The 42,977-nt window shown below is 63.2% G+C and carries 40 protein-coding genes; 17 read left to right on the top strand and 23 right to left on the bottom strand.

The window, feature by feature from the left end; translation table 11 throughout:
* From HX805_RS27740 to HX805_RS27770, 7 genes are all read right to left on the bottom strand, one after another.
* A partial coding sequence (locus HX805_RS27740; protein ID WP_177117504.1) for a DUF6531 domain-containing protein occupies nt 1-2,886 on the bottom strand: 2,886 nt, incomplete at its 3' end.
* A gap of 174 nt (nt 2,887-3,060) precedes the next feature.
* Nucleotides 3,061-3,822 (bottom strand): SDR family oxidoreductase, encoded by a 762-nt coding sequence (locus tag HX805_RS27745; protein WP_003209865.1) that lies wholly within the window; start codon nt 3,820-3,822, stop codon nt 3,061-3,063.
* Nucleotides 3,815-4,615: an SDR family NAD(P)-dependent oxidoreductase gene (locus HX805_RS27750; protein ID WP_177117492.1), complete on the bottom strand. Its 801-nt coding sequence runs from the start codon at nt 4,613-4,615 to the stop codon at nt 3,815-3,817. Before HX805_RS27750 ends, HX805_RS27745 begins: the two co-directional genes overlap by 8 nt.
* Entirely contained in the window at nt 4,608-5,429 is an 822-nt protein-coding gene (locus HX805_RS27755; protein WP_177081979.1) for a molybdenum cofactor biosynthesis F family protein, read from the bottom strand. Before HX805_RS27755 ends, HX805_RS27750 begins: the two co-directional genes overlap by 8 nt.
* Nucleotides 5,430-5,515: 86 nt before the next feature.
* Entirely contained in the window at nt 5,516-6,175 is a 660-nt protein-coding gene (locus HX805_RS27760; RefSeq protein WP_177055239.1) for a LuxR C-terminal-related transcriptional regulator, read from the bottom strand.
* Between the two features lie 52 nt (nt 6,176-6,227).
* Nucleotides 6,228-6,593 carry a cupin domain-containing protein gene (locus HX805_RS27765; protein ID WP_003209872.1) on the bottom strand — a complete coding sequence of 122 codons (366 nt, stop codon included), beginning with the start codon at nt 6,591-6,593 and terminating at the stop codon, nt 6,228-6,230.
* A gap of 154 nt (nt 6,594-6,747) precedes the next feature.
* Nucleotides 6,748-8,046, bottom strand: coding sequence for an FAD-binding oxidoreductase (locus HX805_RS27770; protein WP_177022137.1), 1,299 nt, complete (start codon nt 8,044-8,046; stop codon nt 6,748-6,750).
* A 195-nt stretch (nt 8,047-8,241) separates the two neighbouring features.
* Between HX805_RS27770 and hpaR (HX805_RS27775) the strand changes: the two genes are divergently transcribed.
* The gene (gene hpaR / locus HX805_RS27775; RefSeq protein WP_003209875.1) at nt 8,242-8,664 is read left to right on the top strand and encodes a homoprotocatechuate degradation operon regulator HpaR; all 423 of its coding nucleotides are present in this window, start codon (nt 8,242-8,244) and stop codon (nt 8,662-8,664) included.
* 132 nt (nt 8,665-8,796) lie between these two features.
* On the opposite strand, the gene hpaI is transcribed toward hpaR (HX805_RS27775), so the two are convergent.
* The 8 genes from hpaI to HX805_RS27815 form a co-directional block, all read right to left on the bottom strand.
* Complete coding sequence (gene hpaI / locus HX805_RS27780; protein ID WP_177117493.1) at nt 8,797-9,597, bottom strand: 4-hydroxy-2-oxoheptanedioate aldolase; 801 nt, start codon at nt 9,595-9,597, stop codon at nt 8,797-8,799.
* Between the two features lie 18 nt (nt 9,598-9,615).
* Nucleotides 9,616-10,419, bottom strand: coding sequence for a 2-oxo-hept-4-ene-1,7-dioate hydratase (gene hpaH, locus HX805_RS27785; RefSeq protein WP_008437182.1), 804 nt, complete (start codon nt 10,417-10,419; stop codon nt 9,616-9,618).
* Between the two features lie 10 nt (nt 10,420-10,429).
* Complete coding sequence (locus HX805_RS27790; protein WP_177117494.1) at nt 10,430-11,734, bottom strand: MFS transporter; 1,305 nt, start codon at nt 11,732-11,734, stop codon at nt 10,430-10,432.
* Between the two features lie 51 nt (nt 11,735-11,785).
* Nucleotides 11,786-12,178, bottom strand: a complete 393-nt coding sequence (locus tag HX805_RS27795; protein ID WP_177037362.1) for a 5-carboxymethyl-2-hydroxymuconate Delta-isomerase — start codon at nt 12,176-12,178, stop codon at nt 11,786-11,788.
* A 142-nt stretch (nt 12,179-12,320) separates the two neighbouring features.
* On the bottom strand, nt 12,321-13,178 hold the full coding sequence (gene hpaD / locus HX805_RS27800; protein ID WP_177117495.1) for a 3,4-dihydroxyphenylacetate 2,3-dioxygenase: 858 nt from the start codon (nt 13,176-13,178) through the stop codon (nt 12,321-12,323).
* Nucleotides 13,179-13,326: 148 nt separating this feature from the next.
* A complete protein-coding gene (gene hpaE / locus HX805_RS27805; protein WP_177037363.1) occupies nt 13,327-14,787 on the bottom strand; it encodes a 5-carboxymethyl-2-hydroxymuconate semialdehyde dehydrogenase in 1,461 nt (486 codons plus the stop codon).
* Between the two features lie 5 nt (nt 14,788-14,792).
* Nucleotides 14,793-15,563 (bottom strand): fumarylacetoacetate hydrolase family protein, encoded by a 771-nt coding sequence (locus HX805_RS27810; protein ID WP_177051971.1) that lies wholly within the window; start codon nt 15,561-15,563, stop codon nt 14,793-14,795.
* Nucleotides 15,560-16,225 (bottom strand): fumarylacetoacetate hydrolase family protein, encoded by a 666-nt coding sequence (locus HX805_RS27815; protein WP_102368624.1) that lies wholly within the window; start codon nt 16,223-16,225, stop codon nt 15,560-15,562. The genes HX805_RS27810 and HX805_RS27815 overlap by 4 nt, the downstream gene beginning before the upstream one ends.
* Nucleotides 16,226-16,368: 143 nt before the next feature.
* Here HX805_RS27815 and hpaA point away from each other — a divergent pair, with 143 nt between their 5' ends.
* Nucleotides 16,369-17,271, top strand: coding sequence for a 4-hydroxyphenylacetate catabolism regulatory protein HpaA (gene hpaA, locus HX805_RS27820; protein ID WP_003209891.1), 903 nt, complete (start codon nt 16,369-16,371; stop codon nt 17,269-17,271).
* Between the two features lie 11 nt (nt 17,272-17,282).
* Here hpaA and HX805_RS27825 read toward each other — a convergent pair whose 3' ends face one another.
* Nucleotides 17,283-18,539, bottom strand: coding sequence for an OprD family porin (locus HX805_RS27825; protein WP_087694944.1), 1,257 nt, complete (start codon nt 18,537-18,539; stop codon nt 17,283-17,285).
* A 212-nt stretch (nt 18,540-18,751) separates the two neighbouring features.
* Between HX805_RS27825 and hpaR (HX805_RS27830) the strand changes: the two genes are divergently transcribed.
* On the top strand, nt 18,752-19,174 hold the full coding sequence (hpaR, locus tag HX805_RS27830; protein ID WP_008437189.1) for a homoprotocatechuate degradation operon regulator HpaR: 423 nt from the start codon (nt 18,752-18,754) through the stop codon (nt 19,172-19,174).
* An 88-nt stretch (nt 19,175-19,262) separates the two neighbouring features.
* Nucleotides 19,263-21,653, top strand: a complete 2,391-nt coding sequence (locus tag HX805_RS27835; protein WP_177117496.1) for a TonB-dependent receptor — start codon at nt 19,263-19,265, stop codon at nt 21,651-21,653.
* Here HX805_RS27835 and HX805_RS27840 read toward each other — a convergent pair.
* From HX805_RS27840 to HX805_RS27850, 3 genes are read right to left on the bottom strand one after another with little or no spacing between them, the layout of a single operon-like run.
* The gene (locus HX805_RS27840; RefSeq protein ID WP_177081972.1) at nt 21,623-22,576 is read right to left on the bottom strand and encodes a sulfonate ABC transporter substrate-binding protein; all 954 of its coding nucleotides are present in this window, start codon (nt 22,574-22,576) and stop codon (nt 21,623-21,625) included. The genes HX805_RS27835 and HX805_RS27840 overlap by 31 nt on opposite strands.
* Entirely contained in the window at nt 22,573-23,904 is a 1,332-nt protein-coding gene (locus tag HX805_RS27845) for an LLM class flavin-dependent oxidoreductase (RefSeq protein WP_102605829.1), read from the bottom strand. Before HX805_RS27845 ends, HX805_RS27840 begins: the two co-directional genes overlap by 4 nt.
* A gap of 2 nt (nt 23,905-23,906) precedes the next feature.
* Nucleotides 23,907-26,147 (bottom strand): TonB-dependent receptor, encoded by a 2,241-nt coding sequence (locus HX805_RS27850; RefSeq protein WP_177081971.1) that lies wholly within the window; start codon nt 26,145-26,147, stop codon nt 23,907-23,909.
* Nucleotides 26,148-26,352: 205 nt separating this feature from the next.
* On the opposite strand from HX805_RS27850, the gene HX805_RS27855 reads away from it, so the two are divergent.
* The 12 genes from HX805_RS27855 (at nt 26,353) to gspD (ending at nt 37,827) form a co-directional block, all read left to right on the top strand.
* On the top strand, nt 26,353-27,393 hold the full coding sequence (locus HX805_RS27855; RefSeq protein ID WP_003209906.1) for a LacI family DNA-binding transcriptional regulator: 1,041 nt from the start codon (nt 26,353-26,355) through the stop codon (nt 27,391-27,393).
* 626 nt (nt 27,394-28,019) lie between these two features.
* Nucleotides 28,020-29,714, top strand: coding sequence for a type II secretion system ATPase GspE (gspE, locus tag HX805_RS27860; RefSeq protein WP_003209908.1), 1,695 nt, complete (start codon nt 28,020-28,022; stop codon nt 29,712-29,714).
* Nucleotides 29,711-30,913, top strand: coding sequence for a type II secretion system inner membrane protein GspF (gene gspF, locus HX805_RS27865; RefSeq protein ID WP_102605832.1), 1,203 nt, complete (start codon nt 29,711-29,713; stop codon nt 30,911-30,913). Before gspE ends, gspF begins: the two co-directional genes overlap by 4 nt.
* 20 nt (nt 30,914-30,933) lie before the next feature.
* A complete protein-coding gene (gene gspG, locus HX805_RS27870; protein ID WP_003209911.1) occupies nt 30,934-31,359 on the top strand; it encodes a type II secretion system major pseudopilin GspG in 426 nt (141 codons plus the stop codon).
* On the top strand, nt 31,359-31,790 hold the full coding sequence (locus tag HX805_RS27875) for a type II secretion system protein (protein ID WP_177117497.1): 432 nt from the start codon (nt 31,359-31,361) through the stop codon (nt 31,788-31,790). Before gspG ends, HX805_RS27875 begins: the two co-directional genes overlap by 1 nt.
* Nucleotides 31,787-32,155 (top strand): type II secretion system protein, encoded by a 369-nt coding sequence (locus HX805_RS27880; RefSeq protein ID WP_177117498.1) that lies wholly within the window; start codon nt 31,787-31,789, stop codon nt 32,153-32,155. Before HX805_RS27875 ends, HX805_RS27880 begins: the two co-directional genes overlap by 4 nt.
* Nucleotides 32,152-32,769: a prepilin-type N-terminal cleavage/methylation domain-containing protein gene (locus HX805_RS27885; protein ID WP_177022130.1), complete on the top strand. Its 618-nt coding sequence runs from the start codon at nt 32,152-32,154 to the stop codon at nt 32,767-32,769. Before HX805_RS27880 ends, HX805_RS27885 begins: the two co-directional genes overlap by 4 nt.
* On the top strand, nt 32,766-33,488 hold the full coding sequence (locus tag HX805_RS27890; protein ID WP_087694939.1) for a type II secretion system protein GspK: 723 nt from the start codon (nt 32,766-32,768) through the stop codon (nt 33,486-33,488). The genes HX805_RS27885 and HX805_RS27890 overlap by 4 nt, the downstream gene beginning before the upstream one ends.
* Nucleotides 33,485-34,525, top strand: a complete 1,041-nt coding sequence (locus tag HX805_RS27895) for a PilN domain-containing protein (protein WP_177117499.1) — start codon at nt 33,485-33,487, stop codon at nt 34,523-34,525. The genes HX805_RS27890 and HX805_RS27895 overlap by 4 nt, the downstream gene beginning before the upstream one ends.
* Nucleotides 34,500-35,111: a type II secretion system protein GspM gene (gene gspM, locus HX805_RS27900; RefSeq protein WP_023659000.1), complete on the top strand. Its 612-nt coding sequence runs from the start codon at nt 34,500-34,502 to the stop codon at nt 35,109-35,111. Before HX805_RS27895 ends, gspM begins: the two co-directional genes overlap by 26 nt.
* Entirely contained in the window at nt 35,108-35,632 is a 525-nt protein-coding gene (locus tag HX805_RS27905; protein WP_177117500.1) for a general secretion pathway protein GspN, read from the top strand. Before gspM ends, HX805_RS27905 begins: the two co-directional genes overlap by 4 nt.
* Nucleotides 35,629-37,827, top strand: coding sequence for a type II secretion system secretin GspD (gene gspD / locus HX805_RS27910; RefSeq protein WP_177117501.1), 2,199 nt, complete (start codon nt 35,629-35,631; stop codon nt 37,825-37,827). The genes HX805_RS27905 and gspD overlap by 4 nt, the downstream gene beginning before the upstream one ends.
* Nucleotides 37,828-37,835: 8 nt before the next feature.
* Here the strand turns inward: gspD and HX805_RS27915 are convergent, their stop codons facing one another.
* The 4 genes from HX805_RS27915 to HX805_RS27930 all read right to left on the bottom strand — a co-directional run bounded on the left by HX805_RS27915 (nt 37,836) and on the right by HX805_RS27930 (nt 41,842).
* Complete coding sequence (locus HX805_RS27915; protein ID WP_003209925.1) at nt 37,836-38,498, bottom strand: RraA family protein; 663 nt, start codon at nt 38,496-38,498, stop codon at nt 37,836-37,838.
* 26 nt (nt 38,499-38,524) lie between these two features.
* Entirely contained in the window at nt 38,525-39,862 is a 1,338-nt protein-coding gene (locus HX805_RS27920) for an MFS transporter (RefSeq protein ID WP_256344175.1), read from the bottom strand.
* A gap of 103 nt (nt 39,863-39,965) precedes the next feature.
* Complete coding sequence (locus tag HX805_RS27925) at nt 39,966-41,189, bottom strand: pyridoxal phosphate-dependent aminotransferase (protein ID WP_177117502.1); 1,224 nt, start codon at nt 41,187-41,189, stop codon at nt 39,966-39,968.
* Nucleotides 41,186-41,842: an RraA family protein gene (locus tag HX805_RS27930; protein ID WP_008437212.1), complete on the bottom strand. Its 657-nt coding sequence runs from the start codon at nt 41,840-41,842 to the stop codon at nt 41,186-41,188. The genes HX805_RS27925 and HX805_RS27930 overlap by 4 nt, the downstream gene beginning before the upstream one ends.
* A 104-nt stretch (nt 41,843-41,946) precedes the next feature.
* Between HX805_RS27930 and HX805_RS27935 the strand changes: the two genes are divergently transcribed.
* Nucleotides 41,947-42,831: a LysR family transcriptional regulator gene (locus HX805_RS27935; protein WP_177117503.1), complete on the top strand. Its 885-nt coding sequence runs from the start codon at nt 41,947-41,949 to the stop codon at nt 42,829-42,831.
* Nucleotides 42,832-42,977 lie beyond the last annotated feature (146 nt).

Consider the following 42,977-nt stretch of genomic DNA (forward strand, 5'->3'; position numbering starts at 1 on the left):
CAGATGCCCGGCGAGGTCGTAGACATAGGCGGTGCGGCGGCCATCAAACCCGGTTTCCTGCTGGATCAGGCCGTTGGCGTGGTACTCAAGCCGGTAGGTTTCCCCAACCTCATTTTCGATCTCGGTGAGTAACAGCCGAACATTGTCATAACGGTATTTGAGCTGCGTGCCGTCCGGATTAATCCGACGGCTGATCAGGTGCAAACCATCGGCGTATTCGTAGCGGGTGACGCGGCCCAACTCGTCGCGCTCAGCAGTGATTTTTCCGTACGGGTTGTAGCTGAATTCGCGTGTGGCGCCGCCCGGCTGAATCACTTTCAGCAAACGACCCACGGCGTCCCACTGATACTGGGTCAGTGCGCCATGCTCATCCTCGCAAGCCACCTGCCGCCCCAGCTCGTCATAGCGATAACGCCGCACACCGCCATTCGCCAGTTTTTCCTCAATGAGCTGGCCGCGTTCGTTCCAGATCAGCCGCTGGCTGCTGTTATCCGGATACCAAACACCCGTGAGCTTTCCGTGTTGGGTGTAGGTGTATTCGGTGTAATTGCCATCCGGATCAGTCTTGCGAGTGATATCGCCTTGATCGTTACGCTGGTATTTCCACACCGCGTCACCACGGCGCACAACCCGTACGAAACCGTTGTCATGCTCGTAGGAGGTGGGTGCATCGTCACCGGGAAACAGCGCAATCAACCGACCGGCTTCGTCGTACTGATAGGCCGTCACCGCTCCCAGCGGATTCTGCTCGACCGTCAGCCGGCCTTTTTCGTCGTAGGATTTGAAGTGCTGCGCGCCGTCCGGATCGATCCGCTGCACCAGCCGTGCGCGCTGGTCGTGTACGTAGACTTCCTGGCTGCCATCGGCGTTGTGCACGGTGACCGTGCCGTTGTCATCCCACACATACCGCGTGTCCATCTGCGAAAAGCTGGCCCAGTGCCGGACGCACCTTGCAGCCTTGCCGGACCGTTCCCACTCCCAGAAGAAACTCGCCCCACCGGCCAGTTCCCGCTCCAGGATCACCTGCTGATCGTCGTACCGATAACGCTCGCTTTCGCCGACAGCGTTGGTCGCCTCAACCAACCGCCAGGCATCGTCGTACGTGTAGGAAACAACGTTCTGTTCGGTGACCCAGCCCGGCTCCCGCTGCACCTGATAGTCGACGGCAACGATATGGCCGTGCTCATACCGCAGCAGCAATCCCTGGCCAACATGGTTATCGATCCGCTGAATCCGCCCTGAATAATCGCGGGAAATGCGCAGCCGGTTGTCGTAAGCGTCACTGATCGCCGTCAGCACACCGTCACGGAAGTGGTAGAAAAGCGACGCCTGAGCCAGCACCCATTCATCCGGCAAAGCACCCAGATAAATCGCCGCTTCCGCCAGGCTATTGGTGATGGCCGGCCGTGCAGCAGAGGGCAGGGGAAAGGTGGTGCTGCGGTTTTCGTGATCGGTCCACACCACCGATCCGCCGCTCACCACCAAGCGCTGCGCCAGCGCATGACTCCAGCCAAACCCCAACCCGCAATCCACTTCCACGGCACTGCTGCGATACAACCGCGTCCAGACAAATGGCAGCACACCCTCCAACGAGCCATCCGTGAGGGTCAGCAGTTCCTCACCAGTAACCATCGATACCGGGCAGCCATTCGTACAGGTGCTCGCCGAACAAGCCGACGCATCCCCATTGGGGTTTTTCGCCGAAGCCGGGGCATCATCCACATGTTCTTGCTTCACCAGCGCCGTGCGCGCTGCTTTAGGCTTTCGGACCAGCGCTGCCGGATTCGAAACCTCGTTTACACCGGCCTTCAACGGCACCGCCGCAGCCTTCACCGGTACTGCCTGACTCTGAAGCGATAACGGCTTAAGCACCTCCGCGTGCCTATCCAACGGGGCCGTACCGCCCAACTTGGCAATCTGTTCCAACCACTCCCGTGCCCGCTCGGACCTGACCTTGCCCAGCACCTGCGCGCCCAGCCGTACCGCCACACCCATGCCACCGGTAGCCCACAGCAACAGCAGGTTGAGCAACACCTCGGTGGTGATTTCCCCGAGCAACTCAAACATGTAATGCGGCGGCAGCATGCGTATCCAACTGACCATCGCGGACAGGTAGATGAACAGCAGCGGCTCGTCGCTGAGAATCAACAATCCTTTGGCAATCGCCTCATGACTGAGCTTCAGGAGCGCTCCAAGCTCGGCTTGGGAGAGGTACTGCAGGAGCTTTTCGGTGTTGGGCTTGATGTCTGCCAACCACTGGTACAGCTGCGCAATACCGTCCCAGAGGCCGTAAAGCACGTTTTCAAAGCCCCGCGCATAAGCCAGTTGCAGCGAGGTGTAGCGCTCGCCATAACCCGCCTTGGCATAGCTCTCCCATATCGGCTTGAACGTGCTCGTCCACTGACCGCGCAAGTTGCCTTCCAGCGAGCTGATCTCGGACTGATAGGAGGCATACAGTGCCTTGATGTGATCCCTGGAAACGTTGGGATAAAAGCTGACTCGATACTGCCGGTCGACGGTGCACTCGGTGACTTCGAGCATGCCGCTGGGGCCGATGGTCTTATGGATGGGATCGCCGAGGGGACCACCGTCTTGCGCGACTTCCTGCAGCATCACCGGCGTATTGCCGATGGGCACGAACCGTGTGCTCTGGAACATGTGCACCAGGGTCAACGGTGAGTTGGCCTTGCAGGTCGCGACGGTGCTGGCGGGATACAGGGAACGGGTGATGGGCGCGACCAGCGAAACCTCGTCGCCGACCTTGAACACCTGCTCGACATCCAGTGCCGAAAAGCTCCAGAAGCTCTCGGCCCACGCGTCGTAGGTGTTCAGGCAATGTGTGAAGTCGTTGAGAACCCCATCGACGTCGCGCGTCTTCGGGTCCATCGCCGCCACGACCAGAAAGCCAATGGCGGGAATCAAGAGGCAGCCCCATCGGGCAGGGCATTAATCGAAAAAAACATCGGCGTTCCCTCGCGCTGTGTGATCAGGCGAGGGACTTTGCAGAGGTTCTCAGGGCAGGGGAGTAGAGGTTATCCGGCAGTTCGGTAGGACGTTTCGTTAAACCTCCGGCAAGGTCGAGCCGCCATCCACCACCAGCGTTTGCCCAGTGATATAGCCCGCCAGGTCCGATGCCAGGAACAGCATTGCCCCGGCAATATCCGACGGTGCGCCCAGCCGTCCCAGCGGTACCCGGCTGGCGATCTGTGCATTTACCTGGTCATCCCCCAGGTTGCCCATGGCCGGGGTTGCGATCATGCCGGGCTCCACACCGTTGACTCGCACATTCAAACCGGCCAGTTCCAGCGCCGCATTGCGAATGAACCCGTTGACCCCGGCCTTCGACGCCGCATAGTGACTCAACCCCGGAAACGCAACCCGCGGCCCCGTGACAGACGACGTAACCAGCACGCAGCCCCGACCCTGACGGCGGAACATCGGCAGCGCCGCCTGGGTCAGCCAGAACAACGCCGAGAGGTTGACCGCCAAGGTACGGCCGAGCATCGCCGGAGTGATCTCGGCAAAGGGCGTCAGCGGAAAATACCCGGCGTTATGCACTAGAATATCCAGCCGCCCCCAGTCGTGTTCCACCCCTGCAATCAGCTCGAAAACCGCAGCCGCATCCGCCAGATCCACCGTCACCGCTTCCACCTGGCAGCCGCGCCCGCACAGCTCCAGCGCGAGCGCCTCTGCCAGTTGCAGGTCGGCGATCATCACCCGCGCGCCCCGCAGGGCAAACGCTTCGACGATGGCCCGACCAATACCCTGGGCTCCACCCGTTACCAATACGTTGCGACCAGTGAAATCCAGGTCTTCATTCATGACGCTGCTCCATACGCGCATAGGCCAGCGTCGGCACATCGACGATGCTTGAGCCCCCGTCCGCCACCAGCGTCGCACCCGTAATGATCGACGCGTCACTGGAGGCCAGGAAGCGGCACACCCTGGCGATTTCTTCAGCGCTGGCCGGCCGGCGCAACGGCACGTCGGCGCACACCCGGTCATAGGCGTGCTGCAGCGTCTCGCCATGGAAATCCATCAACGGCTGCATTTCCTCATCCGCCATTGGCGTGCGCACCCAGCCGGGGCACACCGCGTTCACCCGCACCCCGCGCGGGCCGTAATCCCGGGCCAGCGAGCGATTGAGCCCGAGCAAGGCATGCTTGGCCGTGGTGTAGCCGCATACTTCAGGCCCTGCGGCCAGGGAGGCAATCGAGCCCATCAACACGATGTTGCCGGCGCTTTCCAGCAGCAGCGGCAAACACGCCCGCGCACTGTAGAAGGCGCTGTCGAGGTTGCTGCGCAGCGCCGCTTCCCAGGTCTGCGGGCTGGTGTCGGTGGCGCTGCCCACGCCATGGCCGCCCGCACAGGCCAGCAGCACGTCGATCCGCCCATAGTGCTGGCGAATCTGCGCAATAAAACCCTCCCAGGTCTGCGGGCAGGCTGCATCACCCACCAACACCAACCCCCCGGTTTCCCGCGCGACCTGCTCCAGCGGCTCGCGGCGACGGCCGATCAGTACCAACTGCGCACCCTCGGCGGCGTACAGCCGGGCGCACGCGGCACCGATGCCCGTGCCGGCCCCGGTGATCACAATCGTGCGCGGCTCAGTCATCAGGATGCTCCGTGCGATTGAGCACCTGGCAGTAGGAGCTGATGGGAAAGTTCGATAGCTCATCGAAGGAGGCGTCGGCATAGCCGAAGATCTTGCCGTCGCTGCGGTGTTGCTGCAGGTCGATCAGCACCAGGCCGAGGGTGGGGATGATTTTTTCGCGCCAGACGAACAGGTAGAGCTGGTCGGCGATCTTGTAGTAATCGCAGCGGTCGGTGTCGCACAGGCCTTGCTCGACACCCTTGAGGCATTGCCAGGCGTAGAACTGGTGGTTGAGGTAGATGTGCTCGTAGACCTCGCTCGGGCTGTAGCGATACTGGTTGCGCAGGCCGATCAGGTCGGTGGTTGGTGCGTGGGGGCATTGGCCTGGCTGCCACGGGCGGTCGAGGCTGCCGTGGAGAAAATCCACTTCCACCGAAGTCAGCGGCTTGCCGGCAAGGGCGCGGCTGTAGAGGCCTTCGCGGGTTTGTTCCTGGGTGGGCATGCGCCCGAGCACAGCGGTGAACGAAGCGCTGGCGGTGTCGAGCACCAGGCTGACCGACCAGGCCTGCGTGCCTTCGCGCTTGATGAAATCCACCAGGTACAGGCCGGGGCGCACCGAGGTCGCACGGTAGGTGGCGCTGCCGCTGGAGTGACCGTCGGCTGCAACCCAGGAGAGGCTGTCGCGCTCGAAACGGTGCTCGATCTGCCAGCCATTGGCGAAGTGCAGGGTGAAGGCCTTGCCGCTCAGGTCGGCCAGGTTCGGCAGGATAAATGCCTCTGGGGCGAAGCCGTCGGCCAGGGCGCCCACGGTGATCCAGTCAGAAGGGGTGGTCATTTGCGAAGCTCCGGTTGGGTGGGTGAACACCACGAATCATCGCGCCCGGGAGCAGGCGCGGGTATCAACCGGATGGTTGAGGCGAACTACAGGAAAAGACTTCCCACCAGTTCTGTGCGACTGCTGACGCCGGCCTTGCGAAACAGGTTGATCAGGTGGGTCTTGATGGTGGGCAGGCCGACATCCAGCTCCTGGGCCAGCTGTTTATTGCTGGCGCCCTGGCGCAACAGCAGGGCGATCTGGCGCTCCTTGGGTGTGAGACCGGCCAATGCATCTTCAGTGGGCTGCATGTTGGCCACCGCCAGTTGCAGCAAGGTTTGCAGGGCGTTCAGTTGGGCCAGTTGCTCGCCGGTGAAAGCGCCCTGGTCGGCGGTGCGCAACAGCGAAATCGCCGCCTGGGGCTGGCCGGCGCGCTGGGCGAAAATCTCCACCACATCGACCACGCCATAGCGCCGCAGAAAATCCCCATAGCGCCGGGTATCCCGCGCCGGCTGGCGGGCCATGGCAAGGCCCAGCGGCACCACCGCCAGGCCACTGGACAGGCAGTTGCGCGGTTGCAACGGGTCGAATTGGCGGTAGTTGTCGAGGTAGTCGCGGTGCATTTCGCCGCTCATGCCGTGCAACTGGAAATCCCGGGCTTGCAGCTGGCGGTCGACGCAATAGAACGCGGCCTGGCTGACCGGAATCAAGCGGGTGAAAGCCTGCAGGCACTGGCCGGCGACTTCGTGGGCGGGGAGAGCGTGCATGGGTGGGCACCTGCGCCAAAAGGCTGCCGACGGGTGCCGGCAGCCGGGGCTATCACACCACGGCGAAGTAGTGTTTGACGAAACTTTCGCTGACCACTTCCCACAGCACCGGGGTGCCCTTGGTCACGAACCAGCTGTCACCGGCCTTGTAGCGGGTGCTCTGGCCGGTGGACTCGTCGGTGAGCACCACTTCGCCGGTGACCACGGTGGCCTGTTCGGCAAACGGATAGACCATGCGGAACTTGCCCTGGGTGGTGCCGAAATAGGCGCTGCTGACCGGGTCGGTGGGGGCACCGAAGGTCATTTTGCCGAAGGCCCGGACTTCGCCTTCGAGGATGGTCGAGCCGAGGTCGGCGACGGTGCCCCAGGCGTCGAGTTCGGATAGCTGGATGTCTTTCTTGAGGGTAACGAGGGTCATGGCAGTTGCTCCTGATGAGAAAAAATTAGTGACCAACTGTAGGAGCGAGCTTGCTCGCGAAGGTCGTCAACGATGACGTTGGCGTCCTGGATTAACGCGGCGCCCTTGGGTTTTTCGCGAGCAAGCTCGCTCCTACAGGTGTCAGGCGTGGGATTTAGCGGCGGCCGTTCCAGTAACCGGAGAGCTGGTGCCAGGATTTGCCGGCGGTAAGCAGCAGCGGGCGGATCGCGTCCTTGCCGATGATGGTCGGGCGATGGATCGAGCTGACCAGGTCATACCGCGCCGAGCCTTCGCTCATGCCTTCGGCCAGCACCTTGCAGATGATGTGGCTTGGGGTCACGCCGAAGCCCGAATAGCCCTGCACATAGAACGCGTTGCTGCGCCCGGGCAGGGTGCCGATCTGCGGGAACAGGTTCGGGCTGCAGGCCATCGGGCCGCCCCAGGCCAGGTCGATCTTCACGTCCTTGAGGTACGGGAAAATCTTCAGCATCAGGTTGCGGTTCCAGGCTTTCAAATCGCCGGGAATGTGCTCCACCAAAGGCGTGGCGGCGCCGAACAGCAGGCGGTTTTCGTTGGTGACGCGGTAGTAGTCGATCACCGGGCGAATGTCGCTGTAGGCCCCGCGAATCGGGCTGATACGGTTGATCAGCTCTTCTGGCAACGGCTCGGTCATCATCTGGAACGCGTAGGTGTTGATGGTCGAGCGGTGCAGTTCCGGCTCCAGCTTGTTGAGGAAACTGTCGCAGGCCCACAGCAGCTTGCTGGCCTTGACCGAACCGCGGCCGGTGCGCACGGTGATGCGCTCGCCATAACTGACTTCCAGCGCCGGGCTGTTCTCGAAAATCCGCACGCCGTGGCCGGCCAGGGCCTTGGCTTCGCCCAGCAGCAGGTTCAACGAGTGCACATGCCCGCCGCCCATGTGCAGCAGGGCGCTGCTGTAGGCGTCGGAGCCGATGATCTGCCTGACGTCGGAGCCGCCAAGAAAGCGGATCTCGTGTTGGGTGTTGATGGATTTGAAGTCTTTCTCCCAGGCGCGCAGGGTCTTTTCCTGGCGGGCGTTGAAGCCCATGTAGCCATAGCCGTGGCAGAAGTCGGCATCGATGTCGTACTTGGCGATGCGGTTCTTGATGATGTCGGCGCCCAGGTCGCTGATCTCGAAGATCTGGCGCAGGCCGTCTTCACCCACGTCCTTCTTGATCTTTTCCAGGTCGTGGCCGATGCCGGCCATGATCTGCCCACCGTTACGCCCGGTTCCGCCGAAACCCAGGTAACGCGCTTCCAGCACGACGATGTTGGTGATGCCTTTTTCGGCGAGCTCCAGGGCGGTGTTGATCCCGGAAAAGCCGCCACCGATGATCACCACGTCGGCTTCCACGTCCTGCTCCAGGGTGGGGAAGCTGAGGTTGTATTTCTTGGTCGCCGTGTAATAGGTCGGCGTTTCGATATTGATCATTGCGCTGCCTGACAGTGAAGAGCTAATGAGTGTATTAAGGCCGTTGGCGCGCTGGATGTCTTGATTCTGTGTGCCGCCGGTTTTGATCCTGCGCGCCAGAGCCTTCGCCGGCTTCACAAGTTATAGCGTGAGGTGGGGAGGAGAGTGTTAGAGTTTCGTTAAAACATTAACTAAATCTATCGTGACCCTGAGCCTATGTTGAAACCCAGACAATCCCTGACCCTGACCTTGCTTCAGGCCCGTGAAGCGGCCATGAGTTTTTTCCGGCCCTCGCTGAATGAGCATGGGCTGACCGAACAGCAATGGCGGGTTATTCGAATTCTCAGCCAGCATGACGAATTGGAGATTTACCAGTTGGCCGAACTGGCGTGCATTCTCAAACCGAGCATGACCGGCGTGCTGGTGCGCATGGAGGCAGCGGGCATGGTGCACCGGCGCAAGGCCGAGCAGGATCAGCGGCGGGTGCTGGTGACGCTGGCGGAGAAGGGCAAGGCCAGTTTCGAGTCGATGAGCCAGTGCATGGAGGAGAATTACCAGCGGTTGCAGGAGCAGTTCGGGGAGGAGAAGTTGCAGGTGTTGCTGGGGTTGCTGGATGAGTTGAAGACTATCAAGCGCTGACACACCGCCGATCCAAATGTGGGAGCGGGCTTGCTCGCGAATGCGGTGGGTCAGCCAACAAACCTGGCACTGATACACCGCTTTCGCGAGCAAGCCCGCTCCCACATTTTGGATCTTTGTGGTTTCAGAGCGTCAGTACACTCCGCCGGTAATGGCCGGTGTTGCGGTGTCTTTGAATTTCGCCGCCAACCCCTGCAACCCGCGCATCAACACCGTCGTATCCACCCCTACCGCCACAAACGCCGCCCCAAGCTCGATATACCGCCGCGCCAGTTTCTCATCCGCACTCAAGATGCCCGCCGCCTTGCCGGCTTTTTGAATCCGCCCAATCGCGTCCTCAATCGCCGCCTGCACCTCGGGGTGCCCGGGATTCCCCCGGTGCCCCATGGCCGCGCTCAGGTCCGCCGGGCCGATAAACACCCCGTCCACTCCGTCAACCGCAGCAATCGCATCGAGGTTGTCCAGGCCTTCACGGTTCTCGATCTGCACCAGCAGGCACATCTGCGCATCGGCCTCATCCAGGTAACCGGGAATACTGTTCCAGCGCGACGCCCGCGCCAGCGCGCTGCCCACGCCCCGTATACCACCCGGTGGATAACGCATCGCCCGCACCAGCTGCCGTGCCTGGTCAGCCGTCTCCACCATCGGCACCAACAGCGTCTGCACGCCGATATCCAGCACCTGCTTGATCAACGCCGTATCGCCGATCACCGGGCGAATCACCGGTTGGCTGTCATAAGGCGCGACAGCCTGCAGTTGGCCGAGCATGCCGCGCAGGTCATTGGGCGCGTGCTCGCCGTCGATCAGCAGCCAGTCGAACCCGGCATTCGCCGCCAGTTCGGCGCAATAAGCGTCCGCCAAACCGAGCCACAGGCCGATCTGGGTCTCGCCACGTTGCAGGCGTTGCTTGAAGCGGTTGATGGGCATGTCCATGAAACAGTCCTCCAGTGTTCAGACAAAGCGGCAGGAGATGGAACCCAGCATGTCGTAGTCGACATGGAAGGTGTCACCCGGATTCGCCGCCACCGGGCGGGTGAAGGAGCCGCCGAGGATGATCTGGCCGGGTTGCAGGGTGACGTCGTACGGCGCCAGTTTGTTCGCCAGCCAGGCCACGCCCTTGGCCGGATGGTTAAGTACCGCAGCCGACACCCCGGACTCTTCGATCACCCCGTTGCGGTACAGCACCGCCGGCACCTTGCGCAGGTCGATCTCGGTGGGGCGCACGGCGCGGCCGCCCATCACCACGCCGGCATTGGCGGCGTTGTCGGAAATGGTGTCGAACACCTTGCGGGTGGCGTTGGTGTGCGGGTCGATCTGCTGGATGCGGGCGTCGATGATTTCCAGCGCCGGGATCACCCATTCCGTGGCATCGAGCACATCGAAAATCGTGCAGTTCGGGCCCTTCAGCGGCTTGCCGAGGATGAACGCCAGTTCCACTTCCACCCTCGGCACGATGAAGCGCTCGAAGGGGATGTCGGTGCCTTCGTCGAAGAACATGTCATCGAGCAGGGCGCCGTAATCCGGCTCGGTGATGTTCGACGACACCTGCATCGCCCGCGATGTCAGGCCGATCTTGTGCCCGACCAGCTTGCGCCCGTCCTTGATTTTCCGGGCCACCCAGGCGCGCTGGATGGCGTAGGCGTCTTCAATCGTGATGTTCGGGTGCTCCAGGGAAAACTGGCGCACCTGTTCACGGGAACGCTCGGCCTGGTCGAGGCGGGCGGCGGCTTGCTGAATAAGGGCTTGATCAAGCATGACAAAATCTCTACTGGGGATTGACGATGGCCGCATGGGTGCGCAGCACCAGCAGGCCGCCGAGGGCGATAAGCAGCGCCAGCACGTACAGGGCCAGGCTCGCGCTTTGGGTGGTGTCGCGCATCCAGCCGATCAGGTAGGGCGCGAGGAACGAAGCGATGCTGCCGAACGAGCTGATCAGCGCGATGCCGGCCGCCTGGGTGCTGTTGGACAGGAACGCCGGCGGCAATTGCCAGAACATCGGCAGCGCAGCGCTGGCGCCCATGCCGGCGAGGATCAGGCCGCCCAGCACCAGGGTCGGGTTGGTGGGCGAGAGCCCGGCCACCGCAATACCGATGGCCGACATCAGCAACGGCACGCACAGGTGCCAGCGGCGTTCGCGGTTGCGGTCGGACGAGCGCCCGCAGCCGATCATGAAGAAGCACCCGGCCAGATACGGTACGGCGCTCAGCAAGCCGACCTGGCTGTCGCGGCCGATGCCGGCGCCGTGGATCAGGGTGGGCATCCAGAACGCCAGGGTGTTCACCGCCAGCATCACCGCGAAGTACACCGCCACCAGCAGCCACACCTGCGGGTCACGCAGGATGCCGCCGAAGGAGGTGATGGATTTGCGCTGTTCTTCAGTGCTCAGTTGCTCGCGCAGTTGTTGCTTTTGCGCGGGCTCCAGCCACTTCACGGTTTCGAAGCTGTCGGGCAGGTATTTCAGGACGACCAGGCCGAGCAGCACCACCGGGGCGCCTTCGATCAGGAACATCCACTGCCAGCCCCGCAGCCCGCCGAAATCATGGAAGTTCTCCAGGATCGCACCGGACAACGGGCCGCCAATCACACCGGCCATGGGCACGGCAATCGCAAACAGTGCGGTGACTTGCGCCCGGCGGCGGGCCGGGTACCAGCGGTTGAGGAACACCAGGATCCCCGGGAAGAAGCCGGCTTCGGCCACCCCCAGCAGAAAGCGCAGCACGTAGAAGCCCGTGGAGCTTTCGATCCACAGCATGCTGGTGGAGAGCACGCCCCACACCACCATCAGGCAGGCGATCCAGCGCCGTGGGCCGACCCGGTCCAGGGCCATGTTGCTGGGTACGCCGAACAGCGCGTAGGCGATGAAAAACAGGCCGGCACCGAGGCCATACACCGTGTCGCTGAAGTGCAGGTCGGTGCTCATCTGCATCTTGGCGAAGCCGATGTTGATGCGGTCCAGGTGGGCAAACAGGTAGCAGATCAGCAGCAACGGCATCAGTCGCCAGGTGACGATGCTGTGGGTGCGCTGATGGTCGATCAGGGTGGTGCTGTCGGCGGTATTGGCTGTGCTCATGATGTTGTTCTTTTTTGTTTGAGTGGCCATGGGCGGAAAGGTGGGCTGTGCTCAGCCCGCCTGGTTCTTCAGGAATGCGTGCACGTTGTTCTGCTTGAAATTCAGCTCGGGGTGCAGCTCGATCATCTCGAACGACAACGCCAGCAGCCGCTGGGATTGCAGCTCGGCGAAGTGTTCGGTGATGACCTTGAACAGGGCTTCGGCCACCGTTTTTCGGGTTTCCAGGTCGCGCCCGTGGCCGACCTTGAGGGTCATGTGGACGAAGGCGTAGTCATGCTTGCCGTCGGCCATGCGCCAGGTGTCCAGGCGCACTCCGCGACTGCGGATGCCCCCCAGGGGAAACACGCCGCTGTCCCCCAGCACGGCGTGAACCTGCTCGAACAGGGCCGGCAGGTTGGCCTGCTGCTCGATGTTGTCGGTGTATTCGGCGATGAAGTGCGGCATGTGTATCTCCTCTTTGGGTGAGGTGCAGCGAATTCCTTGTAGGAGCTGGCTTGCCTGCGATGGCATCAACTCGGTGAGACAGATACACCGAGGTGCCTGCATCGCAGGCAAGCCAGCTCCTACAGGTGATCTTCACCAAGGCTCATAAAGGGAAAATGGCATTGATCTGGCCGGTGCCCGAGCTGCCGAATGGCTGGGTGATGATCTCGGCCGGCTGGTTGTAGTCCGGCCCGCCCAGCAGCCCCAGGAGCATCGCGGTGTCGTGCATCTTGCCTTCGCCGAAGCAGTGCTCGGCGTAGTCCGGCAGCATTGCGCAGAACTCCTTGAAGCGGCCTTGCTTCCACATCTCCACCACGTGCAGGTCCATCTGCTTGTCGAATTCACGGGTCCAGTTGTGGATATTGGCTTCGGCTTCGCGGTCGTCCGAGAAACGGTGGGAGAGGGAACCCGAGGCCAGCACCAGGACTTTGCGGTCGCTTTTCTCGATCGCCCGGCGCACGGCGGCGCCAAACGCGAAGCTGTCTTCCAGCCGGTGCCAGGCGCACCAGGCGGCGATGGAGATCACGTCGAACTTCTGCGCGTCCGGCACGCCCATGTGCATGTAGCGCATCGGCACCAGGGTGCCGTATTCCAGCTCCAGGCTCGGGATATTGTGGGCCATGGTGCGCACGCCGGCGAGGTTGGCCTCGGTGGCGATCAACTCGCCCAGCTCGGGGCAGCCCGGGTACTCGTACTCCATGTTCTTGATGAAGTGCGGCAGCTCGTTGCTGGTATAGGTGCCCTTGAAATGCTCGCCGCAGTTGACGTGATAGCCGCTGTTGACCAGCCAGTGCACGTCGAACACCACGGCGGTGTCGGCCCCCAGTTCACGGGCGCGCCGCCCGATTTCCTTGTGCCCGGCGATGGCTGCTTCGCGGCAACCGTGGTGCTTGCCAGGCAGTTCCGACAGGTACATCGAGGGAACGTGGCAGATCTTTGCTGCCAGAACCACTTCGCCCATGATCATTCTCCTGAGTATTTATTCTTTTGTAGGAGCGAGCTTGCTCGCGAAAAACGTCAACGATAACGCAGCACTTCTGTTAGCCCGCGGCGCCTGCGGGTTCTTCGCGAGCAAGCTCGCTCCTACAGGTAGCGTTGTTTTATCCGGGTTACACACCCCAGCGCGGGATGTGGTGACTGCCCATGGAAATGCACACGTTCTTGATCTCGGCAAACACTTCGAAGCTGTACTGGCCGCCTTCACGGCCGGTGCCGGAACCTTTTACCCCACCAAACGGCTGGCGCAAGTCCCGCACGTTCTGGCTGTTGATGAACACCATGCCGGCTTCGATGCCGTAGGCCAGACGATGCGCCTTGCCGATGTCCTGGGTCCAGATATAGGACGCCAGGCCGTACTCGGTGTCGTTGGCCAGTTGCAGCGCTTCGGCTTCGTCCTTGAACGGGATCAGGCACACCACCGGGCCAAAGATTTCTTCCTGGGCGATGCGCATGTTGTTGTTCACATCGGCAAACACCGTCGGCTGGATAAACTGCCCGCGGCTCAAGTGCGCCGGCAGGTTGGCCGGGCGTTCCAGGCCGCCGGCCAGCAGGGTGGCGCCTTCCTCGAGGCCAATCCTGATGTAGCCGGTGACCTTGTCGTAGTGGGCCTGGGTGATCATCGAGCCGACCTGGGTCTTCGGGTCCTGCGGGTCGCCGACGATCAGGCGTTTGGCGCGGGCGGCAAATTCGGCGACGAACTGCGGGTACACGCTCTCCTGAATGAAGATCCGGCTGCCAGCGGTGCAGCGCTCACCGTTGAGCGAGAAGATGGTGAACAGTGCCGCGTCGAGGGCGCGGTCCAGGTCGGCGTCTTCAAAGATCAGCACCGGCGACTTGCCGCCCAGTTCCATGGAGTACTTTTTCAGCCCGGCGGTCTGCATGATTTTCTTGCCGGTGGCGGTACCGCCGGTGAAGGAAATCGCCCGCACGTCCGGGTGGCGCACCAGCGCATCACCGGCGGTGGCGCCGTAGCCCTGGATTACGTTCAGCACGCCGTTGGGGATCCCGGCTTCGACCGCCAGGCGCCCCAGTTCATTGGCCGTCAGCGGCGACAGCTCGGACATCTTCAGCACCGCGGTATTGCCCAGCGCCAGGCACGGCGCAGTCTTCCAGGTGGCGGTCATGAACGGCACGTTCCATGGCGACACCAACGCACACACACCCACCGGCTGGTAAAGCGTGTAGTTGAGCATCTGGTCGTCCACCGGGTAACTGTGGCCGTCCATGCGGGTGCAGACTTCGGCGAAGAAATCGAAGTTGTGGGACGCCCGGGGAATCAGCACGTTCCTGGTCTGGTGGATCGGCAGGCCGGTGTCGAGGGTTTCCAGCTCGGCCAGGTGCGGCACGTTCTGTTCGATCAGCTCACCGAGCTTGCGCATCAAGCGGGCACGTTCCTTGGCCGGTGTGCCTGCCCACTTCGGAAAGGCTTCCTTGGCTGCTGCAACGGCCTGCGCCACTTCCTCGGCACCGCCGCTGGCCACTTCACCGATGGCTTCGCCGGTGGCCGGGTTGTAGTTGATGAAGGTGTCTTTGCTTTCGACCTCACGGCCGTTGATCCAGTGTTTGATCATATTGCTCAAGCCTCTTTACGGGCGGCAAAAAAGTCCGCCTCGCTGACAATTCGATTGACCAGGCGGCCTACGCCTTCCACTTCCACGATCACTTCATCTCCCGGCACCACATCCGCCAGGCCTTCCGGCGTGCCGGTGGCGATCATGTCGCCGGGCTGCAGGGTCATGAAGCTGGACAGGTACTCGATCAAATACGGGATGTCGAAAATCATGTCTTTCGTGCTGCCTTCCTGGCGCAGCTCACCGTTGATCCAGGTGCGCAGCTTCAGGTTGCTTGGGTCCGGTACGTCGGCGACATCCACGATCCATGGGCCTACGGGGGTGGTGGCGTCGCGGTTTTTCACCCGCAGGTTGGGGCGGTAGTAGTTTTCCAGGTAGTCGCGGATCGCGTAGTCGTTGCACACCGTGTAGCCGGCCAGATACTCCAGGGCGTTCTCGCGCTTGACGTTGCGCGCCGGCTTGCCGATGACCGCCACCAGTTCGCACTCGTAGTGCATGTAGGCGACGTTATCCGGCCGCCAGGTCACCTGGTTATGGCCGGTGTAGGTGCCGGGAGACTTGATGAACGCCAGCGGTTCGGTCGGTGGCTTGAAGGCCAGTTCGGCGGCGTGGTCGGCGTAGTTCAGGCCGAGGGCAAACATGCTGCCGGTGGCCGGTGGCAGCCATTCGACCTGGTCTTCAGCCAGCAGGCGACCGTCGGCCAGGCGCACGGCGTTTTCAGCTTCTACCAGCACCTGGTGGGCTTCACCTTCAAAGCGAATACGGGCGTGTTTCATGACAGCTCCTCTGCCTTGATGTGGTTGACCAGGCGGCCCAGGCCGCTGATCTCGACTTCAACCGTGTCGCCGGGTTGCACATCCACCCGGCCTTCGGGCGTGCCGGTGATCAGCAGGTCGCCCTCGTGCAGGGTCATGAACTCGCTGATCTCGGCGATCAACTGCGGCAGGCTGCGCACGAAGTTGGCGGTGGAGTTTTGCTGGCGCAGTTCACCGTTGACGAACAGCTTCACGCTCAATTGATGCGGATTGGCGACCTGGTCGCGGGCCACCAGTTCCGGGCCCAATGCGCAGAAACCGTCCCGGCACTTGGCTTTCACCGCCGGGCGGTAGTAGCTGTCTTCCGGCAGGCTGAACTCATTGACGATGGTGTAGCCCGCCACATGCTCCAGGGCATTTTCGACGCTGACCCGGCTGGCGCTCTTGCCAATCACCACCCCGAGTGCCGGGCCCGGTTGCAGGCGTTCACCCTGTGGGTGCAGCACCACGCCGTCGTGGCCGTTGCGGGTATTGGGCGTCTTGATGAACAGCACCGGCTTCACCGGTGGTTTCTGGTAAGGCGCTTGTTCGAATTCGGCGAGACGTTGGTTCAGCAACCCCTGGTAGTTCAGCGCAACGCCGAACAGGGTGCCGTTCGCAACATCATGCAGGGCACGGCTCATGCTTTTCTCCTGGCAGTGGCGGGGCAGATTCGGACCTGCACCGTGGGAAATTCGTTAACGTGTTAACGTTATAATTAAGATGTTAACTATCGTCAAGCGTGGCAATATTTCAGGGCAGTCAAAACAACAAAGAGAATGCAGTGATGAGCGATCGTCAGCCGATCCCCAACATCAACATCGGGCAGGTCTACGACCAGCGTTACAGCGATGCCGAGGTGCACTACGACCGGCTCGGCAACCTGGCGGGATTTTTTGGCCGCAACATGCCGGTGCATCGCCATGACCGGTTTTTCCAGGTGCATTACGTCAAGACCGGAGCGGTGCGGGTCTACCTGGACGACCAGCAGTACCTCGAATCCGGGCCGATGTTTTTCCTCACGCCGCCGACGGTGGCGCATTCCTTCGTCACCGAAGCCGACGCCGACGGCCATGTGCTGACCGTGCGCCAGCAACTGGTGTGGGCCTTGATCGACGCCGACCCCAGCCTGGCCCCCGGCGCACAATTGCCGGCGGCCTGCGTGGCGTTGGCGCGGCTGGCACCGGAGTTTCAGCCCGAGGTGCGCCGCCTGGAATTCCTGTTTGATGAGCTGTGCAGCGAGATCAACGCCCAGGCCAGCGGACGCGGTTCGGCCCTGGACAGCCTGACACGGCTGATCATGATCAGCCTGCTGCGGCTCTGCGCCAATTCCCTGGAAGCCCGGCCTGCACGGCACGAAGACCTGCGGATCTTCCACCGCTTCAACGAACTGATCGAAGACCACTACCTGCAACACTGGCCGCTGTCACGCTACGCCGACGGTATCGGCGTCACTGAAGCGCGGCTCAACGAGGTGTGCCGACGCATCGCCGACCTGCCGTCCAAGCGCCTGATTCTGGAGCGGCTGATGCAGGAGGCCCGGCGCCTGCTGCTGTTCACCGGCAGTTCGGCGAATGAAATCTGCTACCAGCTGGGGTTCAAGGACCCGGCGTATTTCAGCCGGTTCTTCCAGCGCTACGCGCAAATGACGCCGGGGGAATACCGCCAGCGTCAATCGGGGTTGCGTTGAGGCGCCCGGCGTTACCACAGGGCCACGGTGTAGCCGATGATCACCCGGCTTTCGTCGATGTCGCTGGTCAGGCCGTTGCTTGAGCGCAGGGTCGCATTGCGCAGGCGCACGTTGACGTTCTTCAGCGGGCCGCTCTGCACGGTGTAGACCAGGTCGGTGTCGCGCTCCCATTCGCGGCCGTTGCGCACCGTGGCGGTTTGCGCATGGCTGCCGTCGACGTAGCGGGTCATGAAGGTCAGGCCCGGCAGGCCGAGGGCGGCGAAGTTGTAGTCGTAGCGCGCCTGCCAGGCATCGGTGTTGGCCTTGGTGAAGATATTGATGGTCACCAGGTTGACCGAATACGGATCTTGCCCCGGGAAGGCAAAGTCGCCGTCACCGGAAAGGTTCTGGAAGCCCAGGCCGAATTTGTGTGCGCCCACCGACAAACTGAACATGCCGTTGAAAAAGCGGTTGTCGATCCGCCCGCCGTCGACCCGCGAAGCGCTGCGCAGCAGGGCGCTGCCTTGCTCGCGGGTGTCGAAGTAGCGCAGGTCGGTGCGCAGGTTCACGCCCTCGGCCAGCGGCAGGTCATGCACCAGGCCGATGAAATTCTGGCGGTAGATGTCCTGCATCTGCGCGTAGTAATAGGTCGCCGCCAGGTGCGGGTTGATCGCGTAGGTGCCGCCGGCCAGGTCCAGGTGGCTGCTGTTGACGCCGCCGTAGCTCATGGACTCGTTGTTGGAGGAGTCCCGCAGGTTCTGTTTTTCCAGGCGGCCGACGTTCAGGGTCAGGCCGTCGATGTCCTGGGAGGTCACCAGTTCACCGTTGTAGGTCGACGGCAGCAGGCGGGTGTCGTTGTAGGCAGCCACCGGCAACAGCGGTTGCAGGGTGCCGAGCTTGAGCACGGTTTTCGACACGCGCAATTTGGCGGTCAGGCCGAGTTCGCTGTAGCTGTCGGCCGGCTCGCCGCTGGCGCCAGACGGCAGCAACCCGGTGCCCCGGCGGTCGCGGCTGGAGTCGAGCTTCAGGCCCATTTCGCCCAGGGCGTCCACGCCAAACCCGACCACGCCTTCGGTGTAGCCCGACTCCAGGCGCAGCACAAAACCTTGCGCCCATTCGTCTGCCTTGTTCTGCGGCGCGTTGGCCTGGCGAAAGTCGCGGTTCATGTAGAAATTGCGCAGGTCCAGGCTGGCCTTGCTGTCCTGGATGAAGTCGGCGTGGGCGACCAGAGGGCTAAACGCGGCGCACAGGCCAGCGCTTGCCGCCGTGCGAAAGAGGCACGAATGCATGAGGGGCGTTCCTTTTGTTGTTTTTGTTGGTAGAGCCCGCCACCAGGGCAGGGGCGGGCATATTGTTAACATGTTATCTTTAAGCTGAATAGCTGGATTAACAGGTTTTTATGAATTCGTTTCGAAATTAACGACTTGCTGCGTGCGTCGGGTTGCGCACGCGGAACACCGACTCTAAGCTTCGTCGCTTCGACCTCTATTGCGCGTGAACCATGCCCACCCCCAGACCGTCCCTTACGCTCACCTTGCTCCAGGCCCGCGAAGCGACCATGGCGTTCTTCCGGCCGTTGCTCAATGAACATGACCTGACCGAACAGCAGTGGCGGGTGATCCGCATCCTGCGCCAGCAAGGCGAACTCGAAAGCCACCAACTGGCGCACCTCGCCTGCATCCTCAAGCCGAGCATGACCGGCGTACTGGGGCGGCTGGAGCGTGACGGCATCGTGCGCCGGCGCAAATCCGCCGAAGACCAGCGCCGGGTGTTCGTCGCCCTGACCGAACAGGGCCAGCAGTGTTTCGTCGACATGAGCGCCGGGATGGAAAGCAATTACCTGAAGATTCAGGAGCAGTTCGGCGAGGAATCCCTGGAGCAATTGATGGAGCTGCTCCAGAAGCTCAAAGGCATCAAACCGTAATAATCAAAAAATAGTGGCTGAAGCCTGTCCCTTTTTTTCACGTGACTGGTCATCCCAGGTAAGTGAACAAAATCGAGAGCTTCTTCCAATGCCCGCAATACGCCCGTTGCTGAACCTCAGCCTCATGCTGAGCCTGAGTGCCAGCCCGTTGTTCGTTCCCATCAGCTATGCCGAAGACGGTGCGTCCCGGCGCAGCTACCAGGTGCCGGCCGGCAGCCTGAGTGCCGCGCTGACCCGTTTCGCCGGGCTGGCCGGGGTCAACCTCTCGGTGGACCCGGCGCTGGTCAGCGGCCGCAACAGCAGCGGGTTGTCCGGCGAATACGGCGTCGAAGAAGGTTTCGCGCGCCTGCTCCAGGGCTCCGGCCTGCAACTGCAGCCCATGGGCGAGCAGGCCTATAGGCTGACCCCGGTTCCCGAAGGCGGCAGCCTGCAACTGGCGCCCACCTCGATTCTCGGCGCCACCGGCGATGCCGGCAGCGAGTCCTTTGCTGGTGGCCAGGTGGCGCGCCGTGGCTCCCAGGGCCTGCTGGGCTCGAAGGACTTCATGGATACCCCGTTCAGCATGACCACCTACACCAGCGCGGCGGTCAAGAACCAACAGGCGCGTACCCTTGGCGACCTGATTGCCAGCGACCCCTCGGTGCGCGCCACCAACCCGGCCGGCGGGCGCTATGAGCAATTCACCATTCGCGGCTTCAGCCTGTTCAACAGTGATGTCGCCTACAACGGCCTCTATGGCGTATTGCCGACCTACACCATCGACATGGAAATGGCCGAGCGCGTCGACATCATCAAAGGCCCCAGCCAGTTGATCAACGGCATCTCGCCACGGGGCAGCGTGGGCGGCGGGATCAACGTGGTGCCCAAGGGTGCCACCGACACACCCATCACCTCGCTCACCGGCAGTTGGGCCTCCGACAGCCAGGCGGGCGGAGCCGTGGATATCGGCCGGCGTTTTGGTGAAGACAACCAGTTCGGCCTGCGTTTCAACGGCGTGAAACAGTCCGGCGACACCGCCTGGGATCACCAGAGTGTCGACCGCGAAATGGCCGTGCTGGGCCTGGATTTTCGCGGTGAACGCCTGCGACTTTCCACCGACATCGGCCGCACCGAGCGCGATACCGACGCCCCCCAGGAACGTGTGCAAGTCGGGCCCAACGCCAGGGTGCCGAGTGCCAACGACGTACGCCACAACTACGCGCAGCCCTGGAGCAAGGCAAGCACCAACGACACCTTCGGCACGGTCAACGGCGAGTTTGATCTCAGCGACAACGTAATGCTCTACGGCGGCGTCGGTGCGCGCAAAAGCAACCATGACTTCCTGCGCCATGCAGTGTCGGTGGCCAACAACGCCGGTGATTTCAGCGTGCAGCCCCGCGACTTCACCCGTGATGAAAACGTGCGCACCGCCACGGCGGGCGTGCGCAACTGGTTCCATACCGGCCCGGTGAGCCATGAGGTCAACCTGGCGGCCAGCTACTTCTACATGGACTTCGAAAACGGCGGCGCGCGATATGCGCAGGGTTCAAGCAATATCTACAACCCTGTTGAAACCCCCGCGCCTGGCCGGCCAACGCGATTTGACTCGAAGGTCTACACCGAAAACCGTTTCAGCGGTGTGGCGTTGTCCGACACCCTGGGTTTTTTCGATGACCGGTTGCTGCTGACCCTCGGTGCGCGCTGGCAGCGGGTCAAGGTCGACGACTGGACCGACAACGTCAAAGGCGACACCGCCTACGACGAGGAAAAAATTTCACCGTCCGGCGGCATCCTGTTCAAGGCCACCGACAAGCTCTCGTTGTACGCCAACTACATGGAAGGCCTGAGCCAGGGCAAGGTCGCGCCGTCGGCGTCGGTCAACGATGACGAAATCTTCCCACCGTTCATCAGCCGTCAGGTCGAAGTCGGCGCCAAGTACGACGCCGGTGCGTTCGCGGTGACGGCCGCTGTATTCAGGATCAAGCAGCCGGCCTACGAGACCAACGCCACCACGCTGGTCTTCGGCCCCAATGGCAAGCGCCAAAACGATGGTGTGGAACTCAGCGTGTTCGGCGAGCCGCTCAAGGGTTTCCGCCTGCTGGGCGGGGTGATGTACATCGACAGCGAACTGACCCACACCACCAACGGCACCTACGACGGCAACCGCGCGCCGGCCACGCCCAAGTACAACGTCAACCTGGGCGCGGAGTGGGACGTGCCGACTGTTGAAGGCCTGACCCTGACCAGCCGCGGGATCTATTCCAGCTCGCAGTACCTGGACCAGTCCAACGTCAAGGAAATCGACGCCTGGACCCGTCTTGATGTCGGCGCACGCTACGCCTTCAAGGTCGACGACAAGCACATCACCCTGCGGGCCAATGTCGAGAACGTGGCCAACCGGCGCTACTGGAGTTCGGCCGGTGCCTCGGATGACAGCGAGCCGGGGTTGACCTTGTCGACGCCGCGCACTTACTTGCTGTCGGCCACCGTCGACTTCTGAGGAGCCTGCCATATAGCCTTCTGTACATCGATGGGCTTGGGAAGCAGGCGGTTCTGGTAAAACAGGTCCGCCGTCTCTTGCTGCGCCCCAATGATGTGCTTATCAATCGGCAGGATCGGCGATGGCGGCCGGTTGTCGACGTAACGTGCAATCACCCCGGCCGGCAAACCCATGAAACGGGTCAGCACCTGCAGGCTCTCTTCGCGCTGGCTGCGGGTCAGGGCTTCGGCGGCGCTCAGTTCATCGAGCAGGGCGTGGATGAACGGACCATTGGCCTCTGCGTATGCACGGCGCGCGGTATAGATCGGCCCAGAAAGGTTCAAGCCTTCGCCGTTGGCCAGGACGCGGCTCGGGCTTTGGCTCAGGGCGAGTGACGAGTAGGGCTCCCAGATTGCCCAGGCGTCGACACTGCCTTGCTCGAAGGCGGCGCGGGCATCGGCCGGTGGCAGGTAAACCGGCTGGATATCCTTGTAGCTCAGGCCGGCTTTGTTCAAGGCCCGCAGGATCAGGTTGTGGGAGCTGGAGCCTTTCTGGAAGGCGACTTTCTTGCCCTTGAGGTCGGCGATGCCGTGCAGTGGGCTGTCGGCCTGCACCAGGATGGTTTCCGCCGTCGGCTTGGGCGGTTCAGCGCCGATGTAGACGAGGTCGGCGCCCGCCGCCTGGGCGAACAATGGCGGGATATCACCGGTGGACGCCACATCCAGCGCGCCCACGTTCAAGGCTTCGAGCATCTGCGGGCCAGCGGGGAATTCGATCCATTGCACCTTCGTCTGGTCGAAGCGTTTTTCCAGCAGGCCATGTTCCTTGGCGAGTACCAGGGCGATCGAGCCTTTCTGGTAGCCGATCCTCAGGGTGGCCGGCTCGGCGGCCATTGCGGTTTGAGTCAGGGCAAAAAGCGCAAACAACAGTGCAGGAATTCTCATGCCGGTTTCTCCGCAAAGCGATTGGCCGGTCGCGCCAATCCAAGGTTTTCACGCAGGGTGGTGCCGGCGTATTCGGTGCGGAACAGGCCGCGCCGTTGCAGTTCCGGCACCACCCCTTGGGCGAAATCTTCCAGCCCGCCCGGCAGGTGCGGCACCAGCACATTGAAGCCATCGGCGGCGCCATTCTCGAACCAGTGCTGCAGTTCATCGGCGATCTGCGCGGGTGTGCCGATCAGGCTGTAGTGCCCGCGGCCACCGGCGATGCGCCGGCCCAGTTGCGCCAGGCTCAGTTGTTCGCGGCCCGCCAGTTCGGTCAGCAGTTGCTGGCGGCTGCGCTGGCCGCTGTCGGTCAATGGCAGGTCCGGCAGCGGGCCGTCCAGCGGGTAGCCGGACAAGTCGAAGTTACCCAGCATGCGCCCCAGTAACGCGACGCCAACCTGCGGTTCGACCAACTGCTGGAAGGCCTCGAATTTGTCCCGGGCTTCAGTTTCTGTCTGCCCGACCACCACAAACACCCCCGGCATGATCTTCAGCGCATCCGGTTCCCGCCCATATCGAGCCAGGCGACCCTTGAGGTCGGCATAGAACGCCTGGGCATTGGCCAATGATGTCTGGGCGGTGAACACCACTTCGGCAGTTTGTGCCGCCAATTCGCGGCCTGCCTCGGACGAACCCGCCTGGACAATCACCGGCTGGCCCTGGGGCGAGCGCGCCACGTTCAGCGGGCCCTTCACACGAAAGTGTTCGCCGACATGCCCGAGTACATGCAGTTTCGCCGGGTCGTAGTAGCTGCCACTCGCCTTGTCGCGCACAAAGGCATCGTCTTCCCAGCTGTCCCACAGCCCCGTCACCACCTGGTGAAACTCCCGGGCACGGCTGTAGCGTTCGCCGTGGCCGAGGTGCTCGTCGCGGCCAAAATTCTGTGCTTCGGCGGCGTTGTCCGAGGTCACCAGGTTCCAGCCGGCGCGCCCGCCGGACAGATGATCCAGTGAGGCGAACTTGCGCGCCACATGGTACGGCTCGTTGTAGCTGGTGGTGGCCGTGGCGATCAGGCCGATGTGTTCGGTCACCACGCTCAATGCCGACAGCAGCGTCAGTGGCTCGAAGTGATCCGAGCGCGCCATGCGGCTGGCAATTTCGCCGGTGGCGGCGGCAATGCTGTCGGCCACGAACAGCGCGTCGAATTTCGCCGCTTCGGCAATTTGCGCCAGGCGTTTGTAGTGGGCGAAATCCAGCCCGGCATTGGCCGGCACATCGGGATGGCGCCAGGCAGCGACGTGGTGCCCGGTGGCCATCAGGAAAGCGCCGAGTTTCAGTTCACGGGGCATGCTCAAAAATCCTTGCGCAGTTGCACGCCGAAGTAACGTTCATCGTCACGGGGTACGGCGCGGTAGATGTAGCTGCCGCCACTGGCCAGCAGCGGTGAATAGGACTTGTCGGTGAGGTTCTTCGCCAGCAGGGCCACGCGCCAGCCGTTGCTGTAGTCGGCCAGGGCGACGCTGGCGTTCCAGATGCCGTAGGCGCCTTGCTTGGTGTCGACGTTCTGGCTGATGTCGTACTGCACTTCGCTCTGCCAGCTGTAGTCGGTACCCAGTTCGATATCCAGGCCGTTATCCAGCGGGATGCTGTAGTCGGCGCGCACGTAGCTTTTCCAGTCCGGGCTGAAGGGCAGCGGCTTGCCGTTGACGTTGCAGGACGCCGCCGCGCCAGGCGGGCAGGCGAACTCATCGATGCGGGCCCGGGTGTAGGCCAGCGCGCCGGAGAGCTTCAGTTGTTGAGTGGCCTGCAACGCGTAGTCGAGTTCGACGCCTTCGGTGCTGACGCTCCCGGCGTTGATCAAGCGCGTCACCACTTGCCCGGCGACGGTGTCGAAGAAGTTCGCCTGGTAGTTGTCGTAGTCGCTGTGGAAGATCGCCAGGTTGGTGGTCAGGCGATTGTTCCAGCTGGTGGCCTTGATCCCGACTTCCCAGGTGTTGGAGGTTTCCGGTTTCAGCGCATCGGTGTCCCGTGGCTGCATGTTGAAGAACACGTTGTAGGCCGGGCCCTTGTAGCCGCGCGAGTAGGTCAGGTAGCTGGTGACGGTGTCGCTCAGGTCGTATTGCACCCCCAGCCGGCCGGACCAGCCGTCTTCGTCCACCGAGCCGGAACTGCTGGTGGCCGGTTGAATGCCGCTGACAGTGGTGGCCGAGGTGGAGACACGGCGGTGATCGTATTCCAGGTCGTCGTGGGTGTAGCGCAGGCCGGCGATGCCACGAAAGGCCGAGGTGAAATTCAGCGTGGTCTCGCCGAACACCGCGTAGCTGTCGCTGGTGGTGCCGTAGTCGGCGATGCCGCGGTCGGTGCGTGTGGTGGTGGTCAGGGTGCGCTGGTAGGTTTCCTGATCCTTGCCGTGCATGTAGAACAGGCCGCCGACGTATTCGAGGAATTCGCCTTTGGGCGAGGCCAGGCGCAGCTCCTGGGAGTATTGGTCGAACGCCAGTTGGCCTTTGTCGGCGGTGCCGGGGAAAGCGGCGGTCACGGTGCCCAGGCGGTCGCCGTCCTGGTACTGGGTGTTGTCCCAGCCGCGCCAGGCAGTGATCGAGGTCAGGGTGTAGTCGCCGAGGTTCCAGTCCAGTTGGGCAGACAGGCCTTTGTTGGTGTCCTCCACGTGGCTGCGGGTGTCGGTGTTGATGTCGCGGTTGTCGCTGGTCCCGCGCACCGGGTTCAGCGCGTTGGCGAACGCCGGGGTCAGGGATTTGCTCACCACGCCATTTGGCGCATCGTCGTGGGACTGCATGTAGTCGGCAATCAGGGTCAGTTTCACGTCGTCGTTGGGGGTGAACTCCAGTTTGCCGCGCAGGCCCTGATGGTTGTAGCCGTTCACTTCCTGGCCGTTGTGCTTGTTGTCGACGTTACCGTCGTAGCTGCCGAACAGCCCGCTGATGGAGCCCTTCAGCGTGCCGGGAATCAGGCTGCCGCCCAGGCCGAAGCGGGTGCGGCTTTCATTGCCGCTGAAGTAGGACTGGTCGATATAGCCGTGGGTCTCGGCCGTCGGCGCCTTGCTGGTGATATTCAGCACGCCGGCCGAGGCGTTCTTGCCGAACAGTGTGCCCTGGGGCCCGCGCAGCACTTCGACACGATCCAGGTAGAGCAGGTCCAGGGTAGCCTGGCCGGGGCGGGCGTACACCACGCCGTCAATCACCGTCGCCACCGTGGGTTCAACCCCGGGCGAGGTGGATATCGTGCCCACTCCTCGTACGAACAACGAGGTGTCCTTGTTCGACGCGCCGGTACGGAAATTCAGCGAGGGTACCTGCTGGACGATGCTCGCCACGCCGTTGCGATTGTCACGCTCCAGTTGTTCGCCATCGAGCACCGAAACTGCTACCGGGACTTTTTGCAGCGACTCTTCGCGGCGGGTGGCGGTGACCGTGACCGGCTTGAGGGTGGGTTCCTGGTCGTCGGCGGCGAATGCAGCGGGAACGGGCAGGGCGGCGAGCCCCGCCAGTAGCCAACCCAGGTGGGCGCGGCGCCCGGTGGCGGCGCGTATGGATTGCGAAAGTTTTTGAGGTTGCCCCGAATGTGTGTGCATGCTCTGACCGCTCGAAAAATGCCCTGAACCGCTGCCGTTCTGCGACGACAGCGCCGTTGAATCCGTCTTGGGCATTCGCTCGAGCGAGTAGCAGACAAAACGCTTTGGTAGCGCTAACATCGGCATTATTGGTAGGTGCGATATAGAGCGTCAAATACTAAAAAATTAGTTTTATATTCTTTTAGGTTTTTAACAGGATCGTCCCTTGAGCGAAGACAAACCCCGGAAACGCCGTGGTGCCGGCCGCGTCACCTTGAATACCGTGGCGCGCCAGGCCGGTGTGTCAGCGATTACCGTGTCGCGCTATTTCAACCAGCCGGAGCAGGTCTCGCCCGAACGCCGCGAACGCATCGCGGCGGTGGTTGCCGAATTGGGCTACGTGCCGAACCTGGTGGCGGGTGGGCTGGCGTCGGCGCGGGGCAGGATCGTCGCGATGGTGATTCCAAACATCTCCGGGCCGATCTTCGCCAATACCATCCAGGGCTTCAGCGATACCCTCAGCCGCCACGGCTACCAATTGCTGCTGGCGTCCAGTTACTTCAGCGCCGAGCAGGAAGAAAATGCAGTGCGCGCGTTTCTCGGCTGGTCCCCGGCGGCATTGGTGCTCACCAGCCGCTTCCATAGCGCGGGCACCGAGAAGATGATCGCCGAGGCGGATATCCCGGTGGTTGAAACCTGGGATTACCAACCCGAGCGGGAGCCGTTGCAGATTGGCTTCTCGCATTACGAGGTGGGCGTGACGGCTGCGCGCTACCTGCATGGCAAGGGTTATCGGCGCATCGCGTTCGTACAGAACAGCGCGCCGGGGGACTTCAGTGCACTGGAACGCCGGGATGGCTACAGCGCGACCCTGATTGAGCTGGGCATGCAGCCGTGGGTGTTTGCCCCGGACGCCGATCGCGCACCGTTTGAGGCGGGCAAGCAAGCGATGCACGTGTTGATGAGCGCCGCCACGCCGCCCGACGCAATCATCTTCGCCAATGACAACCTGGCCGCCGGTGGCTTGCTGGCGGGGCAACGGGCAGGGCTGAGAATCCCCGAGGAGTGTGCGGTGCTCGGCTTTGGTGATTACCCGTTTGCCGAAATGCTCTTGCCCAGTCTCAGCACCATCAAGCCGCCCGCCCTGGAGATCGGTGTGCTGGCGGCAACGCGGGTACTGGAAAGCCTGGGCGTGTTGCCGGTTGAGGATGAGGTGCAGCGCTTGAACCTGCTGGAGTGCCGCTTGATCGAGCGCGAGAGCGCCTGAGTCCAGTTGCGGCTCATGGCCATGTTGCGTTGACTCTCGGTATTTTCTGATAACGGATTATTCAGGGTCAGCCGCTGAAACATGCGTTTGATTGCGTGCGCTCGTCTCTTTTTTATCAGTGGGTAGTTCTTCTTCGGTGACAAGTTTAGCGATGGCTAATTGCAATTAGTGCGGTGAGTTTCGCGATTTAAAAAGTGCAATGACTTGGTGGGTTGTTCTTTTGAGTAGTGTCCATGTGATATTGCAAGGTGGCCTATTGAACTGATCATTGATTGCCATTAGGTGCCGGGATAGACCCAGATCTTGCGTGAGGCTGGCGATATTTTCTTGCGCTGATGAACTAAGTTTAAACATGTCAGTCGATGCTTTAAACATCATGTGTACGGTCATGGCTAACTAATGGCGCCTATTGGTAGTTCTAAAAGGCCATAACTTAAGTGGGCTGTAATACAAAATGTTTTGGTGTAGGGTCCGTACCTTGTCATGACAGCGCTTGCGCTAAAAACCTCCAACTAAGTGTGGATGCCCTTGTTCCGGCGCGTGCCACGGAACAGGTTTTTAAATAGCCCCTCAGACTTGTGCAGATGCCCCAGCCGATACCGTCAATGCCCATCGATGCATGCCGAATGCAGATTCCGGATGCCGAACAAGTGTGCGCGTGGCTGATGCGAAAAGCCGGTCTGAAAACCGTCGACCTGGAACGTGCTCGACGGTTATCCCAGGAATCCGACGACCCCGAACTGCTCGGCCTGCTGACGCGCCTGGGGCTGGTTTCCGAAGTGGAACTGGCGCGGGCCTGGGCCGATTTGCTCGGCGCGCCGTTGCTGCTGGCGGACGCCGCACCGCCCGTGCTCGACCCGCTGCCGGCGCTGACCGAACGCTTCATGCGCCATTACCAGGTGGTGCCGGTGGGCTGGAGCCACGGTGGTGTGCGGGTGTTGGCGGCCAACCCGGCGCTGCTGTATCCGTTCCAGGCCCTGGCGTACGCGTGCGGCGTGCCGGTGTGGCTGGCGGTCGGGCCGCGCAACGAAGTCGAAACCCTGATCGAGCGTTACTACGGCCAGGGCCGTTCCGCCATGGGCACCCTGATCGAAAACCTCGATGAACAGGGTGGCGCCCTGGAAGACATCGAACACCTCAAGGACATGGCCTCCGAAGCCCCGGTGATTCGCCTGGTCAACCTGATCCTGCAACGGGCCGTGGAGCACCGCGCCTCGGACATCCATATCGAACCCTTCGAAAACCAGCTCAAGGTGCGCTACCGCATCGACGGTGTGCTGCATGAAGCGGAAGCGCCGCCGGCGAGTTCCTCGGCGGCGGTGATTTCCCGGGTCAAGATCATGGCGCGCCTCGACATCGCCGAGCGCCGCCTGCCGCAGGACGGCCGGATCATGTTGCGCATCCAGGGCAAGGAACTGGACCTGCGGGTATCCACGGTGCCCACCAGTTTTGGCGAGTCGGTGGTGATGCGCCTGCTGGACCGCCAGACCGTGCAGTTCGATTTCCAGAGCCTGGGCTTTGACGGCCAGCGCCTGGAAACCTTCCTTGAAGTGCTCGAGCGACCCCACGGCATCCTGCTGGTCACCGGGCCCACCGGCTCGGGTAAAACCACCACGCTCTATACCGCGTTGTCGCGGCTCAATACCGCCGAGCGCAAGATCATCACCGTCGAAGATCCGGTGGAATACCAGCTGGAAGGCATCAACCAGATCCAGGTCAAACCCGCCATTGGGCTGGACTTCGCCGGCGCGCTGCGCTCCATCGTGCGCCAGGACCCGGACGTGATCATGATCGGTGAAATCCGCGACCTCGAAACCTGCCGCATCGCCATCCAGTCCTCCCTGACCGGCCACCTGGTGCTCTCGACCCTGCACACCAACAGTGCCGCAGCAAGTATCACGCGCCTGCTGGATATGGGGGTGGAGAGCTACCTGATCGCCTCGACCGTCAATGGCATCCTCGCGCAGCGCCTGGTGCGCCGCCTCGACCCGGCGACCCGTGAGGCGTTCGAAGCCCCGCCGGAGCTGATCGAGGAACACGGCCTTGACCGCTTCACCGAGCAGCGCCCGATCCTGCTTTACCGGCCTCGCGCCAACGCCGCCGGCGGCGGTTACCACGGCCGCAGTGCAATCACCGAATTGCTGGTGATGAATGACGAACTGCGCAGCTTGTTGATGCGCCAGGCCGACGCCGCGACCCTCGAACAGGCCGCCCGCCGTGGTGGCTTGCGCACCCTGCATGAAGAAGGCCTGCGCCAGGCGGTGGCCGGTGTCACGTCCCTTGAAGAAGTGTTGCGCGTCACCCGTGGAGAGGGCGCGTGAGCCTGTTCAAATACCGCGCCCTGGACAGCCAGGGCGTCGCGCAGAACGGCACCCTCGAAGCGAAGGACCAGGCCGCCGCCGTCGCTGCGCTGCACAAGCGTGGCCTGCTGTTATTGCACATCGATGCCGCCGGTGCCCAAGGGCTGCGCAATGCCTTCGGGCGCGGCCAGTTGAATGGCGCGGCGCTGGTCAGTTTTACCCAGCAACTGGCCACCCTGCTGGGCGCGGGCCAACCGCTGGAACGCTCGCTGGGCATCCTGCTCAAGCAGCCCGGCCAGCCGCAGACCCGAGCGCTGATCGAACGTATCCGCGAGCACGTCAAGGCCGGCAAGCCATTGTCGGCAGCGCTGGAAGAGGAGGGCAGCCAGTTTTCGCCGCTGTACCTGAGCATGGTCCGTGCCGGTGAGGCGGGCGGTGCGCTGGAGAACACCCTGCGCCAACTCAGTGACTACCTGGAACGCAGCCAGTTATTGAGAGGCGAGGTGATCAACGCGCTGATCTATCCCGCCTTCCTGGTGGTGGGCGTGCTCGGTTCCCTGGCGCTGTTGCTGGCTTACGTGGTGCCGCAGTTCGTGCCGATCTTCAAGGACCTGGGTGTGCCGATTCCGTTGATCACCGAAGTGATCCTGGGCCTTGGGCAGTTCCTCGGCGCCTATGGCCTGGCGGTTTTTGCCGGGTTGATCGTGACGGTCTGGGCCCTGGCGGCACGCCTGCGCAACCCACGACACCGCGAGCAGTACGACCGGCGCGTGCTGGGTATCCGCGTTATCGGCCCGCTGTTGCAGCGGGTCGAAGCCGCACGCCTGGCACGCACCCTCGGCACCTTGCTGAGCAACGGCGTGGCGCTGCTGCAAGCGCTGGTGATCGCCCGCCAGGTCTGCACCAACCGTGCCTTGCAGGCACAAGTGGCCCAGGCCGCCGAGTCGGTGAAAGGCGGCGGCACCCTGGCCAGTGCATTTGGCAGCCAACCGCTGCTGCCGGACCTGGCCCTGCAAATGATTGAAGTCGGCGAACAGGCCGGTGAACTGGACAGCATGCTGCTCAAGGTCGCCGACGTGTTCGACGTCGAAGCCAAGCGCGGCATCGACCGCCTGCTCGCCGCCCTGGTGCCGTCCCTGACGGTGGTCATGGCGGTGCTGGTGGCGGTGATCATGCTCGCGATCATGCTGCCGCTGATGAGCCTGACCAGCAATATATGAAGACCCAAGGAAGCAAGCCGATGCGCCATACCCGTTTCAAACCCGCCCGCCGCCAAGGCGGTTTCACCTTGCTGGAAATGCTCGCGGTGATCGTGTTGCTGGGCATCGTCGCGACCATCGTGGTGCGCCAGGTGGGCGGCAACGTCGACAAGGGCAAATACGGCGCGGGCAAGGCGCAACTGGCCAGCCTGAGCATGAAGATCGAGAGCTACGGCCTGGACGTCGGCTCGCCACCCAAGACCCTCCAGCAATTGGTCGACAAGCCCGGCAACACCGCCGGCTGGGCCGGACCGTACGCCAAGCCCTCAGACCTCAAGGACCCGTTCGGCCATGCCTTCGGCTATCGCTTCCCCGGTGAACATGGCGCCTTCGACCTGATCTTCTACGGTCAGGACGGCCAGCCCGGCGGCGAAGGCTACAGCGCCGACCTGGGCAACTGGGAATAATGCCGGCCCTCCAACGCGGCTTTACCCTGCTGGAGATGCTGGTGGTGATCGTATTGATCAGCCTCGCGGCCGGGTTGGTGGGATTTGGCCTGCAACAAGGCCTGCGGGTAACGAAAGAGCGCCAGGTGGTCGGGCAGATGGTGGATGCCCTGCGCAGCACACGGGCACGGGCGATTGTCAGCGGCAGGTCGGCCAAGACCGTCTTCGACTTGGCCCGGCTGAGCTTTCAGGCGCCGGGGCAACCCATCAAGCACTGGCCGGCCGATCTGCAAGTGACCCTGCACACCGCCGAACACGCAGGCGCTGCGGTGGAGTTTTACCCCGACGGCAGCTCTACCGGCGGCAACCTGTTATTGGCCAATGGCACGCGGCGCTGGCGCATCGACGTCGGCTGGCTGACCGGTAGCGTGCAGTCCAGGGCATTGCCATGAATCGTCAGTCGGGTTTCACCTTGCTGGAGATGCTCGCAGCGCTGACCCTCATGGCGATCTGCAGCACGGTGTTGCTGGTCGCGTTCGGCCAAAGCGCGCGCTCGTTGTTGCAGGTGGCCCACAGCGACCGCCTGACCCATACCGCCTTGAGCGTGATGGATCAGGAGGCGTCGGGGCCCCTGGCCAGTGGCGTGCGCCAGGGCGAGCTGGACGGCATTGCCTGGCAACTGCGCGTCGCCCAGCAGCCCACCCGCATCGGTCAGCCACATTTGTTTCGCCTCGATCTCAGCGTCAGCGAAGGTCCGCGCCGCGCAAATTTCAGTACCTTGAAACTGCGCGCCAGCCGCGACGGGAGCCTCCAGTGAAGCAGCAGCGGGGCTTCACGTTGCTCGAAATCATGATCGTGCTCAGCTTGCTGGGCGTGTTGTTGGCCCTGGTGGGCGGCGCGCTCCTGGGAGCCAACCGTGCAGTACTCAAGGCGCAGCGCTACACCGTCAGCCTGGATGAAAGTCGCGCCGCGCAACAGTTCCTGCGCACTTCCATCAGCGAGGCGCTGCCCCTGGACGTGACCGAGGACGACAGCCAGACCAACGGCTTTTTTGTCGGCGCTCCCCAGCGCCTGCAATTCGTCGCGACCTTGCCGGGCGTGCTCGGCGGCGGTATCCAGCGTTTCACCTTGCAGTTGACCGAGCGCGAGTTGCAGGTGGCGTTCGCACGGTTTGAGTCCAATGCCCAAGTGAGCGTGCCGGCCACCCGCAGCGAACCGCAGGTGTTGCTGAAGAACGTCGAGGATCTGCAATTCAGCTATCGCGGCCTGTCGCCCAAGGGCCAGGCCACCGGTTGGATCAGTGACTGGCCGTGGACCAAACGCCTGCCTTATGCGGTACGCATTGCAGCACAAGTCAACGGACCGGTGCCGTGGGTCACCCAAGTGGTTGCCTTGCGCCTGAACCTCTCCAGCGGAGCATCAGGCGAATGAAGCGTCAGCGCGGCGTTGCATTGCTGCTGGTGCTGTGGGTACTGGCGTTGCTCAGCTTGCTGCTGGGCGGCCTGGCCGGTTGGGTACAACTGGAAAGCCGCCAGGCCCTGTGGCATCGCCAGCATACCCAGGCGCTGCTGGCGGCGGAGGCGGGCGTGGCGTTGGCCATGCAGGCCCTGGCCGACCCGCTGCAACGCAAGCAATGGATCGCCGACGGCCGTGAAATGCCGCTGGTATTTGATGACGCACAGCTTCACGTGAGCCTGCACAGCGAGCGCGGCAAGCTGTATTTGAACAGCGCCGAGGCCGCTGACTTTGCCCGCCTGGCCCTGGCCTGCGGTGCCACCCAGGCCCAGGCCAGCCGGCTCGCCGGGGACCTGGAAATGCGGCGCAACGCAGGCCTGGCGCCGTTCCGCGTGGTGGAGGAAGTGCGGCAATTGCCCGGCATGACCCAGGCGCTGTACAGCCGGCTGGCCCCGGAAATCAGTTTGTGGAGCGGCCTGGACCGGCCCGATCCCGCTTTCGCCAGCCCCTTGATGCGCCAGGCGCTGAACCTGCCCCGGCAGAGCGCAGTAGGGGCCGACCCCGGTGACGTGCTGGTGATCGACAGCCGCGCACAACGCCCCGGCGGTTACCACGCCCGGTTACGAACCACGGTTTTATTGAGCCCATCGGAGGGAAGCGCACAACCTTATCGGGTGCTGCGTTGGCAAGAATGAATCCATACCTTTCGGCGCCAGTGGCGCGCCTTCAACAGCTGGCCGAACCGCTCACCCGGCGCTGGCGCGGCAGCTTGCTGCAAGTGGGCTGGCGCCTGTGGCTCAAGGAGCTGCGTGGCTGCCTGCCGGCGTGGCTTTCGGTCCGTGACATCCCCGAGCACCGCTACCACTGGCCGTTGACCGAGCCGGTGGCAAAACCTGCCGACGAGGTGCGCCAGGTGCTGGTGCTCGCGCCCTCGGCGGTGTTGCTGCAAACCCTGCAACTGCCCCTGGCGGTCGCGCGCAACCTGTCGACCGTGGTGGGTTATGAGCTGGACCGCTTTACCCCGTTCGAAGCTGAACAGTTGTACTTCGTGGCCCGTCAGGAACGGCGCACCGCCACGCATGTGCAAGTGACCCTGGTGGCCATCCTGCGGGAGCGCCTGGATCAAATCCTGTTGGACTGCGCTGCTCTCGGCTTGCAGCCCCATGCGGTGGATGTGGACGGGCCAATGGGCATCGACCTGCTGCCGGCGCCGTTGCGCCCACGCCAGCGGCCGGCCGGGAAGGGCTTGCAACGCAGCCTGCCCTGGCTGTGCGGCGCCTTGCTGATTGCCGCGATGCTGCTGTGGCTCAACGACCGCCAGCGGGTGCTCGACGTCATGCAGGCGCAGGTGCAACAACAGAAAGCCCAGGTCGCCGAGGTCCAGAGCCTGCGCCAGCAACTGCTCAATACCCGTGGCGCCGCGCAGTACCTGATTCGCCGCAAGTCGGCACAACCGCCGTTGGCGGCGTTGCTCAACGAGCTGACCGCCTGCCTGCCCGCCGACACCTGGATCGACCAGTTGGACGTCAACAACGGCGCCGACGTGTCCTTCTCCGGGCAAAGCGCCAAGGCGAGTGCCCTGATCACTCGGATCAAGGCGTGCCACAGCCTGGAAAACCCCCAGTTCGAAGGGGTGATCCAACCCGATGCGCAAACCGGCAAGGATCAGTTTTCCCTGCGCGCCCACTTGCACCAGGAGGCCGCCGATGCGTCGACCACTGACACCCCGTGAGCGTCGCGGCGCCGCCTTGCTGGTCCTGGCGCTGGTGCTGGGCGGCGGTTACTGGCTGCTGATCGACAGCTGGTTCGCCGGGCCATTGCGTGCCATGGGCGAGCAGGCCGAACAGCTGCGCGAACAACAGCAACGCTATGCGGGCCTGCTGCACCAAGGCGCCGCCTTGCGTGAGCAACTGGAGCAAGCCCGCCAGGACCCGGCCAGCAGCACCAGCCTGTTGCCGGGGGACGACCCCAGCGCCGTGGCGGCGGACCTGATGCAGCGCATCGCCGACCTGATCAACAGCCGCGCCGGCCTCGGCGGCGGCTGCAGCCTGACCCAGCGCATGCCCATCACCCCGGAGCAGGACGACACCGAGCCCTATCGCCAGGTCAAAGTCAGCCTGACCCTCAACTGCGCCATCGAACCTCTGACCGCGATCCTGCATGAGCTGGAGTACCAGCGACCGTTCCTGTTCGTGGATGAAATGAGCGTCCGTCGCGGGCCGAATGCCCCCGCCAGCGGCGGTGCCGGAAAGCTGGTGGTGCACCTGTTGGTGCGCGGTTATCTGCAACCGGCAGCCGCCACGCAGGCCCGCCGATGATCAATTCATTGCGCCCCCTCGAGTGGGGATTGCTCGGTGTGGCCGGGCTGCTGGGCCTGCTGATGGTGGGCATCTTGAGCAGCATCGGCGACGCGCCGCAGTGGTTGGATGAGCCTGCCTCCGCCGTGCGCGCCAATGCTTCGGCCAAGGTTCACGTGGCCCCGAGTGCGACCCTGGAAAGCCTCGCCGGCACCTGGCAGGCGCCGCTGTTCAGCCCCGACCGCAGCCCCGATGCCGCCGTTGGCCAGGCCGAGATTTCCAGCCTGTCGAGCCTGAAGCTGACCGGCGTGCTGCTCGACGGCGACCTGCGCGTCGCGCTGCTCAAGCGTGACGAGGGCCCGCCGCTCAAGGTCCACCAAGGCCAGACTCTGCCCAACGGCTGGCGCCTGGAACACCTGACACCGCTGCACGCCCGTTTTGTGCTGGATGGCCGCACGCAAACCCTGAGCCTCAGCGTTCCGCGTTTGCCGCCGCCTTCCACCACACCACCGATTTCCCTTCCTTACGAGCCCGCCCCTTGATCGATACTTCCCCTAGCGCCTTGCGCACCAGCGTGTTTTGCCTGGCCACCGCCGTCGCCTTGGGCGGCTGTGGGTCATTCCCCGATCACCTCGACCCGGACGATGCCTTGCTTCACGAGGCGATGCAGGGCACCGGTTCGCAACGGCCGCCCGTGGACCCGGCCAGCGAGTCGCCTGCGGCCGACAGCCGCCAACCCCAGGCGCCTACGCCGCCCCAGCGCCAGTTGATTCGCGGTAACCAGCAGTTCGTGCGCCAGCCCGCACCTGCGCCGGCGGTCAAGGATGAAGCCAGCGGCGACATCGTGTTCAACTTCGCCGACCAGCCGATTGAGGCGGTGATCAACAGCGTCATGGGCGACCTGCTGCACGAGAACTACAGCATCGCCCAGGGTGTGAAAGGCAACGTAAGCTTCTCCACCTCAAAGCCGGTGAGCAAGCAGCAGGCGCTGTCGATCCTCGAAACCCTGTTGTCCTGGACCGATAACGCGATGATCCGCCAGGGCCAGCGCTACGTGATCCTGCCCGCCAACCAGGCGGTGCCGGGCAAGCTGGTGCCGGAAATGAGCGTGTCGCAACCCTCCAGCGGGCTCTCGGCCCGGCTGTTTCCGCTGCGCTATATCTCGGCCACGGAAATGCAGAAACTGCTCAAGCCGTTCGCCCGGGAAAACGCATTCCTGCTGGTGGATCCGGCGCGCAACGTGCTGAGCCTGGCCGGTACGCCGGATGAGTTGGCCAACTATCAGGACACCATCGACACCTTCGACGTCGATTGGCTCAAGGGGATGTCGGTGGGGGTGTTCGGTTTGCAACGGGCCTCGGTGGCCGAGTTGATGCCCGAGCTGCAAAAAATGTTTGGCCCCGACAGCGGCATGCCCCTGGCGGGCATGGTGCGCTTCCTGCCCATCGAGCGGACCAATTCGGTGGTGGCGATCTCGTCCCAGCCGCAGTACCTCAGTGAAGTTGGCGACTGGATTCACACCATCGATGAAGGCGGCGGCAACGAGCCGCAGATGTACGTCTACGACGTGCGCAACATGAAGGCCACGGACCTCGCCAAATACCTGCGGCAGATCTACGGCACCGGCGCGATCAAGGACGATGTGCCGGCCCAGGTGGCGCCGGGGCTGCGCACGGCGACCTTGTCGTCACTCAACACCAGCGGCGGCACCTCCGGTGGCTTGAACAACAGCAGCAATAGCCCGCCCGTCAGTGACGATGAGGACCAGGCCCCGGCCGCCAGCGAAGACGGTGAAAATGCAGAGCCGGGCGCTGCCAAAAGCCTCGACGCCGGCACCCGGATCACCGCGCAAAAAAGCAGTAACCAGTTGCTGGTACGCACCCGACCGGTGCAGTGGAAGGAGATCGAATCGGCGATCAAGCGCCTCGACAACCCGCCGCTGCAAGTGCAGATCGAGACGCGCATCCTCGAAGTCAAACTCACCGGCGAACTGGACCTAGGGGTGCAATGGTACCTGGGCCGCCTGGCGGGCAACTCCACCAGCACCACGGTAGCCAATACCCCTGGCAGCCAGGGCGCCCTGGGTGGCGGCGGTGCGGGATTGGGCGCGGATTCGCTGTTCTATTCCTTCGTCAGCTCCAACCTGCAAGTGGCCTTGCACGCCCTGGAAACCAACGGCCGCACCCAGGTGCTGTCGGCGCCATCGCTGGTGGTGATGAACAACCAGCCGGCGCAGATCCAGGTGGGTGACAACATCCCCATCAGCCAGACCACGGTCAACACCGGCAACGCCGACAGCACCTTGAGCAGCGTCGAATACGTGCAGACCGGGGTGATCCTCGACGTGGTGCCGCGGATCAACCCGGGCGGCCTGGTGTACATGGACATCCAGCAACAGGTCAGCGACGCCGAGAACCAAACCACCAACAGCAGCGACACACCCAACAACCCGCGCATCTCCACACGTTCGGTGTCGACCCAGGTGGCGGTGCAAAGCGGCCAGACCGTGTTGCTCGGCGGGCTGATCAAGCAGGACAACGCCGAGAGCGTCAGTGCCGTGCCGTACCTGGGGAAAATCCCAGGGCTGCGCTGGTTGTTTGGCAACACCAGCAAGTCCAGGGATCGCACCGAACTGATCGTGCTGATCACACCGAGGGTGATTACCAGCAGCAGCCAGTCGCGGCAGGTGACGGATGACTACCGCCAGCAGATGCAGCTGTTGCGACCGGCCAACTGAAGGACCTTTCAGCCCTTGCGTTGCAGGGTGTGATAACCCAGCGCCGCCCGTGCTTCACGCAGGGATTTGCCTTCATCGAGCAGCGCCCGGATACGCGCTTCCACCGCTTCAATCGAGCGTGCACAGGCTGCCACTTCATGGGCGCGCTCGCGCGGCACGATCACCACGCCATTGGCGTCGGCCACCACGATGTCCCGGGCGCACACCCGGGCTTGGCCGATGGACACCGGCTGGTTTACTGCTTCCACTTCAACCCGGTCCTTGCCCGTGCGCATGAACCGGCCCTTGGTGAACAGCGGGTAGCCGTCGCCCAGGGCCTTGCTCACGTCGCGGCACACGCCATCGATCACCGTCGCGGCGATCCGCTGGCTGCCGGCGTACTGGGTCATGATGTCGCCCCACACCGTGCAGTCGGTGCGTCCGTCGTTGTCGATCACCACCACATCGCCTTCGGCCACGTCATCGATAAAGTCGCCTACGGTGCCCGGCGGGGTGCTGGCGCTGACGTAGCGCACGGTGAAGGCCGGGCCGACCACCACCTGGCGATAGTTGTCCAGGGGCATGATTCCCAGGCATTGGCCGGGCAGGCCTAGCTTGTCCAGGGCGTCGGACACGCCCGGGGTGTCCAGGCCGGCAAACAGGGCAACCAATTCTTGGTCTTGGGGTGACATGGATAACTCCTCGTGGTGGTGACAAATCAGGTCGGGTGGCTGGAGGCCGGGCGGGGCTCGGCAATGGTCAGCAAAATGATGAAGCTGATGAACGAGCCGATCGCCAGCCAGGCGAACACGTAGTTCCAGCCGTAGTTGTCCAGCAGCAGGCCGGTGATGAAGGGCGTGGCGGCGGCGCCCAACTGGCCGATCATGTTCACGATGGCGTTGGAGATCGGGAAGGTCTTCTTGGTGGTCAGGCCCATCGGGTAGACCATGTAGGACGAGAAGCCGAGGCTCAGCACCACGCCGGTCAGCATCAGCAGCAAGCCGTAGGGCAGGGGCTCGGCCGGTGAGTTGATCAGCAGGTACATCATCAGCGAGGTGCCGACCGCCGACAGCAACATGCCCGGCTTGCGGCGCCCGCCCATCAGGCGGTCCGAGCAGAAACCGCCCAGCAAGTTGCCCAGCACCGCGCCCACCCAGGGCGCTGCCGAGACCAGGCCCATGTTCATGATCGAAAACTGCTTGACGGTCATCAGGTAGGTGGGAATCCACGCCAGCAGCACGCTGGAGACACCGAGCTGGAAGCAGTAGCTGGTGGCGCACCCCCAGATATTCCATGAGGTGAAAACCTGACGGTTGGTTTCCAGGGGCTTTTCATCGCGGGTGCGGATCACCCGGTCGAGCTTTTTCACCCACGCCGGCGTCTTGTGCACACGGGCGGTCTGGGCGATTGCGGTGTCTTCGACGATGTATTGAAGTTCGGCCTGGTTGACGAAGCGGCTGCGGGACGGATGGTCGGTGACCATGAAGTACCAGACCACCGCCAGCACGATGCCCGGGATCGCAAAGAAGTAGAAAATCTCGCGCCAGCCCCACACCGAAATGATCACGGCGCACAGCGGCGGCACGATCACCGGTCCGAACTTCACGGCCGATAAAAAGATCCCCGACGCGGTGCCTTTTTCCCGTGCCGGAAACCAGTTGTTGATGGTGGTGGTCATGCTGATGGGCAGCGGGCCTTCGGCGATACCCAGGCCCAGGCGATAGAGTTTCAGTGCCAGCAGTGAGCTGGCGGTGCCCACCAGCCCGGTCAACAGGGAGGTCAGCACCATGGCCCCCGGCAGGATCCGGCTGACGCCAAAGCGGCCGAAGGCAAAGCCCGACGGCAGTTGTGCCAGGGCGTAAGCCAGCAGGAACAGGCTGACCAGGCCACCGGCCTGGGCGTTGCTCATTGCAAATTCCTGGCGAATGAACGGCAGCGCCACGCCGAGGTTGGCCCGGTCGGCGGCGGCCACGGTGTAGATCAGGAAAATCAGCGCAGCAACCACCCAGCGGTATTGGCTGCGCACAGCGGGTTTTATGACTTCAGGCATAGACATGGGGGCGGACCTTGTTGTTGTGAGTGTTGTCCTGTTCGGCCTTAATCTTAAGAAGGGGCGCACGCCACCATTAGCGATATTTATCTATGTGAACTCATCACTTTTATTCTTCTGCCAGCAAGCTGCTGCAGAAGCCGCGGATTGCCTCGCACGCCTGGCGCAACGACTTGTCATCCAGGGCATAGGCGATGCGGATGTACGGCCCCAGGCCAAAGGCGCTGCCATGCACCACGGCTACATTGGCCTCATCCAGCAGCGCCAGGGCCACGTCTTCATCGCTGCGCAGCAGCCGCCCGCCCGCCGAGGTGCGCCCGATCAGCACGGCGCATGAGGCGAACGCGTAGAACGCGCCGGCGGGGCTGATGCACGTCAGGCCTGGCGTGTCGTTCAGCAACTGGACCATCAAGTCCCGGCGCGCCTGGAACACCCGGCGGCTGTCGCGGATGAAATCCCTGGGGCCTTCCAGTGCAGCGAGGGCCGCCTGTTGCGAGATCGAACAGGCGCCGGAGGTCTGCTGGCCCTGGAGTTTTTCCATGGCCTCCAGCAGCCAGCGTGGGCCGGTGGCGAAACCGATGCGCCAGCCGGTCATGGCATAGGCCTTGGACACGCCGTTCATGGTCAATGTGCGTGGTGCCAAACGCGGCTCAACCTGGGCCAGGGTATGAAAGGCCTGGCCGTCGAAGATCAGGTGCTCGTAAATGTCATCGGCCAGGATCAGCACCTGCGGGTGGGCCAGCAGCACCTCGGCGAGTGCCCGCAAGTCGTCTTGGCTGTACACCGCACCGGTGGGGTTGGACGGTGAGTTGAGGATCAGCCAGCGCGTCTGCGGGGTCATTGCAGCGGCCAGGGCCTCGGGTGTCAGCTTGAAACCGCTGTCGGCATCACAGGTGACGATGCGCGCTTCGCCGCCGCACAGTTGCACCATCTCCGGGTAACTGACCCAGTACGGCGCGGGCACGATCACCTCGTCGCCTTCATTGAGGGTGGCTGCCAGGGCGTTGTAGATCACCTGCTTGCCGCCGTTGCACACGAGGGTGTCCTGCCAGGACACGTCCAGGCCGTTTTCGCGCCGGAACTTCGCCGCCACCGCCTCCCGCAGGGCCCGCGCACCGGCCACCTGGGTGTAGCGGGTATGCCCGGTTTCAATGGCCTGGATCGCGGCTTCGCGGATATGCGCCGGGGTGTCGAAATCCGGTTCGCCGGCGCACAGCGAGATAATCTGCGCGCCTTGCGCCCGGCGTTCGGCGACGCGGTCCATGATGCGATAGGTGGCAGACGGTTGTGCGCTGGCCAGGCGCGGGTTCAGCCGCTGGATATCGGTACTCATCGGCTGATCGCCTCAAACTGTGCGTCGTGCATCACCTCGACCACAGAGCGCCCACTGCGCACGGCCTGCACCATGCCGTCCTGGCGGCGGGCAATGCGCTCGCCCAGGTCCAGGACCTTTTCGATCACCGCCTGGGCCACGAATACCGTGCCGCAGGTATCGGCAATCACGTAGTCGTCCTCGCTGACGCTTACGCCAGCAACGCTGAGGGTCACGCCGGCGTCGAGCTGCACCACGCGGTTGCGCGCACTGATCATGGTCACGCCGCGTCCGTACACCGGATAGCTGATGGCTTCGCTGCCGTCGATATCGCGGCTGAAACCATCAATCACCGTACCGCGTATGTGTTTGCGCAACGCCGCGTTGGCGATGATGTCGCCCCAGCAGGAAATGCCCTCGATACCGCCGGCAATCACCAGCACCCGGTCGTCTGTCGCGACCTGTTCGATCACCGGGGTGATCAAGTGCACGGTCGGGGCGATGTCGGACTTGGGGCCGAGCAGTACGGTACTGGCGCGGCCAACGATCTTCGGGCAGTTCCACAATGGGCGCAGGCCCACCGTGGCGCCGGGCAGGCCGAGAAAGTCGAGGGCGTCGGACACGGTGTTGGTGTCCAGTGCGGCCAGGCGGTCGAGCAAACGGTCAGGGGTCATGGGCAAGCCTCGGGTGACGGAGGCGGCCAGTGTCAGGCAGTGCCTATGATAGGTATATTACGAAGTACAGAAGCCTTGCATACGCTTAACCTATGGATAAGACCATGATTAACTTTCGCCTGATTCGTCACCTCTGGTTGTTCCTGGCCGTGGCTGAAGAGCAGAACTTTGGCCGTGCGGCCAAGCGCCTCGGCATGTCCCAGCCACCGCTGAGCGAGCAGATCCAGGTGCTGGAGCAGGCGCTCAAGGTCAAGCTGTTCGATCGCTCCCGACGGGGGGCCAAGCTGACTCCGGTGGGCGCGGCGATCCTGCCGGCGGTGCGCAAGTTCGCCGAGCAGCTGGAGCGCCTGGAACTCGCCGTGGAAGAAGCGGTGGCGGGGCAGTCGGGGATGTTGACCATCGGCGCGATCTCCACGGCGATGTTTGATGTGCTGCCGGGGTTGATCGAGCAACTGAAGCTTGATTACCCGCAGCTCACGGTGTCGGTGCGGGAAATCGACAGCGTCGAGGCGTTGCCGGCGCTGGAGGCCGGGGATATCGACCTGGCGTTTGCCCGGCTGGATGGTGACCTTGGGGCTTCGGTGCAGTCATTGCCGCTGACGGAGGACCGGCTGGTGGTGGCGCTTCCGGTGGATCATCCGTTGGCGAGTCGTACGCGGATCAGTTTGTCGAGCCTGGCGAATGAGCCGTTGGTGATGTTTTCGCGCAACGTCAGTCCGGTGTATTTCGACAATTTGATCGCTACCTGTCGTGCCAGCGGGTTTTCGCCTCGGGTGCTGCATGAAGTGCGGTCGGTGGCTTCGCAGATCGCGTTTGTCAGCTATGAGCAGGGTATTGCGTTGGTGCCGGCGTCGTTGAAGAAGCTGGCGCCGGCCAATGTGGTGTTTCGGGCGTTGAGCCAGAAGCTCAATGTGGTGACCACGGCCGTCGCCTGGAATACCCAGCGGCCGAACCCGGTGGTGGAGGCGGTGATCGCGCGGTTTCGCTAGGGGTTGGGGTTGAGTACATATCCGTTATTTAGGTAACGGCGGCTTATGGTTCCGCTCTTACAGCGGGTCACTTTTGGCAAACGCCCGGAATGCCGGCCCAGCCAAAAGTAACCAAAAGGTCTTTGCCCCACCACTCGGTGCCTCGC

The sequence above is a fragment of the Pseudomonas sp. G5001 genome (assembly GCF_013385475.1).
Lineage (GTDB): Bacteria > Pseudomonadota > Gammaproteobacteria > Pseudomonadales > Pseudomonadaceae > Aquipseudomonas.

Excerpts from the sequence above, each read along its gene's own strand:
- HX805_RS27835 (WP_177117496.1), top strand. The coding sequence starts at position 19,263 with ATGCCCGCAATACGCCCGTTGCTGAACCTCAGCCTCATGCTGAGCCTG.
- HX805_RS27755 (WP_177081979.1), bottom strand. The coding sequence starts at position 5,429 with ATGACCACCCCTTCTGACTGGATCACCGTGGGCGCCCTGGCCGACGGC.
- HX805_RS27750 (WP_177117492.1), bottom strand. The coding sequence starts at position 4,615 with ATGACTGAGCCGCGCACGATTGTGATCACCGGGGCCGGCACGGGCATC.
- HX805_RS27915 (WP_003209925.1), bottom strand. The coding sequence starts at position 38,498 with ATGTCACCCCAAGACCAAGAATTGGTTGCCCTGTTTGCCGGCCTGGAC.
- HX805_RS27930 (WP_008437212.1), bottom strand. The coding sequence starts at position 41,842 with ATGACCCCTGACCGTTTGCTCGACCGCCTGGCCGCACTGGACACCAAC.
- gspG (WP_003209911.1), top strand. The coding sequence starts at position 30,934 with ATGCGCCATACCCGTTTCAAACCCGCCCGCCGCCAAGGCGGTTTCACC.
- HX805_RS27815 (WP_102368624.1), bottom strand. The coding sequence starts at position 16,225 with ATGAGCCGTGCCCTGCATGATGTTGCGAACGGCACCCTGTTCGGCGTT.
- HX805_RS27890 (WP_087694939.1), top strand. The coding sequence starts at position 32,766 with ATGAAGCGTCAGCGCGGCGTTGCATTGCTGCTGGTGCTGTGGGTACTG.
- HX805_RS27840 (WP_177081972.1), bottom strand. The coding sequence starts at position 22,576 with ATGAGAATTCCTGCACTGTTGTTTGCGCTTTTTGCCCTGACTCAAACC.
- HX805_RS27770 (WP_177022137.1), bottom strand. The coding sequence starts at position 8,046 with ATGATCAATATCGAAACGCCGACCTATTACACGGCGACCAAGAAATAC.
- HX805_RS27880 (WP_177117498.1), top strand. The coding sequence starts at position 31,787 with ATGAATCGTCAGTCGGGTTTCACCTTGCTGGAGATGCTCGCAGCGCTG.
- HX805_RS27765 (WP_003209872.1), bottom strand. The coding sequence starts at position 6,593 with ATGACCCTCGTTACCCTCAAGAAAGACATCCAGCTATCCGAACTCGAC.
- HX805_RS27745 (WP_003209865.1), bottom strand. The coding sequence starts at position 3,822 with ATGAATGAAGACCTGGATTTCACTGGTCGCAACGTATTGGTAACGGGT.
- gspM (WP_023659000.1), top strand. The coding sequence starts at position 34,500 with ATGCGTCGACCACTGACACCCCGTGAGCGTCGCGGCGCCGCCTTGCTG.
- hpaE (WP_177037363.1), bottom strand. The coding sequence starts at position 14,787 with ATGATCAAACACTGGATCAACGGCCGTGAGGTCGAAAGCAAAGACACC.
- HX805_RS27905 (WP_177117500.1), top strand. The coding sequence starts at position 35,108 with ATGATCAATTCATTGCGCCCCCTCGAGTGGGGATTGCTCGGTGTGGCC.
- HX805_RS27795 (WP_177037362.1), bottom strand. The coding sequence starts at position 12,178 with ATGCCGCACTTCATCGCCGAATACACCGACAACATCGAGCAGCAGGCC.
- HX805_RS27925 (WP_177117502.1), bottom strand. The coding sequence starts at position 41,189 with ATGAGTACCGATATCCAGCGGCTGAACCCGCGCCTGGCCAGCGCACAA.
- HX805_RS27935 (WP_177117503.1), top strand. The coding sequence starts at position 41,947 with ATGATTAACTTTCGCCTGATTCGTCACCTCTGGTTGTTCCTGGCCGTG.
- HX805_RS27850 (WP_177081971.1), bottom strand. The coding sequence starts at position 26,147 with ATGCACACACATTCGGGGCAACCTCAAAAACTTTCGCAATCCATACGC.
- hpaD (WP_177117495.1), bottom strand. The coding sequence starts at position 13,178 with ATGGGCGAAGTGGTTCTGGCAGCAAAGATCTGCCACGTTCCCTCGATG.
- HX805_RS27790 (WP_177117494.1), bottom strand. The coding sequence starts at position 11,734 with ATGAGCACAGCCAATACCGCCGACAGCACCACCCTGATCGACCATCAG.
- HX805_RS27920 (WP_256344175.1), bottom strand. The coding sequence starts at position 39,862 with ATGTCTATGCCTGAAGTCATAAAACCCGCTGTGCGCAGCCAATACCGC.
- hpaR (WP_008437189.1), top strand. The coding sequence starts at position 18,752 with ATGCCCACCCCCAGACCGTCCCTTACGCTCACCTTGCTCCAGGCCCGC.
- HX805_RS27810 (WP_177051971.1), bottom strand. The coding sequence starts at position 15,563 with ATGAAACACGCCCGTATTCGCTTTGAAGGTGAAGCCCACCAGGTGCTG.
- hpaI (WP_177117493.1), bottom strand. The coding sequence starts at position 9,597 with ATGGACATGCCCATCAACCGCTTCAAGCAACGCCTGCAACGTGGCGAG.
- HX805_RS27895 (WP_177117499.1), top strand. The coding sequence starts at position 33,485 with ATGAATCCATACCTTTCGGCGCCAGTGGCGCGCCTTCAACAGCTGGCC.
- HX805_RS27760 (WP_177055239.1), bottom strand. The coding sequence starts at position 6,175 with ATGCACGCTCTCCCCGCCCACGAAGTCGCCGGCCAGTGCCTGCAGGCT.
- gspE (WP_003209908.1), top strand. The coding sequence starts at position 28,020 with ATGCAGATTCCGGATGCCGAACAAGTGTGCGCGTGGCTGATGCGAAAA.
- HX805_RS27875 (WP_177117497.1), top strand. The coding sequence starts at position 31,359 with ATGCCGGCCCTCCAACGCGGCTTTACCCTGCTGGAGATGCTGGTGGTG.
- hpaH (WP_008437182.1), bottom strand. The coding sequence starts at position 10,419 with ATGCTTGATCAAGCCCTTATTCAGCAAGCCGCCGCCCGCCTCGACCAG.
- hpaA (WP_003209891.1), top strand. The coding sequence starts at position 16,369 with ATGAGCGATCGTCAGCCGATCCCCAACATCAACATCGGGCAGGTCTAC.
- HX805_RS27845 (WP_102605829.1), bottom strand. The coding sequence starts at position 23,904 with ATGCCCCGTGAACTGAAACTCGGCGCTTTCCTGATGGCCACCGGGCAC.
- hpaR (WP_003209875.1), top strand. The coding sequence starts at position 8,242 with ATGTTGAAACCCAGACAATCCCTGACCCTGACCTTGCTTCAGGCCCGT.
- HX805_RS27825 (WP_087694944.1), bottom strand. The coding sequence starts at position 18,539 with ATGCATTCGTGCCTCTTTCGCACGGCGGCAAGCGCTGGCCTGTGCGCC.